We start from the raw sequence: 43,984 nt of genomic DNA on the forward strand, positions 1-43,984 counted from the left end.
GTCGATCTCGTCGTCGGCGGAGTAGCAGAATCGCTGGACAGTGTCAGTGGCGATGCGGGCCATCTGCGCCGGGGTAATCCGAATAGTTGCCGAGAGCTCCAGCCACGACGTGCCCAGTATTTGTGCCGCGTCCCTGCTGGTTTGGCGGCCGCCCTTGAGGCGATGTGCATATCGTTTCCCGACGACGGCGAAGGCCAATCCATGGGAGGTCTTGCAGTTGACATGCTTGGGAAAGCTTTTCTCGGCTTCCTTCTTGATGGCCTGGTTGTAGGCGATGTAGAGCATGGGGCTGTTGATCTCGGAGGCGACCATCCGCAGGGTCGAGGTCTTGCCGGTGCCGGCGCCGGCCTGGATGACCAGGTGACTGTGAGTCTTGGCGGCCTCGATGATCGCCTGCTGCTCGGGGGTCGGCTTCATCGTCGCGGACCTCTTTCTACTCCTGGTGGATGTATAGCCCAGGGCACTGACGTGTCTGGGTGATGCGGACCAACGCGGGTCTTCACACCACCCGCAATGTCTACTATAGCCGACAGTCTGAATGTCGGCTATAGTAGACGGATGCCTGATCATGACACGCCCGTCACCGGCCTTGATGATGTGCAGCTGCCGTACATGCCGCCCGCTGAGATCGACGCGAAACTCAACGCCCTCGGCCGCGAACGTGCCCTGCTCGTTTCCCGCCACGAGAGCCTGCGGGCGGCCGCTCGGCGGGCCCGCGAAGGACGGCACCCCAACATCCCCGCGGCGCAGCAATGGGAGGGCGAAGCCGCCACCTGCGAGACGAAAGTAGACGCACTCACGGCGCAGATGGCGCCCTACGAGCAGGAGTACGTCCGGCGCGGCGGATGGCCGCGCGCCTTCCTTGTGCAGAACGTCGGCGGCCACGTGCACCGATCGACCTCGTGCACATCCTGCTATCCATCGACACGGTATGAGTGGCTCACCCACTACAGCGGGCGCAGCGAGGACGAAATTGTCTACGCAGCTGGCGAATTGGCGTGCACAGTCTGCTACCCGACGGCGCCGGTGCAGGTTCTCACGCGCGTGGGAGAGATTCGTCGACGCACCGACGTGGAGCGCGAACAGCGAGCCGCCCAGAAGGCAGCCAAGGCCTCAGCCGCATCGGCGGCCGCGGTGACCGATCCCGCCACCGGCATGACGCTCTATCGCACCGAACGCGCTGCCAGCAACGCGATCGCCAGCGCGCTGAACAGTCTGCTCTGGTACGGCGACGAGCACCCGTCAGCCAGCGAGTGGCGGGCCACCACGGAGTCCGCTGTGCGGGCGCTGGCCGCAAGAAATGGTCAGGACGCCGAGGCCCTGATGGCCCAGTATCGCGCCAAGGCCGACAAGAAGTTCAGCGCCGAAGCGCGAAAAGCGTTGCGGTCGCACGTGGCACACGGCGACATCGTCGTCGAGGATCTCGTGCCCGGCCTGCAGGCATGGGTCAAAGCCAACGGCATCCCAGCCTGACTGGCACCGGCAGAAACAGGGTCGCGACACGGCAAGGCAGGTTCAACGATGTTCTCGCAAGGCGTCTCCCACCGCACCAACCCGATGCGCCAAGATCGAGTTTTTCACATCCTGGTACGTGACGACACAGCGTCCACCGGATGGCGCACCTGGTGCGGGTACGGCCTGGCCCGCGAAGACACCCCAGGCCCCTACCTCAGAACGACGAAATCCCGGCTCTGCGGCAGGTGCAAGGGGCTCGCTCGTGACGCGATCGCCGACGAGACGATGAGCGAATCAGAGGCCGCCCCATTCGCCTACGAGGCATCTCCATCGGCGGAATGATCAACCAGGAGAAAGGGATTGGAATGCCACGTTTGATGAGTGTCGCCCTGACCACCGATCAGGTGCGCCGCCGAGAGAAGACCCAGACACGCCGAGTCAACTGGTGGACGGACAAGCGCGGCAACCGCATCCTGCACCCGGGCGACTTGCTCACGCTATGCAAGAAGGTGCGTGGGCGTCGACGCGGGGAGCCCCTGGAGGTGATCGAGACTGTCGAAACACTCGACGTGCGACGGGAACCGCTGGAAGCGATCACCACCGCAGACGTGATCGCCGAGGGCTTCCCCGACTGGACGACCGGCCGATTCATCGACTTCTACTGCGCCACCCACCGTGGCGTGACCCCGGACCAGGACATCACGCGGATCGAATGGGCCTATCCGCGGGTATGCAGAGTGTGCGGATGCACCGACTACGACGCTTGCGAGACGATCTTCGGTCCATGCGCCTGGCGCGTTAGCTTCGCCGACAACACCGGAATCTGCACCGGCTGCCCGACCTGACGAGGCCCGCAGCGACCGATTCACCATGAATCGCTGGCCGAGGCGCTGGGAAAGTGGGGAATGCGCAGTGGGCCCCGAACGGATCAACGGCGAGCGGCGCGCGCGGCCAGCGGCGTGACCGCGGCCGTGAGATCGCCGCTGAAACCGCCAACATAGGCCACCTTGGCCGGGTCCATTTCCAGATCCTGAACGAGGCTGGGATCGGTCACAACAGCAACACCGACTCCGATGTTCGGCTGGTCCACCGTCATCGGCGGGCTATCAGCCGGGAACGCGACGATCAGCTCGCGGGCGATATAGACCAACCGGTCGCCGTCCCGGCGCAACCAGCCCTGCGGCACCTGCGCCGGCTCGACGTCCTCAGGCAAGCTCATCCGCCACGGCACCTCCAGGCTCGCGTACCAGTAGCGGAACTCCCCGGTGTTATCCATAGCGATCGCCAACCGCGCCAACGCGGGCAGTTGGTCGGCCAACTCCGGAGGGCCGGAATGCATGGTGTGCAGCGCAAGCATGGGCACATCAAGGAACGTAGCAAGATTCCCCGCAGTCTTCACCGGGGCTGCCAGCAGCAGCTCGCCGGCCCGGCAGGAGCTGGTCCTCTGGAAGACCACCCCGCAGCCTTCTACGTTCAAAATCATGATCGCCCTCATCGCCGCCGGGCACTACCACCAGCACAGCCTGCTCGACACGCTCGCCCACTCAGCGATGTGGCGATTCGGGTCCATCGTCGTCTCCGATGCCGCGCGGTCTGCGCCATTCCTTATCCCGATCGGACTCGGCCTGCTCGCCGTGGTGTTGGTCAGAGGCCTGCGTCGGCATCGGCGTGGTTAGAACCCAAGGAGGGCATCATGTCCACACGCCAGGCGGCAGTGATCGTCGACTACCAGAATGTGCACCTACGAGGTCAAGAGCGATTCTGTGGTGAACGCCCGCTGCACGAGTGCCTGATTTCCCCCGGAGCGTTCGCGCGACGACTGCTCGATGTGCGCGCTGCCGCCGGGCGCGGCAGGGCAGAACTCGCTGAGGTGCAGGTGTTCCGCGGCCTGCCGGAGCCTGAATACGACCTCGCCGGCTACCAGCGCAACCTCGCCCAACAATGCGAATGGGAGACCGACCCCCTTGTCACGGTGACTCACCGCCCGCTGCGATATCGCGTGGTGCAGCAGCGCTACAGCACTGGCCCGGGCCCAGCGCTGCAATCGGACGTGGAAGCGCGCGAAAAAGGTATCGACGTTCTCTGCGCGCTGGCGGTTATCTCTGCCGCTGACAGTGATGCGATCGATCTGGTCATCGTCGCCAGCCATGACAGCGACCTCGATCCGGCCGTGGCGGCCGTCCAACGTGCACACCGCGCAGAAATCGAGGCATTCCAATGGGTCGGTGGCAGGGCACCGGACCATGGTCGCCTGCACGGCGACGGGCGCCTGTGGTGCACACGACTTGGTGAGCGCGATTTCGCTGCGTGCGGTGATAGCCGCGATTACAGTGCGCCACAACAGATTCGGCGGGCGGGCTGAAACCGCGCCCTGAATGTTGGTTTTATGGCCGTCGCGGTGCGCGGCGGTAGTAGTCGGCGATGTCGCGTCCGTCCCGGGTGTGGGGGCGGACCCAGACCTCGCCGGGCCGATGTGGGGCGTGATCGGGTGGTCGCCACGCCGATGCGCTGTGGTCCCAGATGTGTTCTGCTGCAATGCTGCCGGAGAGAACGGGCTGTAACCAGGCATTGACGACATCGGCGGCGGTGGCGGCGTCGCGAAGGGGTACTGGCAAGCTGGTCGGGGCGGCGGTGCGGGCGTAACCAGCCTCCCAGCCTGGGGGAATCTCGATACGGTCCGGCGGGGGCTGGTCACGCGTTGCGGCGCGGGCCGCAAGTGCAGATCGCAGGGCGGCGGCGCTGACGTCGACGGACTGTGCGTAGAGGGCGAGATCGACGAGATCTCGGTAGCGGTTGGCGGAGCGGTTCTTGTCGTCGCGGTACATGACGCCCACGACCTTGTCGGCGATCTGGCTGGCCAGGGGGAACAACGGGACTGACGGCAGGGGAGGTAGCCCTCGCATGCCGGGTACCGCGGGCTGCATCTGCTGGTGTTCGATATCGCTGACGAGGATGGTGTCGGCGGCGACGTCGAGGCCGAAGGTGGCGGCGCGATCGGTTGAAATGGTGGCGGTGATCCGGAGCTTGGTACCGCGCACCGCGCCGGTGAACGGCTTTCCCGTGTCGACGGTGTAGATGAAGGGGTCGGCGTCGTGGGCGCCGGTGGCGGTCGACAATGCTTGCTGGACGGCATGGGGTTCGCCGAGGTCGGGAGTGAGTGTGGTCAGGTCGAGATCGCGGGTAGCGCGGGCTGCGGGCATCCTGATGAGCATTCCGGTGCCGCCGGCGACAACCCACGGGGTGCTGTCGGTGCCGGTGAACAGTCGGGCGATGAATCTCTGGATGACGAACTGTCGGATGAGTTCCTGCGACGAGTGTGTGTGGTCGGTGCGCGACTGCTGGGTGGCGCGGGTCCGCAGTGCGACCCAGAAGGCGCGCTCGGAGCGGTAGTCGTTGGACCAGCTCATCGTCGGCTGGCGAACAGCAGTTCGTTGGCCTCGGCGAGAGACTCGGGTGCGCCGACGACGGACAGTGCGTGCAGGATGGTGTCTCGGCCGTTGTTGTCGGTGAGCGGGTCGAGGGCGGCGGTGATGGCGGCCATGTCGGCAGCAGCGCTGAGCAGTGCGTCGGTGAGGATGTCGCCGAGGTGGCCGGCGTCGATGCCGTCGCTGTAGAGGTCGGCGACGGTTTGGGCGACGGTTGTCACGGGCAGGCCGGCCACAATCTGGAACGAGGTGTGTTCGGCGACGCGGAAGCGGACGAGGGGGTTGTTGCTTCGTCGTGGGGCAGCCACGGTGAAGTCCAGGTAGTCGGGGTGCAGGCTGCCCAGGCCGTGGACGTAATGTGCTGCGGCCAGATGGGAAACGATGGCGCCGGTGCCGCCGGTGTGCAGCCGACGTATACGCTCGCCGGCGAACGACTCCGGATCTAACGCCAGCCATAGTGCCCGAAGGGTGTCGAGAGTGATGTCCTCGGGTGCGCCGGCGAAGCGGTAGACGCCGCGAGTATCGGCGTGGTGGATGCGTCCGGCCGCTGTCAGCTGGGTGAGCCGTTTGCGGCTGAGGCCCAGACGAGTCGCCTGGGCAGCGGTGAACATGCCCCACTGGCCGGCCGCTTCGATCGCGAGGTCAGCTTCGGAGGCAGCACTACTCCCCATGGCTCCCGATCATACCCACACAGGGGATTAAACGGAATGCTCAATGATAGTTGGCGGGTCCGACAGGTCAGCGGGGCGTCGGTGGTGGGGGAGTTTTATCGAGGTCCGTTGGCGCGCGGGTCTGGCACCCAGGTGCCGGGCACCAGCTCGGTGTAACCCGATGGTCCCAGCTGTCCGGCGGGTACCTGGACGATCTTGCGCAGATCGATCGGCGATTGAGGTGGGCCCGGATCAGGGGTGACGACCAGCGAGTTGGGGCTGGGAATCCAGGTGCCTGAGCCCGGCACGAGTTCGTCGTAGCCGTAGGGGCCCAGCTGCCCGGGCGTCAGATGGACGACGCGACTGAGGTCGATCGGGCTCTTGCTCGGCGTCCTGTCCACCCCGACCGGGAACTTGCGGGGATTGGGCACCCACACCCCGGAGTTCGGTGCCAGCTCCATGTAGCCGTTGGGCCCTAGGGCACCGGGTTCGAGGGTCACGATGTCGTCAGTGCCCAGCCAGAACTGGCGCGGATCGTCGGTCTGGGGACGTTGCGGCAGGTCGGTGAAATCCACTGCCTGGATGGTGGGGTCGGTGGAGTCGTTGCCGAGTTCGGTGGTGTGGGTCTGGAGGCGTTGTGCGGCGCTCTGGTACTGGCTGGCGGTGTCTTCGACGATTTGAGTGGCTTCAGTGATGCGTTGCTGGCCTGCTTGCAGTAGGGCGGCTTGGCCCTGGGCGGTGGTCGGTGTGAAGGTGCTCTTGTCTTGTTGCCAGGCGGTCTGGACTGCGGTGAGGTTGTCGCGCGCGTTTTGTCCGATGGTGTTGGCGGCGGCGATGGTGGTGGTGGCGTTGTGATGGGTGGTGCGCAGTTGGTCGCGCTGGCTGTCGAGGGTGGCGCTGGTGGTGGCGGCCTGGGTGCTGGCGTCGCCGCCCCAACTGGCCGGGTGTTGGCCGGCGAGGTTGGGTTCACCGAGGCCTGCGGGTTCGGGGTCTGGAGGGCTGGACGTACCCAGTAGTTGGCGCGCTTGTTGCAAGAGGGCGTCAACGGGATCCATGTCTCAAAGTATCGCCCATGTTCATTGCTTTGAGAGCACCAGAGGGGGAATCGAGGCTGGGCCAACTTACTACTGGTCTATGCCGGCGTGCCGGGCGGCCGTGTACGGACGCGTTCGAACGCCTGCTTGTAGGTCTGAGGGCTCAGTTTGAGAGCGGCGGCGATGGCCTCGGCGTTGGCATCGGAGAGGTTGACTTCGCCGCGCTCGATGGCACCGATGGTGGTGGTGCTCAGCCCGGTCGCGTTGGCCAGCTGGGGCTGTGTTAGCCCACGCAAGACGCGCAGATCGCCGGGGTATCGCTGGTTGGCGGGGATGTTGACGAAGGTGTCGAGGGAAGCGTTGAGAGCCTTGGCGGCGCGGACGAGGACGTCGATCTGCGGAGTGACCCGGCCGGTTTCCCAGTTGTCGATGGTGGCGCGGCCGGTTCGAGCCAGTCGCGCCAGATCTTTGCGGCTCATGCCGGCGGCTTCGCGGGCCTGGGAGAATGCGAAGGGGTCGAATCCACGCAGGACGCGGCGGCTCACGGGGCGGCCTTGGGCGAGGTTATTGATGTGTGCTCACAAGGGGTGGCCGTCATAGATTGGCAGTGTGACCGATGGCGCCCCATACAGACACATGTTAGCGTAGTACATTATCGGTATAGATTAGCGAGCAAAGAGGGGAGGGGCCCATGCCCGGCGTCGCGACTGCTGTTGCTGAGCAATCCGTAGTGAGCGGTGGCAGGCCTGTTGAAAACCCCTATAGGCTGAAAGATCATTACCGCATGAGTTCAGAGCGCATTTCCGTTGATCCCGCATCGCTTCGCACCGCCGCCGACGGCAACGCCGCGGCGGCGTCGCAACTCGATGACTACAGCCGAGCATGCAAACAGTGGATCTCCGACGTCGAACAGGAATTCCTTCGCTGCCACGGACCGGTCGCTGCCCCGGTGGGCACCGCGATGCGGGCGTTTTTCGACCGCGTCGGCGAGCAGGCGACCGGTGCCAGCGGTGAGCATTCCGCAATGGGGGACAACCTCACCAACGCGGCTGGCCGATACGAGGACGCCGACCACGCAGGGGCTACTGCGGTGAATGCCGCGGCAGGTGGTGCGCTGTAAGTGGCTGGTGTACGCGTCGACCCTGCCGAAGTGGGACCGCGGCTTTCCGCGGCCCTGTCGGCAGCGGCCGCGGCACTGAGCGCTCCGGCAGCCATCCCGCCGCCACTACCGCCGGGCGCTGACCCGGTGTCCGTCGCGGCGACCAACCGCGTTGCCGTCAACGCCGCCAAGCTCAGCTCTCAGTTGGCGGCCGGCATCCCTCGGTTGTCCGAGGGCGGCCATGCGGTGACCGTAGCCTTGACCGGTTACGTCGTCACCGACGCCGAAGGCGCCGCAAACGTGGGCGGTCAAGGAACTCCAGCGGCAGCGGCTGCTGACGTGACCCCGTCCGACATCCCGGCTCCCCCGGCGGTGACGATTCCCGACCTGCCTTTCGACATGCCGGCGGCGCTGGCCACCGTTCCGGCGGCACCCGACGTGGTCGACCTCGCTTTGCGGTCCGGCGCCGGCGAGAGCGGCCTCGAAGCGCACGCCGCGGGCTGGGACACCGCCGCGACCAACCTCGCCCAGGCTGCGCAGTCGCTGCAGCAGCTCGCCGGAGGACTGCCCGCGTCGTGGCAGGGCAGGGATTCCGAGGCATTGTCGGTAAGGCTGCAGAATTTCGGGCGCTGGATGGAGAATTCGGCGACAGCTGCTGGTGCACAAGCGCATTCAGCGCGTCAGGTCGCTAGTCACTGGAGCACGGCTGTCGCTGACCATCCCCGCGCCGAGGACTACGAGCAGACGCGCCAGCTGTACCTGGCAGCAGTGGCGCGAGCCAATGCGGGGGATCCTCGCGGCGCGTCGGACGCCGCTCAGCACGAGGGTGAGATGACCCAGATGAAGGAGGTGTCGGCAAGGACGATGACCACCTTCGGGCAAAGCGCTGGGGGAACCAACGAGGACGTGAACCACCCGGGGGATTCTCCGCGCATCAGTGGTGACGGCGATCCCCACCTGCCACACCAAGGCGCCAAAGAACTTGGGGCAGTTGATGACCCGCTGTCTCAGTCAGCAGATCCGACGGGGCAGGGCGATCCGGCCAACCAGACCGGGCAGCTGGCCGGTCAGATGATGCAGACGTTGATGTCCATTCCCACGCAGGTGGCCAGCGCGATCGGTCAGTCCCTCGGCCAGGTCGGTCAGCAGATCCAGCAAGTCGGACAGCAGGCGACGCAGGCTGCCAGCCAGGCCGCGAGCCAGCTTGGCAACGCAATGGGCGGTTCACCGTCAAGCGGTGCCGGTGGCGGATCACCGCGAAATCCGTTGAGCAAGCTCGGTTCTGGAGGCGACCCACTTGGTGGTCTCGGCGGTGGAGGTGGCGCCGGCGGCGGCCGCACCATGCCCGCTGGTCTACCGGAGCAGGCCGCGCCGCCGGCTCCCGCGCCGCCGCCCGCTAGCACCACCGCGGTGCCGACCACCACGGTTCCGCGCGGTGGCGGCGCGCCGATGGGGGGCGGAATGATGCCGATGGGCATGATGCCCCATGGCAACAAGGGAGCCGACGGCAAAGAGATCGACCGAAACCCGGAGTGGTTCCCTGACGAACCCTTGGTCAAAGACAGCGTCGAAGTGAGCGAACCGATCGCGGGCCAGCGCAAGCGCTCCCGGCCGGCAGAAACGTAGGGGGACAACGGGTGGCATATCATCCTGCGGTAGAGGAATGGCTGGCCAAGAGCCAGCGCCTAGGCGAAGCGATCGGTGCAGTCCAAGACGCGGCGTTCAACAACCTTCGGGTGCGGCGGGCAGCACCGAGCGATCCGGACGTCATGCCCGAAGTGGACGGATGGGGCACGGTCACCGACGTCTATCTCGGCGAAGGCGTCACCCAGCGCTACAGCGCGTCGCAGCTCGGCGAGGTAATCATGGCCGGGCTCCGCGAGTGCTATGCGGTGCTCAACGACCGCCGCAAAGAAGCCGCCCGCGAAGCAGCGCCCGAACTGGACACGGAGTTATGGTTCGGCTCAGCCGAGACCACCACAGCAGCTGCTGATGGCTCCGACGATCACAACGGTTCGGCCGAGAGGTCGCGCGCATGACCGCTGCGGTCATCACCCCGGCGGAGCTGGTCAGTGAATGCCTCACCGGTGCTGCACGCCGGCTACTGGGAGGGGTGCACTCATTGACCTCCTCGCGGGTGATCGTCGTGCGTATCGACCCCAACTGGATCCGCGTGAAATTCTCCGCCGAACCAGGGCGGCTCCCAGCTCCCTGGGAGCAGGACGACGAGCCGGGCTGGCTGCGCGCGCCGCGAGGCAGCGAGCCCGGACTGCGTGACTCCTCCGCAGATCCGGTCCTGGTGGTGGTCGGTGTCGGAGAACACGAGGTCATCGCCGTCAACGCATTGGCCATCGACGAGATCGGTGTGCTCTGCCACGGCCGCGCTGAGCTGATCGAAAGTTGGGTACTGCAGGCGCAAATTCAAGGCGCCGAAGGGGACGACCAGACGCTGGCGGGCGTGCGGCTCAGCGAGAGCCCGGACGCGACGGTGGTCATCGCCGACCCGCTCGTCGACGGAGCACAGCCAGGCTGGGTCGACGTACTCGCCGCCGGAACTTCCTGGCCCGTGCGCCCACTACGGATACCTGCGGAGACGACGGTGACGCCCTCTGACACCCCTGAACAACTCGTCGCCACCGAGCAGGAGGACCGCCCAGCCGACCACGTGCAGGCGCCAGCAGTCTCACCAACGGCCGGGTCCACCGACGGCGGAGACCCAACCGCAATCACAGCCGACTTTGATTCAGCGCCAACCGAACCCAGGCAAGACCCGACCACCCAGACCGCCGAACCACCGGCAGAGGACTCCACCGGCAATGCTGAGGATCCTCCCCCCAACGGTGGGCTGATGACGGTCTTCAGCCGTTTCGAAGTCACTGACTCCGATGGGGTAGCGCTGCAACCCATGCAGCAGCAGATCATCGGTGCGATCGCGCTGCTTCAACCGATCACTACAACACACCTGTGTGAACTCCTCTACGGACCGGAACGCCAGAAACAGAAGAGCTTTCACGTGGCGATGAGCAAAATCCGGCGCCGCGGGCTGCACCCCGTGGCAACAGAGAACGGGTACCGCATCGACCTCGACAGCGACTGGGCCAGCTTCGTCTCCCTGGTGGGATCCGATCCAGCGACCTCATCCACCGGGAACCTCGCGCGCGCCGCCGAACTCGTCACTGGGCCACTGTTCGGCTCCGAACCGCCACCATGGGCCACCGAGGCGTTGCCGCAGATGACAACCCTGGTCGCGAATGTGTGCCGCGAGCTGGCCGCCCGGCACGTCGAGCAACCCGACACGGCTTTGGCCTACGCGCGCCGCGGGCTCACTGTCGCACCCGGGCACCAAGAACTCGGCGAGATTGTCTCGATGCTCGCTAACGGTACGTGGCATCAGGATTCAGACAGGGACGTGAGCGCGTGACAACCGAGAAGGCCATACCCGACATCGAAGACTTCTATCCGCGGGAATTCTCTGTCTACAACCCGTCAGGATCGGTGGGCGTGAGCTGCAACGGACGGGGGCAGGTCAGTGCACTGATGCTCGACGACGACGCCTTGGACCTCGGTGACGTCGACCTGGGTCGAGAAATCGTTGCCCTCGGACAGCTCGCCCGCGCGAAATACCGGATGGAACTGCGGCTGTGGTCGCTGGCGACGGTGGCCGCTGAAGGGCGCGATCCCGACCGGATGGACCGCTTCTACCGCCGCGTGCAGAAGCTGCCGACGCCCGAGGAGTACCGGGAGATGGAAGCCGCCGAATTCGCCAGGAGGTACGACATATGAGTGCGGCAACAGAGAACTTCGAAGCCGGTGTGGCCGCTCTGGGTCTCCTGGACGGCGGTCACGCTGACCACCAACAGGCGATGCGGTACTTCACCGCTGCCTCCGATCTCGACCCGGCGATGTGCGATGCGTGGCTGGGCCGAATGCTGTGCGGCGACAACGCGTCCGGCACGATGTACCGCGCGTGGCGCGCTCGCCAGCAGATGCACGCACAAGTCAGCCGGATGGGAATCACTGCGGCACAGCTGTGGCCGCGATTCGACATCGGGATGGGCATCGTCGCGCTGGAGCAGCCGATCTATGACCAGTCGGCGCTGGCTGCAGCGCTGGCGAGCTCCTTGGCCATGGGCAACCCTCCCGACTATGCCGAGGCGATCGACGCCTTAGCGGAGGCCCCACCCACCTCAGTGACGGCATGGGTGAAAGCCGCAATCTATTACCGCGCTCAACGGTGGCCGGATGTCATCGAAACGCTGAGCGCGCACCTTGCACTGTTCGACAGGGATGCGGTGCTCAAGGTTGCCGTTGAATTAGCGCTCGGCATCTCCCACGCATATCTCGGGCAGTTCGATAAGGCCACCGGCTACCTGCGGACCGTTTCCGCGCAGACGACGTTGTCCGAGGCGGTCCCAGTGGCGCAGTGGTTTTCGGCGCTGGTTGCGCGGGAGCGCGGAGACGAAGACACCGCCAAAGACCTCATGCGTGAGGTCAACTCCGCCGCGCCGTCGCCCGAGGTGAGCGCTGCGCTCGAGGACAAGAGCATCCGGATTCAGCTCACCACGGTCGAGGCGATCGCCGAACGTACCGATCCCTGGGATCCGGCCACCGGTCCGAGCTCTGCCGATCTCGCTGAGGCACGGGCAGCCACCGAACGCGCCGAGAAGCTCGCTGAGGCGACCGCTGAGCTCGACGCCCAAGTGGGCATGTACGACCTGAAGGAACAAGTCCGCACCTTCCGGTCACGGATCCGGATGGCCGAGAAGCGGCGCAAACTTGGGCTTAAGACCCCGGCGGCGGCCAACCACATGATCTTCATCGGCCCGCCGGGCACAGGCAAGACCACAGTGGCCAACGTGATCGCGAAGATCTTGTGTGGCCTGGGGATCGTCAAGACAAGCAACGTGGTGTCGGTGTCTGCAAAGCAGTTGATCGGTACACACTTGGGCGAATCGGAAGCAAAGACCGAGGCCTACGTGGCCAAGGCGCTTGACGGCGTACTGTTCGTCGACGAGTTTTATGCGCTGGTCAGCGCGGAAAACAAGGGCTCCAACGCGGATGCCTTCGGCAAAGCCGTTATCGACACGCTGCTCACCCACATCGAGAACGACCGGCACCGACTGGTCGTGATCATCGCCGGCTACGAGAACGAAATCGACCAGGTGTTGGCAACCAACGAGGGCATGGCGACGCGATTCGCACATCGTTTCCGGTTCAGCACCTACACCCCGGACGAACTCGTTGCGATCGCGCAAGCGCTGGCCACAGGTCGAGATGACACGCTCGCTGCCGACACGATCGAACTTCTCCGGACGGTCTGCGAGAAACTCAGCTCGCTGTCGACGACGGTACAGAATCGCGACCCGGTCGAGCTGCTCGACGGGGTGCTTGCCGCATTGCGCGACAGCGGTACCGACACGGAGCGCCGCAACGCCCTGATCCGCTACGCCCGTGACCAACTGGCTGCCATGACCACAACGACACGCAGCGCGATCGACATCGTTGGAAACGGCCGGTTCGTCCGAAAGGTGCTGGAAAACGCCGCCGACGCGCGCGATGTCCGCAATGACGAAGCGCTGTCTGCCGACGATGACGATGGTGACGAAGAACTGCTGATGACCATCGCGCGCCCTGACATGGCCCGCGCGCTGCAGAAGATCCTCGCTGCTGAATCCAGCACCAGCGGAATCGATCTCACCGCCGTATTGGCTGAGGTGGACTGATGCCCTTCATTCCCACCTCCAAACTTCAAGTGAGCGGATACAAGTTCCTGGTGGCCCGGCTCAACCATGCGCTGACGCGGTACGACACAACGATGCGTCACGACCCGGCGCGGTCCACAGCGATGGCGCAACTCGGTGGATTCGCGCTGGTCGCCTTGATCTGCCTGGCGGCGGTCGCGCTGGCCTACTTCAAACCCCAAGGACTGCGGGACAACTCACGTATCGTTCAGGCGCGAGATTCCTCCCAGCTGTACGTCACCATCGACAACAAGCTCTACCCGGTCCTCAACCTGGTGTCAGCGCAACTGATCGTCGGCAACCCAGACAAGGCCGCACAGGTCAAACCCCAAGAGGTGCAGGACATGCCGCGAGGACCGCTGGTGGGCATCGCCGGCGCCCCCGAACAAGTCTTTCAGCCAGCGCAGACCGACTCAGTGTGGAGCGCCTGCGATGTCATCGACCGGCCTGGTACCGCGCAGCCCGCGACACACACCGCCGTCATCGCCGGTGACCAGCAACAGCTCCTTGAGGTGGATCCATCGGCGGCCCGCATTGTGCAGGGCCCCGATCAGGCCACGTGGCTGCTCAACAACAACGTACGGCGAAAGATCAACATCGACGACACCGCGCTGGTCCTTGGCCTGGGGCTGCAACGGTTCCCCAGCATCGACATCATCAGCGAGGATCTGTTCAACGCCATACCGGCGAGCCGCCCGATCACCTCGCCGGTCGTTCCCGACGCAGGTGCCCCACCGGCCTATCCCGTGGCGCCGGGCGTGGTGATCGGCTCGGTCCTTCGCGTGCCGCAAGCAAATTCAGTGAGCTGGTACGTCGTCCTCCCCGATGGGGTCCAGCAGATCCCCGAAGTGATGGCCTCGGTTCTACGGAACACCAACGCATTCGGCGCCAACGTCGCCCCGACGGTATCTCAGGACGTCGTCGCGCGGCTGCCCGCAGCATCCCCGGGCCTGGACACCTCGATGTTCCCCGAGAAAGCTCTGCACTCGGTGGCGAGCCTGACCGATCCGGTGACCTGCTGGCAGTGGAAGAAGAAGGCGGGCGAACAGCAAGCCACCCCAGCTCTGGCGTTCCTGCCCGCGCTTCCCCTCACTGAACAGCAGCGCACCCTGTGGCGCCATGACCTGGTGTCGCGTCCCACCGTGTCGATGTATGCGGCACCCGGATCTGGATTCTTCGTTCGGACAACGGGTTCGGACCCACGCTCGCCAGCGACCGAGACGCAATGGTGGGTGTCTGACCGGGGCGTCCGCTACGGATTCATCAACCAGGGAGACAGCGGGGGTACCTCGCCGGCGTCGGCGTTGGGCCTGTCCTCGCCGCTGCCGGCGCCCTGGGCGATCCTGGCGATCTTGGCGTCCGGGCCCGGACTATCCAAAGAAGCAGCACTTGTCGCGCAGGACACGGTGCCGCCCTCGCCGCTGGCGGTGGTTCTCAACGGAGGGAAGAGCGGGAATTGAGTACAGAGCCATGGATTCCGCCGCGCCGCCGCGCCGATGTACCGGACGGCAAAGAGGTCAGTGTCGAAACGGAGGTTCCGCCACCCCCGGAGATCAAAGAGGTTGTCCCGCCGAGTAAGTGGCAGAAACTCCTGCCAATTCTGATGGTGGTGGCCATTATTGGCATGATCGGTATCTTCCTGGCCTCCGGAGTCAGGAAGATAACCAGTCCGTACATGCTGATGTTTCCGCTCATGTTTGCCGCATCCGCTCTCGGCATGATGGGTGGGTACGGCAACAGCGGTGGACCGAAAACCGCTGAGATCAATGCGCTTCGGCGCAAGTACTTGGAGATGCTGTCGAACCTGCGGGCGAAGGTCTACAGCCGCGCTGTCGCCCAGTACGACTACCTGGCGCACTTCGCCCCTCCACCCAGCGCGCTGGCGGCGATGGTCGGCGGACCGCGTACCTGGGAACGTTCACGCCCCGCCAAGGATCCGACCTACTTCTTGTCCGTACGAGCTGGCGTAGCCCGTCAGCGACTTGGCGGGGGCATGAAGATGGTCGATGCGCCGCCGGAAAACGTGACCGAGCCGGTATGCCGGGTGTTCGGTGAACGGTTCTTCCGCGCTCATCGCGCCGTCGAAGGAATGCCGACCATCATCGACCTCAAGACGCACCGCAGTGTGCAGTTCTTCGGAACCGGCGACGTGCTCGGCGTGATCCGGTCGATGCTTTTGCAGCTGGCGGTATTTCATCCACCGAACCTGGTATTGGTGGCCGTCATCACGGAACATCCAGAGCAATGGGACTGGATCAAATGGCTTCCACACAACCAGAACCCGCATCGACGCGATGCGATGGGCACCGAGCGGATGGTCTACACGCCCGCCGACGGACCAGCCGCGCTGGAGAAGATCCTCGCCGGCCGAGGCGACTTCTCCGCCGATGAAGCGTTCACGGGCAATAAGCACCCGTGGCTCATCGTCGTCGCCGACCGGGTCGAGCGGGGTATCGGCGAAGGCATGGAAGCGGTCACCGTGCTGCGTCGCGGCGGTGAAGACGAAGAAGGGCTCGAAGTCCTGGGCGCCCGGGTAGAGGTAGCCCCAGACGGGCGCGCCCGCAAACGGAAGATGACCGCTGATGATCCGCTGACCACCTGGCTCAGTGCCGTCGACACCGTGGGCGTCGCGCAGGCACGTCAGATTGCGCGGCAGATGGCGCGCTGGCGCGCATCGACCGATAAGTCGGCCGTCGTGGGACCGTCCAGTGATGCGAGCAAGGCCGTCCGCTCATGGGCCAGCCTGCACGGGGTCGACGACCTAGGCGCGATGGGCAACCGCTTGTGGCGCCGCCACCCCGAAGGTGACCGGGGCCGGATGCGCACGCCGATCGGCTGGGACAAGGCAGGGGCGCCGGTCGAGGTGGACATCAAAGAGGAAGCCGAGCAGGGCATGGGCTCGCACGGCCTGATCCTCGGCTACACCGGCTCGGGCAAATCGACATTCCTGGTAAACCTTCTTCTGGGTCTGGTGGCGCAGCACTCGCCCGAGGAGCTGAACCTGGTCCTCATCGACTACAAGGGCGAGTCCACGTTCGACGGATTCGAGAAGCTCAAGCACACCGTCGAGATCATCTCCAACTTGAGTTCGCAGGACATGATCGATCGCCTCAGCGCCGTGCTGCGCGGCGAGGTGGAACGCCGTCAGCGACTGCGTAGCGAAATGGGGATGGCGACGACCGGCAAAAAGTTCCGGGACGCGCGAACCTACCTGAAGGCTCGCGAGCGGGGCGCAAAGATCCCGCCGTTCCCGACATTATTGATCGTCACCGACGAGTTCACCGCGCTGCTCAAAGACCATCCCGAGTTCCGGGACGATTACGAGCACCTGGCCCGTCAGGGCCGCGCAGACCGCATCTGCCTGATGCTGGCGACCCAGTCGCTGACCGGTGTGTCGGTAGGACAGCTGTTGTCCAACTGCGGATGGAAGATCGCGATGAAAACGGCGAGCGGGCAAGAGTCCGCGGCGGTAATCGAAGACAAGGCGGCCTACTACCTCACCGAACCCGGCGAGGGCTACCTGAAGGTCGGCGGTGCTGAGCCGCGCTACTTCCGGGCTGCTAACCCCACCGAGCTGTACTTCCCGCCCAACGAGCTGACCGTCGGACGTGGGGAACGCAGCGCCGTCGGCGGTATCACCGGTGTCGCGCCATTCACCGTGACCGCCGTGCCCATCCCCGGCCAGAACGACATCGACGATGAGGTTGAAGCTGCGCCGGTGGAACGCACGGCCGAAGAGATGGACAACGCCCCCGAGGTCGGGACCGTCATCCTCGACCAACTTGCCGGCCACGGCACCGACTGCCTCAAGTTGTGGCTGCCGCCGCTGCTGAAACCACGGCCGGTGGGCCGTCTGGTCGCCGACAGCGGACTGCACGCCGGTGACAAGGCGGTGCTGACCTTGCCGATCGGGCTGCTCGACGTGCCCTACGAGCACGCCCAGCAGGTGTTCACCGTGGACCTGGCGGAAAACAATTTCGTGATGCTGGGCCGCACCAGATCCGGCAAGTCTGTGGCCATGCAGACCCTGGCGATCGCCGCAGCCAAGCTCAACAGCCCGCGCCGGCTGCAGATCTACGGTCTGGACTTCAGCTCCGACAGCAAGCTGCTGGCTTTGGAAGGACTGCCGCACGTCGGCGGTGTTGCACTGCGCCGCGACAACGATGCGGTATCACGCGTTATCGCCGAGGTCACGGAGGTCATCAAGAAGCGATCAGAGCTGTTTCGCAAGCTCCGGATCACCGCTATGGCCAGCTACCGTGACAAGGTCGCCGCGGGCGTGGCGGAAGACGATGGCTTCGGTGACGTGTTGTTGCTCGTGGACGGGTTCGATGCATTCAAGGAGGACCACGACGATCTTCTGCCGGCACTGGCCGAAATCACCAACCACGGTCTGGCGGTCGGTGTGCACGTCGTGGTCGCTGTGCAAGTGTTCTCGAACCTGGGACGTAGCCTCAACCAAAGCTTCAGCACGCGCATCGACTTCAAACTGAACTCGCCCGAATTGTCGGGGGTCAACAACAAGAAGCTCGCCGAGTCAATCCCCGCGGATGTGCCGGGTCGTGCCCTCGATCTGGCCAGCCACCTGCACCTGATGATCGGTGCGCCCCGATTGGACGAGACCGAAGCCGTCAATGACGCCGGGCTGGAGGCCGCGATCGCGGAAATCAGTGCGACATGGCAGGGCGAGGGCGCCCGGCAGGTGCGGGTACTTCCCGAAAGGGTCGAGGCGTCGAAGCTGCACGTGCCCGCCGACTGGACGGGCTCGAAATGGACGGTGCCGATCGGTCTCTACGAAAAGGATCTGTCACCGGTGCTGTTTGACTTCATGTCCGGTCGCCACCTGAACATCTTCGGCGGCCCCAAATGCGGAAAGACCCATCTGATTGCCGCGATGATGAAGTCGCTGACGTCGCGATTCTCCCCCGACGAGGTCAGGTTCTTCGTCGTGGATCTCAAGGGATCGGAACTTCTCGATGCCATCGACGAGGACTACCTGCTGCGCTGGGATGCCGTCGAACAGGTTCCCAACCCGAAGTACAAGGCAGGGGACTATTCGGCGCCGCCGACCATCCAGAAGACCGTGACACGGTCGAGCCTGGTGAGCAACCCGACCGACCTTGCGCCAGTGATGATGGGCGTGGCCGGGTCGCTGGAGAACCGGCGCCTCAAGGGCACCGAAACCATCCAGGAGCGGCGGGCACGGTCCTGGTGGAGCGGCCCGGAGATCTTCTTGTTCGTCGACGACTACTCGTCGGTGGCCAACGCCGCGCCCGCGGGGTTCGCCCCGCTGGCCGAGCACTGGGGTAACGCGCCCATGATGGGCATCCACTCGGTGGTGGCCTGCCCGATGGTGTCCGCCAACCGGATGCTCGGTGCCGGGAATTCGCTGCCCAAGCTCAACAACGAGGCCGGCGGATCGAACCTGATTATGGATGGCATTCGCAGCGAGGGGCCGGTACTGACGGTGCGGCTGGATCGCAAGCCGAAAGGTCGCGGCATCCTGCTGAGCTCAGAGGGGCAGGAGGTGATCCAGACGCCAGTGGTGCCCGAACTGGAGAAGGCTTTGCCCGGCACCGGCTCGTTCTGAGGATGGCGAATGTAGAACCGGGGAGTATAACGGTCCTATTGCAGGTCATTGACCTACGTGTAAGGCTCTCATTCATGGGTGTGTTCCGAGGGAAGGGGTTATCAACATGTTGCAGGTGAATTCCGAAACACTGCTGGCTGGAGGGCTTGGCGTCACCGGTGTCACCGCTCAGCAGGGCGCCGCGACGGCCGCAGCGATGCCTGTGGTATCGGGGCTGGTGCCGTCCGGCATCGATTCGGTGTCGATGGTGGCCTCCACTGCGTTCAGCGCACAGGGAGTCGATTTCAGCGCCACCTCGGCGGAGGGCACAGCGATGCTGGGCTTGGCCGCTGAAGGTATGACGACAGTCGCGGCCGCCTATGAGGCAGTCGACGCTGCCGGCGCTGTCACGGTGCTCTAACCGAGAGGATTTCCCGACGGGGGAATAGCGGTCGATGGAATGGCATGGGATGCCGCCCGAAGCGAACACCGGGCGGCTGATCGCAGGGGCGGGCGTCGAGCCCTGGATGCAGGCTGAGGCCGGATGGCAGGCGGTCGCAGCCGACTTCACCGCCGCCATGGCCGCGCTGCGCACCGAGATCGCCATGGTGACAGCGGCCTGGCAGGGGGCTGCGGCCGAGAAAGCGCAGGCCGCATTCGAGCCCTATCTTGGCTGGATGGCGTCGATCATCGCGATGGCCGAACAGCGGGCCGCGGCCGCGGCCGCGCAAGGAGGAAGCTACGGAACCGCCGTGGTTGAGACTCCCACACTCGGTGAGATCGCCGCCAATCACATCACCCACGCAGTGTTGGAAGCGACGAACTTCCTCGGTGTGAACACCATTCCGATCGGGATGAATGAATTCGAATACCTGGTGGTGCTGTGGAACCGTGCCGCCGGAGCGATGGACGGGTATTCGGCGGCCACTGGGGTGAACACCACGTTCCCGCCGTTCACCGTCGCACCCAGCATCATGGCGGCACCTGGTCTGCCCGAAGCTGGTCTGGCGCAGATCCTGGCGCAGACAGCAGCCCAGCTGCCGGCCAGCATGGGCCGCGACGCGTTGCTGGCAGAACTGCAGGTAGCAGCGACGGAGGGTGCCGCGCGGGGACAGGCGCAACAGATGGGCCAGCTCGCGGCGACGGCGGGCAATTTGGCTGGCCAGCAGGCAAGCACGCAGGCCGCGCAGGACGGGGCCGGTCAGACGACTCAGAGCACCCAGATGGCAACGCAGATGGCAACCCAGATGGCGTCGCAAGTGCCCCAGCAATTCTCACAGGCCGGACAGGTCGTCGGCCAGGCTCCGCAACAGCTGATGCAGACGGCTTCCCAACCGCTGCAGCAGATCACGTCGCTGTTCCAGAATATGGGCGGCGGGGACTTGGCCAATCAGAACATCTCCCCGGCAGACCTTGTCTCGCATTTCGGCTCCACCGACGAGCTCGGCGCTTACGGTACTAGCCCGGTGGGCTCCGCCGGCGGCGGATACGGCGGCGCGGGCCTGTTGTCGGCGGCGAATTCCGGTGGCACCTCAACTCTTCGCGCACCGGCCGGATGGGCGCAGCCCGCGCCGGCCCCCACGGCGTCGGCCGAAGAGGTCGTGCGGACCACGGCGACGCCCACCGGCGGCGCCAGTGCCGTCGGCAGCGGAACAGGGATGATGGGGCCCATGGCGGGGGCCCACGGCCGCGGGGAGAGTTCCTCGGTCGTCCTCGACGAACCGGTAGCCGAGGAGAAGCCGGTGGTCGCCGCGTTGGGCTTCGAAGTGTTCGACGAACGGTAATGGCCAGTCGACCTGGTCAAACGAGCGAAAGGGGGGTGCCTGGCGGTCCTCTTGCGTATGCCGCGGAGATCGTTTTGGCTGGTATGAGAGACGGGATCCACTGTAAGCCTCCGCGTCGTCACTGTCTCTGGGCGCGGGCCTACCTCTAGAGGGGGTTGATCACCTGAGACAGTGCACCGCGGATCAATGGCTGATCTGCACTATCGACAATCGCATCACACGGCACAAACAAAGGAGTGAAATTCCATGGCCCTTCAGGCTTTGAACACCGACACCGCAGCCCAGAAGGCCGTGGCCGACTCGATCGGGTCGACCGCGCAGGCCGAGCAAGCGACCCTCACAGCGTTCCTCGGCGAAGTGCAGGCACTGCAGGGCCGACTCGTCGGTGAAACGGGCACCGCCACCCAGGCGAAGGCCCAGCACCTCCACGAGGTCGGCACCCAGCTGGTCAACCAGCTCAACAGCATCTCCGAGCGGGTGACCCAGTCCGCCGGCGGCTATGTCAACGTCGACTCCGACGGCGCCGGGACCGTCCAGTCCAGCGCATCGCTGCCCTTCTGACCATCACCCCATCAACCTTTCAAGACAAGGAGCTAAATCGCTATGAGTCAGCAAGTTTGGGATTTCGCCTCGATTCACGGGGCTGTCGGTGTCCTGCGCGGGCACGCCAACACCATCCAGGGGCAGAACGAGGCGCTCGAAGGCGACCTCGCCCAGGGCGCCTCGGTCTGGCAGGGCGAGGCGTCGGACATGTGGACGCTGGAGCAGCGCACGCTCAACCAGCACGGCCAGGACTTCAAGCTGGCCGTCGACTCCTACCTGACGGCGGTGGAGGAGGCGACCAACAACACCGCGCACCAGGAGCAGATCAACGCGTCGTCCTTCGGTGGCTGACGCCAACACACCACGAGACAAATATAGCGGCACGGGTATAAACAACCCGTGCCGCTATATTTTTGACCTGGTGTTTTGTGCCCGTGTAATTCGGCGCAGAAGGGTGTTACGGTAAAGCTATGAGCAACGAACAAGACCCGTATTACGGAGCCTTTTCACGGGGCCCCGCCGCCGGCGGACCGCCACAAGGGCCCCCCGTGAACCCGCCGCAGAACCCACCGCAGCAGCGTTCGGAGCCAGAGCCGGCCGTCGATTCGCCGGAAGAGATGACCACGGCCGTCGACCGCGGCGACTGGCAAGGCGCCGACAACCAGACGCCGCCGCTCTACCCGTACGAGCAGGGCCGTCCCTATCGACAGCGACAGCAGCCGCCCGGTCACCAGCAGCAGCCAGCCCCGTATGCGGGGCCCGAACAGGTCCGTCCCTATTCACCGCCCCCCGCGGTGCCGGTTCCGGCCACGCGGGTGCCCGCCCGTCGAGACGTTCGCGACGACTCGGAATACGTTGCGCTCGACAAGACCGATGTGCGGCGGATGTCGGTTCCAGCCGAACACGGATGGCGCGCCGCGCTAAATAAGATCGTTCCGGGTATAACAATCGGCCCTGGCAAAGATGAACGATACGAAATCAGCCTTAAAGAGCGCGTTATTCGCCCTGTTCGCACAACATTTACCGTTGCTGTTCTCAACCTGAAAGGCGGGGTCGGCAAGACGACCGCCACCAAGGCGCTGGGCTCGATAATGTGCGATGTGCGCGGTGACAAGGTGATCGCGGTCGACTTGGACAACGACTCGGGAAACCTCACCGAGCGACACGGTCGCGAGACCCACCTGAGCATCATCGAACTCGTCTCCGACCCATCGGTGAGCCGCTACCACGACGTGCGGGCTCACACCTCCTCCGACAAGGTGTCAAAACTGGAGGTGCTCGCCCAGCCCGAGTTCGCCCGTGCAGAGCGCACCGTCGAGCGAGAGGACTTCGAGGCGGCGATGGCGCTGTTGCAGGAGTACTACTCGGTAGTACTGCTGGACTGCGGCACTGCCCTGAAGTCTGACCTGATGAAGGCGGTCCTGCACGAGTCTCGTGCCGTGGTGGTGGTCACCAATGCCTCCATCGATGCCCTACGAGAGACCGATCACACACTGGACTGGTTGCGCCACAACGGATATCTCAAACTGCTGGAGAATCTGGTGCTGATCATCAACCACACAGAGGCCGGCAAGCCCAACGTGGTGGTGGACAAAGTAGTGGAGCAGTTCACGCGCAAGATCCCGCAGGAACGGATCTTCGTCACCCCGTTCGATCGGCACGTGCACGAGGGCCGCGAGATCAACCTGAAGCTGCTGTCGAAGAAGAGTCGTCGGCGATACCTCGAAATCGCCGCAGCGGTCTCAGACCTTTTCCCCAAAACCGCCAGCTAGCGCACCCAGCGTTTCCTCACGGGCTATCCGGCCCTCAAACGGATCAGGAGGCATGATGGCGCCGACGACCAACGGGACGGCTCTGTCGCGTGTCGCGGTGTGGTACGGCGACTCCGAGCAGGAGGCCCGCCAGCAGGATCTTGTTCTGCCGACCCATTCACCCATCAGCGAATACATCGGCGACGTCGTCGACCAGCTCAGCGACGGTGACCCCATCACCGCCCCGGCCGGCAGCCAGTGGACATTGGCGCGCATCGGCGGACCCCTCAAGCCCGACCAGTCCCTCCACGATGCTCGGGTCACCGACGGCGCGGTCCTCGAATTGCGGGCGGTCAAATCCACCGAGCGGTACCGCAAGGTCACCGAAGACGTCATTGACGCCGCCGCGGCCGCGGCGGCGGCCGCGGGACGGCCCTTCGATGTGCACGCCGCCCGCCAGGCCGGGCTCGCCGGCCTGGCCTTTGGCGGCATCGCGGTCTGCGCTGCGCAGTGGCTGCTGTGGATTCGCAGCTCCTACTCGTGGTGGTGGGTGCTGGTCGGCGGCATCGGCGCCATGGTGGCCTTCACTGGCATGTGGTCGGCGTCGCGCCGATACGAGAGCAGCGACGCCGCCACCGCCTGGACCGTAGTGTGGGTGGCGGCCACAGCTGTTGTGGGACAAGTGATTCCCATCTCGGAGCGCACTGGAGTGCCAGGAATCCCGCACGTCATGGTGTCAGCGGTGGGTGTTGCGGTCGGCGCCATCTGCGCGCTGCTGCTAACCCGGCGCCACCTGGCCATCACCACTGCGCTGAGCGCGTTGATGGCCATCGTGGCCGTGATCTGTGCTGTGGCCGAGTACACGAATCTGCGTCCCTCGGCGATCGGTGCAGGCGTCCTCATCGCCGGCCTGATCGGCCTACAGAACGCGAGCGGTATCGCAGCGGGGCTGGCCCGGATCACCCTGCCCAGGGTGCCGGCCGACGGCGAAACGATCGAAGTCGGTGGCGAGATCGGAGAGCGGGAGCTTCAGACGGTGCGGATACGGTCCCAGCGGGCCGTCGAGATGACCACCGGGCTAGTCGTGGCCTCCGCCGTCACGACGGCCGCAGCCGCGGTGTTCACGATGGATCCGCACTCCTACCACCACAAAATCGAAATGGTCATCGTGTCGTGCGTCGCGATCATCCTGACCATCTGGGGGCGCACGATGTCGAATGCGCTGCAAGCGTTTTCGATGCTCGCTGGCGCGGCAGTGGTCATCGTGGGATCTGCGGCGCGACTCCTGCTGGCTTGGCATGACGGCTGGAAACCCGCGGTGGTTCTCGCCGTGGTGGTGGGATCCATCATCGCCTTGGTGACCATCGCGGTGGTAGTGACCCCACGAGGCGTCAATCCGAGAGTCGCCCGGTTGATCGAGATCTTCGGCTGGATGGCGCTGGTCACCGTGTATCCGCTGGCCGCGTGGGTCACCGGGATCTTCGCGGTCCTACGCGATCTGAGGATCGGGTGATCGCGATGCGGCCCCTCGTCTACCGGTTGTCCATGGTGTTCGTCGTCAGCGCGTTGGTGGCGGTGTTCTCCGGCGCAGGACTTGCCCACGCGCTGACCCCGCCGACGATCGACGCCGCGGCAGTGCCGCCCGATACCGTCGGGCCGGAGCAGCCCATGCAACTGCAAGTGGAGTGCCAAGTACCTGGCGTGCTGCCCGGATCGAATTTCGCCGACCCGCCCCCAGGTTGGCGGTTGCTCAATCTCGGTGCGACAAGGCCGTTCGCCACAGGCGCCGGGCAGACAGTGGCCGTCATCGACACCGGAGTGACCCCCAATCCGCGGCTACGCAACCTGCGTCCCGGAGGGGACTACGTCACTGATGGTGACGGGCTCACCGACTGTGATGCCCATGGCACGCTGGTCGCCGGAATCATTGCCGCAGCACCCAGTCCGGGGGACGCGTTCGTCGGCGTGGCACCTGACGCGGCACTCATCAGCATCCGGCAGTCATCGGGCCATTACCGGCTGCAGAACCCAGACCAGTCCGACGACCCCAACCTCACCGAGACAGCAATCGATCTCCGCGCTATGGCCCGCGCCGTGGTCCATGCCGTCAATCTCGGCGCCACGGTGATCAACATTTCGATGGTGTCCTGCATGAAAGCAGTGCGCCATGCCGACGACCGCGAGCTCGGCGCCGCCCTGCACTGGGCGGTGGCCGAACGCAACGTCGTCGTCGTGGTCGCCGCGGGTAACACCGGTGGCGACTGCCGGCAGAACCCGCCGCCGCCCGGTACCGACCCGGCGAGCTGGGCCAACGTGGTGACGATCGCGTCACCTGCCTGGTGGGCCGACGACGTCCTGGCCGTAGGGTCGGTCCAAAACGACGGCACGCCCTCCACCACGACTCTGCAAGGGCCCTGGGTGGACTTGGCTGCCCCGGGTGAAAACGTCGTCAGCACAGGCAATTTCCCCGACGGACACCTCGTCAACGGCCTACCCGGCCAAGACCAGATCCTGGTGCCGATGTTCGGCGATTCCTACTCCGCCGCCTACGTCAGCGGGGTCGCCGCGCTCGTACGGCAAAAATATCCTGACTTGAACGCCTACCAAGTGATGCACCGGCTCAAAGCCACTGCCCACGCGGGGCCGACCACACCGGATCCCTCGGTCGGCTGGGGCGTCGTGGATCCGCTCGCCGCATTGACCTGGAATGTCGCCGATCCCGCGCCGACGTTGCCGGTGAACAGCATCATCCATCCGGCGCCGCCGCCACCCCCGCCGGACTACACACCACGCCGTACCGCCACCTATCTTGTGCTCGGCATCGCCGGCGCCATCCTGCTGGCGATCGGCGCCTGGGCGGCCCTGCGTAGAAAGAGCCATCCATGAGCAGGAACGTGTCCTCAAGCAGCGCACAAGGTTTCACCAAGCCTCCGATGCTCGGCGTGCGGGTCACAGTGACCCGCACAGTGCTGATCATCCTTGCCGGGATGGCCTGGGTCATGGCCACCGGTGGTCGGCTGCACCCCGCCGCAGTAGCTGCCGTTCCCATCGTCTTGATGCTCATCGTTTTCATCACGATCTATCACGTCGCACTCACTCACTGGATGTCGACCTGGTGGGCATGGCTGCGTCACCGACGTTCCATCGCGACCGAGCCTCCGCCGCCGGCCCGCAACGTCTTCATCAACGGTGTGCCCATCGGTGTTGTGGCCGAAAACGAGCAGTTGATCACCCTTGTCGAACTGCACGGTGACCCGTTGGCACCGTCGGTGGTCACCGACACCGAAGAACGGACCGCCAACGTGCTCGACATCGGCGAGCTCGCCGATCTGGTCGGCCGAGTCCTCGACGTCGGGGTGAACACCGCAGACATCATTAGCGACGGCTTCCGCGCCGCCGGCGGATTCGCCGATCTGTACCAGCAGATCACCGGCCCCACCGTGGCGCCCGCCGAACGGCGCAGCTGGATCGTCGTGCGTACCGACCTCCACGACAACCTCGCCGCTATCGACCGGCGGGGAGGTGACGCCGAGGCGGCTTTGCGCGTCGCCGCGGTGACGTGCCTGCGTATCGCGGACACCCTCGCAAGTTCCGGCCTGGACGCCCGCCCCGCTGGCGCCGAAGCGATCGATGCTGTCAACGCCCTGCTGCATGTCGATGCGCCGATCGCCGACCACTGGTCGCACCTCGAAGGCCGCAGCGGCTTCACCGGGGTCTACTACGCAGACCCTGCACATATTGGTGAGGATGCCGCGCAGTGGTGGACCTGGCCGCTGTCGCAGTCAGTCACCACGCTGGTGCGGCTGACACCAGGAGCCAATGGCGCCACGACTATCGCCGCGCTGGTGCGATACCGCACCGATGCGCGGCCGCCCGCGCCTCCGGTATCGCGCCTCGGGCCGCTCTACGGCGTCCAAACAGCGATGTGGCAGCAGTTCCGGATCGGATATCTGCCCGTCGCGGCACCCCTGCCAGCGACGGCGTTGGGTCCGGCAGCCCCCACGCTGCCCTTCGGGCCCGCCGGCCCACTGATCGGCTCGATCGGCGATCCACGCGACCACACCTCGGTCCACCTCTCGCTGTCCGGGCCGATTACCGTGTTGTGCCAAAGCTCAGTACTGCTGCGGCAAGCCGCTTTGCGGGCAAGCGTCACCGGCCGACCGTTGCTGATCGTCACCGACGAACCCGAGAAATGGCAGCCCATCGCGTCGTTGGCAGTATCGGGCGACATCCTCGACGACTACCCGGCCGGCTGGACCGCTGACGACGAAGACGACGTGGGTGATGACGACACCGAGATCGCGTTGCAACGCGGTTCCGGCGCACTAGGTTTGGCCGGACTTGACCCCGATACCGTCCTAGTGATCGACACCGACGAGGACTGGCCCGAGCACCTACCGCAGGTCACCGTCCTGACCGACGACGAGGCATGCGATGCCGATATCGAACTCGTCGACACCGACGATCAGTTCGGCTTCACCCTCAAGATCAGGACCGGGCTCAGCGCACGAGTACGCTCCGTGCCCGCCCACGAAGAACGGCGGATCTTGGGGGTCAGTCCCCAACCGACCACCGCCAGGGGCCCAGTGCGGCAAGCCGACCGTCCAAACCCGCCCATTCGGCCCAGGCCACCCGCCTCCCGGCCGCGGCCCACACCAGCAGCGCCTGCCCAGCAACCAAGCGGCCCCCAGGGCCCACAGCCGCCGACAGCGGACCGTACAAACAGCACCCGTATCGACCTCGCTGACGATCTTGCAGGACAACCGGCGACCACCCCAGACCGGCGAATGCAGCCCGCCCTGCCGGCACCTGTCGAACCGCCCCCTGCTGCTCAGCCCAGCGGTCCGGTCACAGCGCACCCGCCAGTGCGTAAGCCCGGCCCCAAACCGCCAGCGCCGCCGCCACAACCGATCCGGCCGCCGGCCACCGCACCCTGGCCCGAACCGCCGCCCCGTGGCGCTAGCACACCACAGACTCCCCCTCCAGGGCCCCTACCGCCATGGCGCACCCGCAACGGGCAGCCAGCACCTGAAAACCAACCCCACGACAATCCGCCCACACCCGCCGAGTCAGCGCCGACAACGTCCCCCACGGCCGGGCAACACCGTGACTGGGCGCAAGCATTCGGGAAAAGCCCTCGGCAACAGCCCCAGCCGTCCTCACCCGACGGGGATTCATCGCCGCTGCCTGAACGCAACGGCGACTCCAACGGGCGCCACCGCGCACCTGATGGCACCGAGCAGACAAGCCGCGAGCAACGCGGAGGACAGAACCCGCCAGCCACGGGGCCACCGCCAGGAGGTGCGGCACCTCCACCCCGGAGCGTCGAACGTCGCGAGGAGACCTAATGGCCAAGAAAATCACCATCGAACTGGTCGATGACATCAGCGGCGAATCCGGTGCTACCACTACACAATTCGGGCTAGACGGGATCGAGTACGAGATCGACCTCGTGAATGACAAAGCCTTGCGCGACCAATTTGCACCGTGGATAGCCAAGAGCCGCAGGGTCAACGGCCGCGGTCAGAACGGGTCACTACCGACCAACGGGCGGCGCCGTCACGACATGCATCTGATCCGAGTCTGGGCCAAAGAGAACAACATTACGGTGCCAGCACGCGGCAGGATGCCTGCTGCGATCATCGAGGCCTACGACAAGGCCCAGTCCGCGACGTAGCGAAACACGGCCATGTAGCCGCAGCCAGGTATTGCCTGAAAGCAAGCAGCCAGAAATGCTTACGCTCGTGCCGTGTCGCCACACCGACGGCTGCTCGTGATCCCGCGCCCGGCGACTCGATCGCGCACAGCGCCGCTACTCACACCGCAGTGAAAAGGCGTGAGCCACGCCCGTTTCGAACCGCTGAACAATATGAAAACCGCCCCGACGCAACCAGGCAGGGTTGCGCGGTGGCGGTCAGTGTCAGAGGACAACTCTGAAGGTAAGCGATGCACGTGTTGGATGCAAGCGTGCCCCACCGGCCGCTGGGCACCATCACCTGCAGGTGGTCTTGAAAACAGCTCCAACGCCCATGACGGTTGAAGTCATGGTGATGACCCAAGTTGACGACGCCGCTCCCGCGAGGGCGGTCAACACGATGATCGGCGCGACAGCCGCCGTGGGAAGTGCCGGACCCTCCCGACGCAACTCCGGGATCATCGGCCACCCAGGTGATCATTCCGTGACAAGTGAAACCCCCTCGGGGCGCCAGCAGGACGACAGTGCCGCAGACAGTGAACGTGAACAACGAGCACCGTGGGTTGCGTTGGCTTGTTACCTCGTCGCGGTCGTGTCGCTGCTGGTGTCGCTGAACACATCCTGGAGATTCTTCGAACACGTACTTCACATCCCTACCGCCAACGGCGAACGGTGGGTGATGTTCGCAGTCGCCGAGTTGGCGCTCGTGGTGTGCGGCGCAGGGATGGCCGTGAACGTTCAGCGCACCGGCCACCCCGGAGCGTTCCGGGCACCCGTGTGGGCTATGTGCGCAGCCATGGCATACATGGCGTGGGCCATGTCGACCACCGACGAGGCCGTCGGTCGAATCCTGCTTGGCCCGGTACTCGGCACCGTCATGCTCCACCTCGGGCTTGGCCTCGAACTTCGTGCCCGCCACCACCGCACCAGCACCATTGCCCGTATCGGCCGTGAACTACGGGAGCGCTGCTTGTCGCGGTTGGGTCTGGGCGACGATGACCGCGATGCCGCGCAGCGCTCCCGCGACCGCAAGGCATACCAAGCCGCAGCACTGTCCCGGCCACGGCGTTGGCCGTGGTCGCGCGCGGCCCGCCTGGAGCGCGCGCTGCTGGCTGCCGGCGTCGCCGACGACGCGGTGATGCGCGAGCGGATGCTGGCACGGTTAGCTGTCCTCAACCACGCCGGCGAACTGGCCACCCACACCCAACCGTCGCCGTGGACACAGCCCACCCGGCCGCCGGAATCATTTGCCGGCGCGCCCACGCCGCACAATCTCGGGCACGACGGCAAAACTCATCTAGACGGCGGCGCTACTGGGCGCGAGGGGGACCAATCTGCGCGGTCACATATTGGCGACAGCACCGACACGTCTGCACGAGAAGCATCAGACAGCCAGGCCCTCAACAGCGTTCACGCACTCGATGCGGCGAAACTGCGCCCCGCCCACCTGTCGAAAAGCAATGGGGAGATGTCGAACAACAACGACGGCTGGGTCGATGTCGCCGAAACCCTGGTACGAGAAAAGGTGACGGTGAAGTCTGTTGAACAGACCGCAGATGTCTTGCGTCTGTGGGATCAGCGAGTGCCGGTTACCACCATCGCGACGCGCACCGGTGTGCACCGCGACACCGTCACCAACATCACCAAAGCAGCAGAAGCGCTCATGTCGAATGCTGACCGGATTCGGGCCTGAGGAATCCGCAAGCATGACCCGTCCGCCATCTGTGCCGGCGCGCATCGTCATCCCACGGACCTTGCGCTCCGCAGCTGAACGCTGCCTGGCCGCGATCGCCACCCTGCATCAACCCATCACGTCGAGCAGCGACCTGAGCGGCCCTTCGTGCGGACAGTGCGCCGAACGCTGGCCCTGCTCAACAGCTCTTCTGCTGGGACCGTGGCCCATCCAGAACGACACCGGCCCGGTGGGGCAGCAGATCGTCATCCCGGAGGGCAAGACGGCCGCAGAAACCCGGACGACTGCGATCGGCGCGTTACACCAGCCCATCCTGGAGGCAGGCGCGCTGGCGGCGCTGTCCGGTCCGTCATGCCGCCAATGTTCCCGGTGGCCATGCGCGACAGCGCAACTCATCGGTGCATGGCCCAGCCTGCAACCCAGTGACGACCTCGCTGCAGTCAAAGACGGTCATGACGTAGCTACGGACGTGCGCCCTACCATCCGCCCGCGCTCGCACGAGACGGGAAGTGCTGTCGAATGACGTTGGGGGAGAAGGTCATGAATAGCGGTGCAGCTATAGCAACACCGGTGACGGCCGCCGACCGGTTCGGCATCGGCCCGGGGCGGCATCGCCGACACGCGGTGGACATGACGATCGCCGCCAAGGCAGAGGCTGTCACGCCGGAAGGCCGCCACCCTGTGATCTTCGGTGTATGCGGAGAACGCGTCACACTGGCCCGAAAGTGGGGCGCATACTGCGATCAGAACGTCATGCTCACGGAACGGCGGTGCGAGCAATGCAGTTGGATCGTGGCCCTACACCGGGGAACAGTAGAGCGCGAAGTCGTCCGCTATTCACCAGATGAACTGCAGCGCAACCTCATCGCTAACACTGGACACAATCCAGACCTGCTGACAGCACTGTTGCGTGCCGTCTTGGCCAACCACAGGGACGAGTTGAACTACGAGCGCCCAGAGCCCGGCGCTGTCTCTGAACTGCTCGCGCATCTGTGTCGGCACCGAGCCGTTGTGATCGTCTGCGGCGAGTGCTGGGATAGCAGCCCCCAAGTGCACGGACCCGACATCTTCGTCTGCCCGGACGCGAGGGTGGCATGCATGGCCTGCACGTTCCTGGCCGGGGGATGGGCGGGGGAGTTCGAAGACAGCGTAGGCGCGACAGAGTGCGTCGTGCTCTCGCCCTGCTCGGTTCTCACCTCCGTCGCCACTCATTTCGAAATCACGACTACGACCCCGTGCCAAGGAAGCGAATCCCGATGACAGCTGAGATTACGAACCTCACGGACGGAACTCGCGATGAGAACGCAGATCGCGCTGTGAGCCGACCTATCGATGTGATGTCCCATCTGCCAATGCTGTTGATCGGATTGAGGTGGCTGTTCGACACAGCTCAGCTGGATACGGCACTGCAACAACACCACGGACAACAGATCGGCTCCGTCGGCAACCGCACGTTACGGTTCATCCCATCCGGTTGGAATGGCCATGCGATCGTCGTCGTCGACGTAGCCCACGTCGACTACGGGCAACCGCACGAGCCACCGCGCAACCCCTTAGCTCCTGGCGAACTGGCCGCATTCGCCGACCTCTTGGACGGCATGGGGGAGGACGTCGTCGCAACGTGGAACGGTCACCCAGCCATCACCGGAAGCCTGGCGCTGGCCAGACCTGCCCACCCGTCGCTGCAGGCTGCCGTGAGCCGCTACACCGCGGGCTGTCAGCGACACGGCGGTGACCGCCTCTGCCCGTGTGACTGGTATATCCGAGGTCACCGCCACATCGTGAGCATCTCAGATCTGCATGAGCAGGCGCTGCAACGCCGAACACCCGCGCACCGCGGCCGCGATGCCATGGCAAACCTGACGACTATGACGGACTGCGCGACCGAATCTGCCCAATCCCCATTATCGGCGTCACGCATGACCGCCGACATGGGCACCACCGCTCATGACACGCGTGCGCCCTCGTCGAGCACCGAACATGTGAACGGAGACAAGATGCCCACCACCGACAGCCTCGAAGACGCCCGCCGCGATCTTCAGACAGCACGTGACTGTGTCGACGACCCGCACCGCCGGCGCCAGTACGCCCTCGCCGCGATGGATCTCGCTGCGACCGTGGTGCTTTCAGATAACGTGACACCTGAGCAACGGCGCGCCGCGAGCGAGTATCTGACCGAGGCCTCGACAATCTCGGGCCGCTCGGCCAGCGGCGACTTACCGGGGAGACAGCGATCACCTCGCCACCATGAACCTGCACCCCTCCAAACCAGCAAAGCTGGCATTGCCGCTGCCCGATCGGGACTACGACGATGACATCGGCGCGAGATCACGCCGTACCCAAACATCAGCGCTGCTTCGAAACTGCCACGGGCAATGGATCTCTCGTCGATCCGTCAGCGAGACCGCACGCTCAACTTGGGTTCGATCGTCCACTCAACGCGTTGGACTCACTTGCCGTAACAGTTGGTTCTCACCTTGACCGCCTAGGCGTGCAGAGATCCGATTGGCAGCGCGTAGCCAAGGTGGGTGAAGAGGGCGGCGAAGTGGTTGGGGCACTTCTCAAACGAGCTGAAGGCCGAGCAGACACCGCCCACCTCCTGGCCGAACTCGGAGACGTATTCCTGGCTGCACTCGCCGCCGCCGATCAACTAGGTGTCACACCGTCGACGATCATCGCCGCACGGTGGGCCGATGTATCTCAACGAACACGAGACGAGAGCAGAATTCAATTGACATGACCACCGATACCGCACCTGTTCCTCTTCCTTCCGGCGCGCTGCTGTTCGGTGTCAGCGACACCGACGGCCATCACCACATCGTGACTCGGGACTCGGCAACTCACGCAATCGATCTCTCGTCAGACCCCCGCGCGGTACACGCGGCTGCGCTATGCGAGAGAACCGTAGGTCTCGCCCCTACGTGGGGCCCATACGGCCGCGAAGCGGCAGACCGGTACGGTCGCCCATGCCACGACTGCCAATGGATCCTCGCGCTGCACCGTGGCACCGTCGCCGACCAGTTCGACGCCGCTTGCCCCGATGCCGTCGACGCCGCTGCCATCGCCGCGGCTGGCATCGACCCGCACCTCGGGCCGAAACTACTGACCGCGATCGCCGGCGACCGTGCGCTAATCCGGTCCCATCACCCGCTCGCGCCGACACACCAGACACAACTCCTCGCCCATGCGAGTCGCCACTTGCCGGCCGTCAGCATCTGTGAGGAATGCTTGGACTTCGGGATCCATAACGCCCACGACGACACCTCCACCTGTCCCGCCCAAAGCGTCTTCTGCCCGGCCTGCACACCTGCCGCTGGACAGTGGGCAGGAGAATGGGCAGGAACCCTACTCTCAGAATGCCTCGTCGAAGCGCCGTGCTCAGTGCTCACCGCACTGGCAGCGCACTACGCACTCGGCACTCATTTCGGGCATCCAGGCAGCGGTAGCACCGACGTTCGGCAGAGCGACCAGTGACCGTCTACGTCGATGACGCGCGGATCCCCGCGCGCGTCGGCCGCTACGACACCCGATGGTCGCACCTGTTCGCCGACACCCAAGCCGAACTCCATGGGTTCGCTGCCCGACTGGGACTGCAACGGCGGTGGTTTCAAGACCCAACCAAAGTGGGCAAGCCCCTGGCGAAGCCGGGAAGCCGGGCCGCTGAGAACTGGCACTACGACGTCACCGACGCCAAGCGCAAGCAAGCGATCGCGCTTGGTGCAATTGAAGTCACGTGGAGAGAAGCGGCCGGCATCATTACCGCGCGTTACGAGCTGGGCCGTCAGAAAACACTCGACGTCTTGGACGTCACGCAGGACGTTGCCGGCCACCGCTAACACCTGACAGCCGCCAGATGCAGTGGTCTGGAAGACCGTCGCGGTCGATGCCACGCTCGGACTATGCAGCGAAGGTCTGTCTCCAATCAACGCACGGCGGGAGTCGGCGCCGACGACGTCGCCGTGGGCCTCAGGCGCGACGCTCGTATGGCTAAGAGTTTCGTCGCGCATCATCGGCGGCGATCGATGCTGTCGGGAGATCCGGCGATCGCCGCGGCCGAAGGTTACCGGCGGTGGTGTGAGAGCTCGTGGGCGGCCTTCGTTCACCGCGACCCCGATACGAAGTTCGACCTAGACGCTCTTGCGCAGCAATGGCGCCTCATGGCCTGCGCATCTGATCTTCGTGATCCCGTACATCGGTTACGAAGCCGATGCCAACGGCTCCCGCTGATGGTGGTCGGGGTCGTGGCGGCGGCCGCCATCCTCGTATCGGTATCGCCGCTCGTCGGGGTCGCGGCCGGCTTAGTGTGTGGCGGAGTTGCTGTCCACTTAGAGCGCCGTCGAGAACTCGACGGCACAGGGTATCTCGTCGTCGGTCCGGACGCATCACCGAAGGTGCAAATGCGCGCATCGTGGCATTGGAACCATTCCGATTTTCGTTGAGTAGGCACAGGGACCACCTGGGAGGTGCGATGGAGTTCGCCGATCTTGTCGACGCGCAACTGCGCGAGGCGCGGGCGCTGGTCGGCACTGGAAATCCCCCGCAACCGCCGGCTCCTGGCCAGCCCTCGCCGCAACCCGCGCCGCCAGCGGGGTGGTCGGGGGTTGCCCAACACCGCGCCACCGAGCAAACTATCGATTTAGGTCGCACGCGCAACGTGGTTGACGACGCAAATGCTCAGGTGCACAACGCCGTTGCGCGTGTCGAGTCGGTTGGGCCGCGGGCGCTGCAACAACTGGACACCATGGAGGCGGGCTGGGCGCAGGACCGCGCGGCTCTGGGGTCGCAGCGCGGTACACCTGAAGGGATGGTCGGCCTTGCCCAGGCTGGGCAGCACCGTGTCGCGGAGTCGAGGCAGATTGTGTTGAACGCGGCGGCGGAGTATGCGCAATCCGCTGAGGCGGTGCGGGTGGCGCAGCGCCAGCTGCCGAGAGATGTCGCCGCGCCGCTGGCGCATGTCGACCCCAAACCACCACCTCCGGCACCGACGGAGAGCGACAAGGGCGCCCCGGACCCTGACGATGTGCGGCCGTACGCCTGCTACCTGGGGTCGAAGGACAATGACCCGGTGAAGATCTGCGGCCCGACACCGGCGCTGCACACCTGGTATGTCGAGAACGGTCGGTTCGTACAGGTCGAGGGTGACAAAGTCACCCCGGATGCCAAAGTCGAAATCTCGGCAGGGCCGGGCGAAATCATGGAGACCAGCATCGACCCGGCGGGCAACGTCGGCGAGGTCAAGGTGTGGCTCTCAGGTCCGCCGTCGCCGCAGGACTTCCAGAAGTGGAGCGAAGGCGGCCAGCGCGACGTCAACTTCTGGTGGCAAAACCCTGACGGATCGATCGGCGTCGATCGCAGATGGGGCAACGGCAACGTGATCTACCAGGGAAGTCTTCCGCCAGGACCAGACTGGGGCTACTGACACGCAGCAGCAGAACGCTCGCGATCGTGGGGCTACCGCGCCGGGTGGGCCGCATCGGTTCGGCTGAACGGATGCAAGTAGGGCGGACGTATCGCGCCAATGCCAACCTCGCCGGTAACCATGCCGGGTTTCAGACATCGGAGCGGGACGGTCCTGCCCAAGACACCGGGCTCGTGCTCGTGGCCGGCCGACCAGGCCGCGACGTCCGGTGCTTCGGTGACCGTCCATCGAGCCACCACACCTTCGCCGGTGCCGCGATGCTTCCCGATCGACGGCAAGTCGGCGAGCAGTTCGCGGATACCGTCAGGGTCGCCGACGGCACGCCACGTCAATGTGGCCACGGGATGGGCGATCACGGGAACAGTGCGCTGCAGATAGCGGCCCGATGTGTCCGACACGACGTTGCCGGTGACGGGTGCGAGCTGCTGAAGCCGACGGCGGTCGGTGCGTGATGTGCGCCAACGAATATCCGGCTCGACGCCACCCGGCCGCAGATCAGCGAACGTAGCCATCCAGTGCCAGGCGTCGTGGTCGGGGTCGTAGCATCGGGCGAGGGGAAGCTCGATCGCGTCAGGCTCAAGATCCGGGTGATAGGCCAGATGATGACCGGCGGCGCGAGCCTCCCACTTGCGCCGATGCCACAGCACCGACGACAGCAACGCGTCCAGCGGTACACCCCACGGCCGCGACGTAGCCACCCCGTGCGGCGTCGCGGCAGTCACCAGAAGCGGGATCATCAGGTCAGGTCAGTTAAGGCCTTGATGGCGGCCCGGCGCTTCCGGCGCAACTGGGCGGCCCAGTCGAGGTCCGGGTTTGGCAGTTCGCCCCGAAGTGCCGTGGCATGAACAGTCGCGCTGATGGCGCCGTGCCCGGCGGCGGAGCGGCCGCCCAGGTGACCGCGCTCGGCGAACGCGACCAGCACGCTGTTGAAGAACGCGAGCTGATAGTCAGTGGCGTGCGAGATCTGCACCCACGACTGCATCCGCGTGCCGGCCGATAAGGCCTCGAACCCGAAGATGCCCAGCGGACTATCTTCCTTGGCCTCGGTGTTCATCACCGGTGGCTCACTGGTGCTCGGCCGGTGATCGGCCAGGTGGGTGTAAGACTCGGCGGTCATGCCACGAATGGCCGAGGGAAGCGTCCCGCTCGGTGGTCGCGGCAAGATATGGGCGAGCTCGGCGACCTCAGGCAACACTTTGCTCACGGTCAGCAGACCCGACATGACCCTGCCCGAGGCATCTCCACCAAAGATCGCAATCTGCGGAATCAACGCCTTCAGTGTGCGTTCCCGGTCATCGGTCATCGGTTTGTCGGTCTTTCCGAGCCGACCACCGTTGGTCAATAGATGAGCTGCAGGGATCGGCAGAGACTGTTCGTATCTGAGCACATCGGCGGTGAGACCCTCACCGATACGACGCAGTACACCGCGGAAACTGTTGCCCGACACCACCGGTACCCGAATCATGTCACCGTCGGGTGTGATGATCTTCTCGCGACGAAACACGCTCACCGTGTCGGCCCTGCCAGAGGAACGGCCCTGTCCGTGCACGATCGACGATTTGGCGACGATGTCGATGTCGAAACGGACGGTAGATAGCGTCATTCGGCGCTCCGCCTCGACGAGCTTTTCCGTTGCTCGGAGACCGCCTCAGCGATGATCTGCACTCGCAGTAACAGAGCGTGAAGTCGATCGTGGAACGCGCTGATGACTTGAAGGGAGGGTTGGCGCAGCAATAGGGCCAACTCGATACGGCGCTCCTGGTTGCGCGGCGGGTCCGCTTCGAGCTCATGAGCGGCAGCAGACCACCAGTCGTCGAGAGTGTCGCTCTGATAGGCGGCACGCAATACCCGGGACGGCAGAACGTCGGTCCAGTATGTCGCACGGTGGTTGGACACCCAGCTCTTGTCCCAGTTGATGGCGTAGTGCAAATGCAGCAGCAACCGCTCAGCGAGGTCGTCGGCGTCGTCGAGTGTGCCCAGCTCGGGGACTGCCGCCTGCCATACGCGCGAAGGCGGCAGGTCATCGGCAGGCATGATCCCAACTGTAACGGGCGATCATCGGTGTGACGTGCATGTATCGACGCAGCGGGTTAAAGCGATGGAGCCTGCCACCGTGCGAGAGGCTGTGGAGCTAGAGCCGGCGTCGCACCGGTTCGGGTCTGTCTCCCGGCGGGTCGGTGATCTCGCGTGCGGCCGCCCACACCATCGGGGTGGACCGCCACGAGGCGAACTGTTCCCAAGCGTTGATGATCCGGGGCCAGTGCTCCCGAGGTTGCCCGGTGATGAGTTTGGCCGGCGGCGCATCGCGGGATAGCTGCGGCCATGTCGCGCCGACGGCGCCGCGCAGCCACACGAGGTTCGCCAGCCGCGCGGCGTCACTGGACTCCCAACGCAGCACAAGCTTGTCGATCGCCAAATGTCCCCACTGGGCGGTCGGCAAAAGGTAGCGACGTTTCAGCAGTGCGCGTACCGGCAAGACTGCGGCGCAGGTGGTGGCGAGCGGCCCCGCGGTGAGCACCCCCACGAGTCCGCGCCCATCGGCATACTCGGTCACGGTGTCGCGGGCGATGAGCATGGGAACCTGGGCGGTCGGCCGCCGGTCATAGGCCCATGCGCAGGGCACGCACAATCTGCGCCACCCGTATGGCCAGTCCTCGAAGCCGGTGAACTTGTCGCTGAGGATTCGGGAGGCCGTCACTGTCGGGCCCTCGGTGCCGCAGCGGGCGCAGCGGCCGGGGACGGGCGGGGGTGCGTCGACGGAGGGTTTGCCCGCGACGATCCACGCTGCGGCGGCAGGATCGGTGTACATGCTGATCGACACGATAAGAGGGCGACCGCTATCCCGGTATGGCTTACCCTCAAAGGTACGAAACAACCGCAGGGGTTGGGAGAGGGTGTCCCAGGGTGGCCTCGGTGCGGCCAGCAGTGGCCGACTCCGGGGCCACCTCCTGTTTAACGCCACCCGGATCTTCTCTAGCCTGAGTCTATGACCCCCGTTACGCCTGATCACGGCACCTTCCGGTGGTTCATCCGCGGGCGGAACCCGGAGAATGTGCCGCCGAACATCTGCCTGGGTGGAGCTGGTGGGCGCGAAAACCAATAGACCCAATAGGGAACGGGCGCTCGTCGTCGATCCCGAAGCCGGCACGATCGGCGAACGCGATGTGAAGGCAGCTCGCGAGATCGCCGCCGAGGTGATGGGAGAGCGGGACTTCCAGCGGTTGAGCAACCGCATCACCGACGAGATCCGGGATGCCGACACCTCAGTGACCCGGGCCGCGCGGGATCGTTACCGGTCGACGCCTCGTGATGTCAGTGCCGTTGAGTCGCCGCGACTGCGCGGTGAGCTGCCGCCACCCGGTGACTTCCGCTCCGCACTGAGCGGTCGTCAACGCAAACTTCGGTCCGCTGTCAAGAACAAGGTCATGGCGTCTGCCCCCGCATCACAGCACCGGGCCATGCGAGCAATGATCACCGATGAGAACCCCGAGGAGTGGCGGCGGATCAACCGCGCCCTACACGCTAGGGCCGGCGACGTGCAGCAGCTCGCCGACTCCGATCGGGCCACGGTGCAGCGCCTCGATCGCGCCGTCCAGTCCTATGAGCGGCTCAACGACCGGGCTCACCGCGTGTATGTCTCGGTGCGTCTGCCTGACACACACCGCGACGTGACTAAGCTGGAGGATCTGCCGGCTAATCTGCGCCCAGGTTCCCTCGTTGCCTTCGACCAATTCACGCTGAGCCGGCACAACCTGCACGAGACGTCGGGCCACGACAGCTCGCGGCACGTGGTTTTTGAGATCGTCACGAGCCGCGGTATGTACCTTGGCCGTTCCGACAGCGTCGAGGACACAACACATCTGTTGCCGCGAGGGATGCAGTTCGCGGTGACGTCAGCGGATTACGCCGTCTACGAGGCCGGCGACGGCGGGTTCGGCGACCGTATCGTCGTGCAATTGAAGGAGTGGTAGCCGTGGCCGACACGTGGATCGTCCATCCCAACAGGCTAGAACCCAGCGACGATGAACCCGGGCGCAACGGCCACTACCGGTCGGTGAAGCGTGCGCCGATAATTGTCTCGACCTGTCTTGCCCGAGTGACGTTGCCGCAGCGCCTATCTCGACTCGCAGACGATGACACCGGCAGGATCACGTTCGGGGGCCTGGATTGGCATTTTGTGGTCGGGGCTGCTCGCATCTTCGCCCGCGAACACCTCGGCGGCCCGGTGCCGCCACCCTTCGGATTTCGGCGTCAAGGAGTGTGGTGGTGGTGGGATAACACCACCACCACAGAGTCGATACTGGAAACGCCCCAGGCCCTGGACTACGTCCGCGAGTACCTCGAAAAGGTATTCCCACGCATGCGCATCGAACTTGTCGACCGACGATGAACACGCCTCCCGGACTTGATATTCAGGCTCTGCGTCGGATCGCCGTCCGGCGGCGAGGGACGAACGCCTATGACCATCTACTGCATCGGATCGCCGGGCACTTGGACTGCCATGACGGTTTCGTCTCGTGGTCAGGCGGCAAGGACAGCACTGTCGTCGTCGACCTGGCCCGGCAAGTCGACCCAAACATTCCCGTCGTGCATTTCGACAGCGGCCTGCAATTCCCGGAGACCGTCCGGTACATCGAAGAGCTGACCCAGCGGTGGCGACTCAACCTGACCGTGATCGCAGCCGAACCAGATCTGCTGACCTTGCTCATCGCCGGCGGCGGGTTCGACCACCACGCGCCAGACCGGGTACTACGCGGCAGCCTTGCCGACATCATGATCACTACACCCGCCAAGGCTGCCCACTCGCGCTTCGGCCGCGGCTCGATGTGGGGTGTTCGTTCCTCGGAATCTCCCGGCCGGCGCATGCTGTACCGAAGCAGGCTGGCGAGGGAAACAACGGCGCACCAGGACTACTCACGCGAAAAGGTCCGCGCGCAGTTCGGGGGCGTGGTGCGCCGCAACGACGGCACAGTCACATTCGGACCAATCTGGGATTGGCAACGCGGACACGTCTTCGAATACCTCGCCGGCCGCGACATCCCAGCGAACCCGATATACGCCAAACTCGCCGAGCTCGGCATGCCCGCCCACCAGATCCGCGTCGACTCAATCATCGACGCCGCGCTACTTTCCAACGGTCACGTGTCCTGGCTAGCAAAAGGGTGGCCGACATTATTCGACCGTCTCGCCACCGCGCTTCCCCGGCTCACCGAGTGGGTGTAGCGGATCACTGATCAGGGCCGTACCCTGGCTGACGTATGGGCAGGCCACACGGGCAGGCGCCGAGGAGGAAAGTGTGACGACGGACATGCCTGTCTTCAGCGGTGACGACGGGCGGGAATACCTCTGGTCGGATCTGCTAGCGCGCCGACTTGCACTTGGCCTACAGACCGAAGAATCCGCACGCGCTATGAAGGTCTCCTACGAGGACTACGACGAGGCCGAAGAGGGGGAGAAGCCACCTGACCCGCAGATGGTCGAAAGCATCACTGCGATGGAACGATTCGTCGCGCAGGAGACAGATCTCGCCGTCGCAGCAGCTCAGGGAACAGGTGACAAGGCCGTCCAATTTATTGCCCTCGCCGACCAAGACGCCTTCAACCAGATGTACCCACACGCAAGGACTCCGTGGGGAACGCCCTACCCATTCACCCTGCAACACGTCGCGATTGGGCGCGCCGCCGGCGAGCTGAGCCGGCGGGGCATCGACGTCGAAGTCTACGGTGGACAACACGGTGATCGCCGGGTCGACCTGGCCGTCCGCCGGCAAGCCGTCGGCTTGCTCAAAACAATGGCCGGCGACCTACTGGGAATCCCACACAAGAGGTACTACAAGTGGGAGGCAGGCATCAAATGGGCACCAGGACGCGCCGGTGACCCCGCAGGATCTTCGGTGCCAGCCGGCCTAATCGCCGAAATGCAAGCTCTCGACGACTTCATCGTCATCACCGCCGCAGAGCTCCCCGTCGAGACCGTCGACGGTGTGAGCGTGGTCTACATGCTCGACGACCAAGCCGACTTCGAGCAGCTCTACCCGGAGGCGCGGACACTGCGGGACCGGATCCCATACCCACTAAGGATTCACCGAGTCGCTGCAGCGCGCCGTGCAAGCTCCCTGGCGTCCGCCGGCCATGACGTTCGCATCGCAGTCGAAGACTGAAGATGAAAGACAGTCGGGGCCCCGCTCCTCTGGAATCGGTGATTCGGTACTGCCATCCTTGGCGCCATGAAAGCGTCCATGAATGAAGCGCCCGCTCCGCTGCGCGTCGAGATCGACGAGTACGCCCAAGTCGTCGATCCCGCGGGCGCGGCTGAGCGTCCGAGTTTGGAGGACTACAGCCTCCGCCAGATACTCGAGCTCGCCCGCGCCCACCCAATTCGGATCGTCACGGCCGGCCGCCATTGATGGAAATCCCTGGATACATTCGCAGACCTAAGAATAGTTGATCAGCCGGGCGCGGTTGGCGTTCCGCTCGCTGCCGCTCGGCTGCGCACCACCCGGCACCACCACCCGGCACCCCCTCCCAACCCGCCGCGGGGGTTGGGAGGGGGTGCCACTTTCATCTGTGATGGCTGCTGCTGCTGTCGAGATGCAATGAAGATTAACAAGCGTGCACTTGTTGTTAAACAACAGCGACAGCCGACCTGAGTGTCTGGCAGACATAAGTGCAGGTCATGCTGGTAACTGTCGACTCGGTCTCAAGACCTTGTCAAAGTAGCTGCTCGAAATGAGAGTCGCGCGACGCTGGCTTCCGCTTCAGGTGCAACCTCTTGAGGGTGAATCGATCGATTCGTGGTTGGAGGCCAGCGCACGTGCAATGGGTGGCACCGTCGGAACTCTTGCGGCGGCCGCGAAGCTTCCGGCTACCGCGAAGCCGCATTGGTTGACCTGGCTGCTGCCGGAGCAGGAACAGTTGCTCGAGGCGGCCACCGGTGTACCGGCGGAGTCGTTCGAAGCGATGACGCTGAGCAAGTACGACGGGACCGCCTTGCATATTGATGCGTACACTGAGCGTCTCAATCCAAAGTTTCCCTTCGGAGCTCTGCCGAGGTCCCGGTTCTGCCCTGCATGCTTATGCGAAACGGGCGGCCGGTGGCAATTGCGCTGGCGCCTCGGTTGGTCCTTCGCGTGCCTGGAACACAATTGCCTCCTTGTTGACCAATGTCCTGGCTGCGGAAGCTATCAGCGATCGACCCAGTACTACCGCCGCATCCAGCCTCCAGCCACCTGCCGTTGCGGTCTTCCACTGGGAACGGTTCCAACGTTGCGGTGGACCGATAGACACAATTTTTCGTGGGCGCAGGAGGCGGTCAATGAGGTTATTGACGACGGCTACGCTGATTTCGGAATCTTTGACACCCACGTACGGCTTTTGCAGGAGGTCCTGGAGGCTGTCAGAAGCCTTGCCAACAGGATCTTGAACTATTCGTCGACCCACGGCCTGACGATTGAGGACGTTGAGGATGACCTGACGGGTGAGCATACGGTAGGTTTCGCGTCCTCACAGGCGCGAGAAACACTGAATAACAAAGCGCCGCTTCGTGCTCTGGATGTTGCAGTCGGTACCACATTGGCCTTGAAGGTGTTGTGGGACGCAAGCGTGACCGACTGTGGGATGGCCGCCCGATGGTTCATTGCAGGGCAGAACGCCACCAGCGGCCCAGCGGAAATCCGCTCATGCGCGCGAGATAGCGACATCGCCGCTGCCATCGTGTTGAAGGCGCGTAACGCCGATATGGGTCCTGAACTCCAGCTGCGATACCGCTCTGCAACGACGCTGCCGTGCGCACCGAGCCCGGGGCAGAAGCGAATCCAGAAGAAGGCTGCCCGGCTGCCGGCGGCAATCTGGTCGCAATGGGCGTCTGTGTTGCTATCGGGACGTCGCAAGACTTTGGTACTTCGCGAGACATTGTCGTGCGCCACACTGCTCGTGGGTGCAACCATCAGACCCGTTGCGGCAGTGCGCCTCCTAGGCGTCGTCGAGAGCCACAGCATTTTGAATAACAGGCTGTGGGTTTTGTGCGACTCAAGCTACTGGGAGCCGATGCAGCAGGCGCTCGTCCGGTTAAGCGACTTCCTAGAGCAGGGCGACGGTGGCCGGATCAACTACGAGCGCCGCCGCCAG

Annotated in this window: 46 protein-coding genes; 36 read left to right on the plus strand and 10 right to left on the minus strand. The window is 65.0% G+C overall.

Going from position 1 to position 43,984, the window contains the following annotated elements; genetic code table 11:
- A partial coding sequence (locus AC5Y5O_RS28240; RefSeq protein ID WP_500028345.1) for an AAA family ATPase occupies positions 1-417 on the minus strand: 417 nt, incomplete at its 3' end.
- A gap of 141 nt (positions 418-558) precedes the next feature.
- On the opposite strand from AC5Y5O_RS28240, the gene AC5Y5O_RS28245 reads away from it, so the two are divergent.
- Genes AC5Y5O_RS28245 through AC5Y5O_RS28255 form a run of 3 tightly spaced genes read left to right on the plus strand, consistent with a single transcriptional unit; the run spans position 559 to position 2,300 of the window.
- Positions 559-1,473: a hypothetical protein gene (locus AC5Y5O_RS28245; protein ID WP_101930881.1), complete on the plus strand. Its 915-nt coding sequence runs from the start codon at positions 559-561 to the stop codon at positions 1,471-1,473.
- Between the two features lie 48 nt (positions 1,474-1,521).
- A complete protein-coding gene (locus AC5Y5O_RS28250; RefSeq protein WP_005113495.1) occupies positions 1,522-1,797 on the plus strand; it encodes a hypothetical protein in 276 nt (91 codons plus the stop codon).
- Between the two features lie 35 nt (positions 1,798-1,832).
- Positions 1,833-2,300, plus strand: coding sequence for an ASCH domain-containing protein (locus AC5Y5O_RS28255; RefSeq protein WP_500028348.1), 468 nt, complete (start codon positions 1,833-1,835; stop codon positions 2,298-2,300).
- 83 nt (positions 2,301-2,383) lie between these two features.
- On the opposite strand, the gene AC5Y5O_RS28260 is transcribed toward AC5Y5O_RS28255, so the two are convergent.
- Positions 2,384-2,950 carry a hypothetical protein gene (locus AC5Y5O_RS28260; protein WP_232530510.1) on the minus strand — a complete coding sequence of 189 codons (567 nt, stop codon included), beginning with the start codon at positions 2,948-2,950 and terminating at the stop codon, positions 2,384-2,386.
- Here AC5Y5O_RS28260 and AC5Y5O_RS28265 point away from each other — a divergent pair.
- Both AC5Y5O_RS28265 and AC5Y5O_RS28270 read left to right on the plus strand, forming a co-directional pair.
- Entirely contained in the window at positions 2,937-3,131 is a 195-nt protein-coding gene (locus tag AC5Y5O_RS28265) for a hypothetical protein (protein WP_005113491.1), read from the plus strand. The two genes, AC5Y5O_RS28260 and AC5Y5O_RS28265, sit on opposite strands and share 14 nt — an antisense overlap.
- Positions 3,132-3,169: 38 nt before the next feature.
- Positions 3,170-3,817, plus strand: coding sequence for a PIN domain-containing protein (locus tag AC5Y5O_RS28270; RefSeq protein WP_500028350.1), 648 nt, complete (start codon positions 3,170-3,172; stop codon positions 3,815-3,817).
- A gap of 22 nt (positions 3,818-3,839) precedes the next feature.
- Here the strand turns inward: AC5Y5O_RS28270 and AC5Y5O_RS28275 are convergent, their stop codons facing one another.
- The 4 genes from AC5Y5O_RS28275 to AC5Y5O_RS28290 all read right to left on the minus strand — a co-directional run bounded on the left by AC5Y5O_RS28275 (position 3,840) and on the right by AC5Y5O_RS28290 (position 7,109).
- Positions 3,840-4,862, minus strand: a complete 1,023-nt coding sequence (locus AC5Y5O_RS28275) for a nucleotidyl transferase AbiEii/AbiGii toxin family protein (protein WP_005113488.1) — start codon at positions 4,860-4,862, stop codon at positions 3,840-3,842.
- A complete protein-coding gene (locus AC5Y5O_RS28280) occupies positions 4,859-5,551 on the minus strand; it encodes a type IV toxin-antitoxin system AbiEi family antitoxin domain-containing protein (RefSeq protein ID WP_005115616.1) in 693 nt (230 codons plus the stop codon). Before AC5Y5O_RS28280 ends, AC5Y5O_RS28275 begins: the two co-directional genes overlap by 4 nt.
- 95 nt (positions 5,552-5,646) lie before the next feature.
- Complete coding sequence (locus AC5Y5O_RS28285) at positions 5,647-6,585, minus strand: hypothetical protein (RefSeq protein WP_005113486.1); 939 nt, start codon at positions 6,583-6,585, stop codon at positions 5,647-5,649.
- Positions 6,586-6,662: 77 nt separating this feature from the next.
- Positions 6,663-7,109 carry a helix-turn-helix domain-containing protein gene (locus AC5Y5O_RS28290; protein ID WP_005113485.1) on the minus strand — a complete coding sequence of 149 codons (447 nt, stop codon included), beginning with the start codon at positions 7,107-7,109 and terminating at the stop codon, positions 6,663-6,665.
- Between the two features lie 239 nt (positions 7,110-7,348).
- Here AC5Y5O_RS28290 and AC5Y5O_RS28295 point away from each other — a divergent pair, with 239 nt between their 5' ends.
- The 25 genes from AC5Y5O_RS28295 (at position 7,349) to AC5Y5O_RS28415 (ending at position 35,858) form a co-directional block, all read left to right on the plus strand.
- Complete coding sequence (locus AC5Y5O_RS28295; RefSeq protein WP_005113483.1) at positions 7,349-7,684, plus strand: type VII secretion target; 336 nt, start codon at positions 7,349-7,351, stop codon at positions 7,682-7,684.
- Positions 7,685-9,289, plus strand: a complete 1,605-nt coding sequence (locus tag AC5Y5O_RS28300; protein WP_005114936.1) for a PPE domain-containing protein — start codon at positions 7,685-7,687, stop codon at positions 9,287-9,289.
- Positions 9,290-9,300: 11 nt separating this feature from the next.
- A complete protein-coding gene (locus tag AC5Y5O_RS28305; RefSeq protein WP_005113481.1) occupies positions 9,301-9,702 on the plus strand; it encodes a hypothetical protein in 402 nt (133 codons plus the stop codon).
- A complete protein-coding gene (locus tag AC5Y5O_RS28310) occupies positions 9,699-11,084 on the plus strand; it encodes a hypothetical protein (RefSeq protein WP_005113480.1) in 1,386 nt (461 codons plus the stop codon). Before AC5Y5O_RS28305 ends, AC5Y5O_RS28310 begins: the two co-directional genes overlap by 4 nt.
- Complete coding sequence (locus AC5Y5O_RS28315; RefSeq protein ID WP_005114937.1) at positions 11,081-11,446, plus strand: hypothetical protein; 366 nt, start codon at positions 11,081-11,083, stop codon at positions 11,444-11,446. Before AC5Y5O_RS28310 ends, AC5Y5O_RS28315 begins: the two co-directional genes overlap by 4 nt.
- A complete protein-coding gene (gene eccA, locus AC5Y5O_RS28320) occupies positions 11,443-13,386 on the plus strand; it encodes a type VII secretion AAA-ATPase EccA (RefSeq protein ID WP_005113478.1) in 1,944 nt (647 codons plus the stop codon). Before AC5Y5O_RS28315 ends, eccA begins: the two co-directional genes overlap by 4 nt.
- Complete coding sequence (gene eccB, locus AC5Y5O_RS28325; protein WP_005113477.1) at positions 13,386-14,864, plus strand: type VII secretion protein EccB; 1,479 nt, start codon at positions 13,386-13,388, stop codon at positions 14,862-14,864. The genes eccA and eccB overlap by 1 nt, the downstream gene beginning before the upstream one ends.
- Positions 14,861-18,994, plus strand: coding sequence for a type VII secretion protein EccCa (gene eccCa / locus AC5Y5O_RS28330; protein ID WP_101930882.1), 4,134 nt, complete (start codon positions 14,861-14,863; stop codon positions 18,992-18,994). The genes eccB and eccCa overlap by 4 nt, the downstream gene beginning before the upstream one ends.
- Before the next feature lie 106 nt (positions 18,995-19,100).
- A complete protein-coding gene (locus AC5Y5O_RS28335) occupies positions 19,101-19,394 on the plus strand; it encodes a PE domain-containing protein (RefSeq protein WP_005114938.1) in 294 nt (97 codons plus the stop codon).
- Positions 19,395-19,443: 49 nt separating this feature from the next.
- On the plus strand, positions 19,444-20,757 hold the full coding sequence (locus tag AC5Y5O_RS28340) for a PPE family protein (protein WP_005113474.1): 1,314 nt from the start codon (positions 19,444-19,446) through the stop codon (positions 20,755-20,757).
- A 246-nt stretch (positions 20,758-21,003) separates the two neighbouring features.
- Complete coding sequence (locus AC5Y5O_RS28345; RefSeq protein ID WP_005113473.1) at positions 21,004-21,318, plus strand: WXG100 family type VII secretion target; 315 nt, start codon at positions 21,004-21,006, stop codon at positions 21,316-21,318.
- Between the two features lie 42 nt (positions 21,319-21,360).
- A complete protein-coding gene (locus tag AC5Y5O_RS28350; protein WP_005113472.1) occupies positions 21,361-21,651 on the plus strand; it encodes a WXG100 family type VII secretion target in 291 nt (96 codons plus the stop codon).
- Positions 21,652-21,770: 119 nt separating this feature from the next.
- Positions 21,771-23,072 carry a MinD/ParA family ATP-binding protein gene (locus tag AC5Y5O_RS28355; RefSeq protein ID WP_242602962.1) on the plus strand — a complete coding sequence of 434 codons (1,302 nt, stop codon included), beginning with the start codon at positions 21,771-21,773 and terminating at the stop codon, positions 23,070-23,072.
- A gap of 55 nt (positions 23,073-23,127) precedes the next feature.
- Positions 23,128-24,564 carry a type VII secretion integral membrane protein EccD gene (eccD, locus tag AC5Y5O_RS28360; protein WP_005113470.1) on the plus strand — a complete coding sequence of 479 codons (1,437 nt, stop codon included), beginning with the start codon at positions 23,128-23,130 and terminating at the stop codon, positions 24,562-24,564.
- Positions 24,561-25,937 carry a type VII secretion-associated serine protease mycosin gene (gene mycP, locus AC5Y5O_RS28365; protein WP_005113469.1) on the plus strand — a complete coding sequence of 459 codons (1,377 nt, stop codon included), beginning with the start codon at positions 24,561-24,563 and terminating at the stop codon, positions 25,935-25,937. Before eccD ends, mycP begins: the two co-directional genes overlap by 4 nt.
- Positions 25,934-28,399, plus strand: a complete 2,466-nt coding sequence (gene eccE / locus AC5Y5O_RS28370) for a type VII secretion protein EccE (RefSeq protein WP_005125329.1) — start codon at positions 25,934-25,936, stop codon at positions 28,397-28,399. The genes mycP and eccE overlap by 4 nt, the downstream gene beginning before the upstream one ends.
- Positions 28,399-28,728 carry a histone-like nucleoid-structuring protein Lsr2 gene (locus AC5Y5O_RS28375; RefSeq protein WP_005113467.1) on the plus strand — a complete coding sequence of 110 codons (330 nt, stop codon included), beginning with the start codon at positions 28,399-28,401 and terminating at the stop codon, positions 28,726-28,728. Before eccE ends, AC5Y5O_RS28375 begins: the two co-directional genes overlap by 1 nt.
- A 502-nt stretch (positions 28,729-29,230) precedes the next feature.
- Positions 29,231-30,439 (plus strand): hypothetical protein, encoded by a 1,209-nt coding sequence (locus tag AC5Y5O_RS28380; protein ID WP_005125331.1) that lies wholly within the window; start codon positions 29,231-29,233, stop codon positions 30,437-30,439.
- A gap of 13 nt (positions 30,440-30,452) precedes the next feature.
- Entirely contained in the window at positions 30,453-30,962 is a 510-nt protein-coding gene (locus AC5Y5O_RS28385; RefSeq protein ID WP_005114941.1) for a hypothetical protein, read from the plus strand.
- Between the two features lie 47 nt (positions 30,963-31,009).
- Positions 31,010-31,699 carry a hypothetical protein gene (locus AC5Y5O_RS28390; RefSeq protein ID WP_232530513.1) on the plus strand — a complete coding sequence of 230 codons (690 nt, stop codon included), beginning with the start codon at positions 31,010-31,012 and terminating at the stop codon, positions 31,697-31,699.
- A 92-nt stretch (positions 31,700-31,791) separates the two neighbouring features.
- On the plus strand, positions 31,792-32,754 hold the full coding sequence (locus AC5Y5O_RS28395; protein WP_500028364.1) for a hypothetical protein: 963 nt from the start codon (positions 31,792-31,794) through the stop codon (positions 32,752-32,754).
- Positions 32,751-33,179, plus strand: coding sequence for a pyrophosphohydrolase domain-containing protein (locus AC5Y5O_RS28400; protein ID WP_332838227.1), 429 nt, complete (start codon positions 32,751-32,753; stop codon positions 33,177-33,179). The genes AC5Y5O_RS28395 and AC5Y5O_RS28400 overlap by 4 nt, the downstream gene beginning before the upstream one ends.
- The gene (locus AC5Y5O_RS28405) at positions 33,176-33,913 is read left to right on the plus strand and encodes a hypothetical protein (protein ID WP_050547106.1); all 738 of its coding nucleotides are present in this window, start codon (positions 33,176-33,178) and stop codon (positions 33,911-33,913) included. The genes AC5Y5O_RS28400 and AC5Y5O_RS28405 overlap by 4 nt, the downstream gene beginning before the upstream one ends.
- On the plus strand, positions 33,910-34,275 hold the full coding sequence (locus AC5Y5O_RS28410) for a DUF4031 domain-containing protein (RefSeq protein WP_005113459.1): 366 nt from the start codon (positions 33,910-33,912) through the stop codon (positions 34,273-34,275). The genes AC5Y5O_RS28405 and AC5Y5O_RS28410 overlap by 4 nt, the downstream gene beginning before the upstream one ends.
- A gap of 632 nt (positions 34,276-34,907) precedes the next feature.
- The gene (locus AC5Y5O_RS28415) at positions 34,908-35,858 is read left to right on the plus strand and encodes a hypothetical protein (RefSeq protein WP_005113457.1); all 951 of its coding nucleotides are present in this window, start codon (positions 34,908-34,910) and stop codon (positions 35,856-35,858) included.
- A gap of 32 nt (positions 35,859-35,890) precedes the next feature.
- On the opposite strand, the gene AC5Y5O_RS28420 is transcribed toward AC5Y5O_RS28415, so the two are convergent.
- From AC5Y5O_RS28420 to AC5Y5O_RS28435, 4 genes are all read right to left on the minus strand, one after another.
- On the minus strand, positions 35,891-36,595 hold the full coding sequence (locus AC5Y5O_RS28420) for a hypothetical protein (protein ID WP_005113456.1): 705 nt from the start codon (positions 36,593-36,595) through the stop codon (positions 35,891-35,893).
- The gene (locus AC5Y5O_RS28425; RefSeq protein WP_005113455.1) at positions 36,595-37,461 is read right to left on the minus strand and encodes an RAMP superfamily CRISPR-associated protein; all 867 of its coding nucleotides are present in this window, start codon (positions 37,459-37,461) and stop codon (positions 36,595-36,597) included. The genes AC5Y5O_RS28420 and AC5Y5O_RS28425 overlap by 1 nt, the downstream gene beginning before the upstream one ends.
- A complete protein-coding gene (locus tag AC5Y5O_RS28430) occupies positions 37,458-37,892 on the minus strand; it encodes a hypothetical protein (RefSeq protein ID WP_005113454.1) in 435 nt (144 codons plus the stop codon). Before AC5Y5O_RS28430 ends, AC5Y5O_RS28425 begins: the two co-directional genes overlap by 4 nt.
- A 97-nt stretch (positions 37,893-37,989) precedes the next feature.
- Positions 37,990-38,679 (minus strand): hypothetical protein, encoded by a 690-nt coding sequence (locus AC5Y5O_RS28435; protein ID WP_005113453.1) that lies wholly within the window; start codon positions 38,677-38,679, stop codon positions 37,990-37,992.
- Between the two features lie 262 nt (positions 38,680-38,941).
- On the opposite strand from AC5Y5O_RS28435, the gene AC5Y5O_RS28440 reads away from it, so the two are divergent.
- The 6 genes from AC5Y5O_RS28440 to AC5Y5O_RS28465 all read left to right on the plus strand — a co-directional run.
- Positions 38,942-39,829: a beta/alpha barrel domain-containing protein gene (locus AC5Y5O_RS28440; protein WP_005113452.1), complete on the plus strand. Its 888-nt coding sequence runs from the start codon at positions 38,942-38,944 to the stop codon at positions 39,827-39,829.
- A gap of 2 nt (positions 39,830-39,831) precedes the next feature.
- The gene (locus AC5Y5O_RS28445) at positions 39,832-40,248 is read left to right on the plus strand and encodes a hypothetical protein (RefSeq protein ID WP_500028370.1); all 417 of its coding nucleotides are present in this window, start codon (positions 39,832-39,834) and stop codon (positions 40,246-40,248) included.
- The gene (locus AC5Y5O_RS28450) at positions 40,245-41,081 is read left to right on the plus strand and encodes a phosphoadenosine phosphosulfate reductase domain-containing protein (protein WP_005113450.1); all 837 of its coding nucleotides are present in this window, start codon (positions 40,245-40,247) and stop codon (positions 41,079-41,081) included. Before AC5Y5O_RS28445 ends, AC5Y5O_RS28450 begins: the two co-directional genes overlap by 4 nt.
- Before the next feature lie 73 nt (positions 41,082-41,154).
- A complete protein-coding gene (locus AC5Y5O_RS28455; RefSeq protein ID WP_005115609.1) occupies positions 41,155-42,018 on the plus strand; it encodes a hypothetical protein in 864 nt (287 codons plus the stop codon).
- 66 nt (positions 42,019-42,084) lie between these two features.
- Complete coding sequence (locus AC5Y5O_RS28460) at positions 42,085-42,264, plus strand: hypothetical protein (RefSeq protein WP_032703741.1); 180 nt, start codon at positions 42,085-42,087, stop codon at positions 42,262-42,264.
- Positions 42,265-42,586: 322 nt separating this feature from the next.
- On the plus strand, positions 42,587-43,984 hold a 1,398-nt coding region (locus AC5Y5O_RS28465), incomplete at its 3' end, for a TniQ family protein (RefSeq protein ID WP_500028373.1).

It is taken from the genome of Mycobacterium sp. NGS40 (assembly GCF_059812735.1).

Coding starts and splice junctions, on each gene's coding strand:
- eccE (WP_005125329.1), top strand. CDS start 25,934: ATGAGCAGGAACGTGTCCTCAAGCAGCGCACAAGGTTTCACCAAGCCT.
- AC5Y5O_RS28395 (WP_500028364.1), top strand. CDS start 31,792: ATGCTGTTGATCGGATTGAGGTGGCTGTTCGACACAGCTCAGCTGGAT.
- eccD (WP_005113470.1), top strand. CDS start 23,128: ATGGCGCCGACGACCAACGGGACGGCTCTGTCGCGTGTCGCGGTGTGG.
- AC5Y5O_RS28450 (WP_005113450.1), top strand. CDS start 40,245: ATGAACACGCCTCCCGGACTTGATATTCAGGCTCTGCGTCGGATCGCC.
- AC5Y5O_RS28260 (WP_232530510.1), bottom strand. CDS start 2,950: ATGAGGGCGATCATGATTTTGAACGTAGAAGGCTGCGGGGTGGTCTTC.
- AC5Y5O_RS28280 (WP_005115616.1), bottom strand. CDS start 5,551: ATGGGGAGTAGTGCTGCCTCCGAAGCTGACCTCGCGATCGAAGCGGCC.
- AC5Y5O_RS28345 (WP_005113473.1), top strand. CDS start 21,004: ATGGCCCTTCAGGCTTTGAACACCGACACCGCAGCCCAGAAGGCCGTG.
- eccA (WP_005113478.1), top strand. CDS start 11,443: ATGAGTGCGGCAACAGAGAACTTCGAAGCCGGTGTGGCCGCTCTGGGT.
- AC5Y5O_RS28355 (WP_242602962.1), top strand. CDS start 21,771: ATGAGCAACGAACAAGACCCGTATTACGGAGCCTTTTCACGGGGCCCC.
- AC5Y5O_RS28460 (WP_032703741.1), top strand. CDS start 42,085: ATGAAAGCGTCCATGAATGAAGCGCCCGCTCCGCTGCGCGTCGAGATC.
- AC5Y5O_RS28255 (WP_500028348.1), top strand. CDS start 1,833: ATGAGTGTCGCCCTGACCACCGATCAGGTGCGCCGCCGAGAGAAGACC.
- AC5Y5O_RS28335 (WP_005114938.1), top strand. CDS start 19,101: ATGTTGCAGGTGAATTCCGAAACACTGCTGGCTGGAGGGCTTGGCGTC.
- AC5Y5O_RS28385 (WP_005114941.1), top strand. CDS start 30,453: ATGACCCGTCCGCCATCTGTGCCGGCGCGCATCGTCATCCCACGGACC.
- AC5Y5O_RS28375 (WP_005113467.1), top strand. CDS start 28,399: ATGGCCAAGAAAATCACCATCGAACTGGTCGATGACATCAGCGGCGAA.
- AC5Y5O_RS28350 (WP_005113472.1), top strand. CDS start 21,361: ATGAGTCAGCAAGTTTGGGATTTCGCCTCGATTCACGGGGCTGTCGGT.
- AC5Y5O_RS28425 (WP_005113455.1), bottom strand. CDS start 37,461: ATGACGCTATCTACCGTCCGTTTCGACATCGACATCGTCGCCAAATCG.
- AC5Y5O_RS28430 (WP_005113454.1), bottom strand. CDS start 37,892: ATGCCTGCCGATGACCTGCCGCCTTCGCGCGTATGGCAGGCGGCAGTC.
- eccB (WP_005113477.1), top strand. CDS start 13,386: ATGCCCTTCATTCCCACCTCCAAACTTCAAGTGAGCGGATACAAGTTC.
- AC5Y5O_RS28405 (WP_050547106.1), top strand. CDS start 33,176: ATGACCACCGATACCGCACCTGTTCCTCTTCCTTCCGGCGCGCTGCTG.
- AC5Y5O_RS28400 (WP_332838227.1), top strand. CDS start 32,751: ATGACATCGGCGCGAGATCACGCCGTACCCAAACATCAGCGCTGCTTC.
- AC5Y5O_RS28295 (WP_005113483.1), top strand. CDS start 7,349: ATGAGTTCAGAGCGCATTTCCGTTGATCCCGCATCGCTTCGCACCGCC.
- AC5Y5O_RS28250 (WP_005113495.1), top strand. CDS start 1,522: ATGTTCTCGCAAGGCGTCTCCCACCGCACCAACCCGATGCGCCAAGAT.
- AC5Y5O_RS28265 (WP_005113491.1), top strand. CDS start 2,937: ATGATCGCCCTCATCGCCGCCGGGCACTACCACCAGCACAGCCTGCTC.
- AC5Y5O_RS28415 (WP_005113457.1), top strand. CDS start 34,908: ATGGAGTTCGCCGATCTTGTCGACGCGCAACTGCGCGAGGCGCGGGCG.
- AC5Y5O_RS28420 (WP_005113456.1), bottom strand. CDS start 36,595: ATGATCCCGCTTCTGGTGACTGCCGCGACGCCGCACGGGGTGGCTACG.
- AC5Y5O_RS28340 (WP_005113474.1), top strand. CDS start 19,444: ATGCCGCCCGAAGCGAACACCGGGCGGCTGATCGCAGGGGCGGGCGTC.
- AC5Y5O_RS28285 (WP_005113486.1), bottom strand. CDS start 6,585: ATGGATCCCGTTGACGCCCTCTTGCAACAAGCGCGCCAACTACTGGGT.
- AC5Y5O_RS28245 (WP_101930881.1), top strand. CDS start 559: ATGCCTGATCATGACACGCCCGTCACCGGCCTTGATGATGTGCAGCTG.
- AC5Y5O_RS28310 (WP_005113480.1), top strand. CDS start 9,699: ATGACCGCTGCGGTCATCACCCCGGCGGAGCTGGTCAGTGAATGCCTC.
- AC5Y5O_RS28275 (WP_005113488.1), bottom strand. CDS start 4,862: ATGAGCTGGTCCAACGACTACCGCTCCGAGCGCGCCTTCTGGGTCGCA.